Below are 57,671 nucleotides of genomic sequence, written 5' to 3'. Positions count from 1 at the left end.
GGCCATCGCCGCGTACTTCGCGAGGACGTAGTCGACCCGCTCGATCGGCCGGGAGAAGTACAGCGGGATGGACTTGAAGCGCAGATCGCGGGAGACCGCCTGCGGGGCCTGCGCGGCAAGATACAGCCCGATGACGGCCTGCGTGAGGATGGCGTACCGGGTGTAGTCGAGCGGCAGGTCCTTGGCCTTCGTCGCCACGGCGACCGCCACGACGATCGCGGCGGGCACACACATCACCGCGAAGAGGATCATCGGCAGCACCTTGGACTTGGCCGACCGGCCCAGACCGTAGGCGCCGCGCAACGACTGCGCGAAGAGGGAACGGCGTGCGTAGGCGCGGCCCAGGCGCTGTCCGTCGTAGTTCCGGTATCCGATGTTGTGGATCTGACTGGTCTCGGTACTCATCGCGCCTGCACCTCCTGCTTCTGCTGGCCGGGCTGGGCCGGCGGCTGGTTCTGCTGCTCCCGCTGCTGGTTCTGCTGGTTCGGGTGGAAGACCTCGGCGATGTGGTGGCGGCGCTGTTCCATGCGTACGAGGCCGAGCCCCAGATCGGTGACGGTGTCGCGGACCAGGTCGTACGTCTCCTCGCCGACCGCCTCGACCAGCAGGATGTGGCCCGCGCCCGGGAGTCCTTCCTCGGTGCCCTCATGCAGGGTGACGCCCGCCGCGGCCAGCGAGTCGCGCAGCGCGCGTGTCCCGTCGGGGTGGGTGTCGGAGTCGGTGACCTCGACCGCCAGCGTCGCGGTGTTCTGCGTGAAGTCGCTGGTGGAGCTGGAGCGCAGCAGCGTGCCGCCGTCGATCACGACGACGTGGTCGCAAGTCCGCTCCAGCTCGCCGAGCAGGTGCGAGGTGACCAGGACCGAGATGCCGAAGTCGGTGTGCACCCGGCGGATCAGTCCGAGCATGTCGTCGCGGCCGACCGGGTCCAGGCCGTTCGTCGGCTCGTCGAGCAGCACCAGCTGCGGGTCGTGGACCAGCGCCTGGGCCAGCTTCACCCGCTGTTTCATACCGGTCGAGTAGCCGCCGATGGGGCGGTAGCGCTCTTCGTAGAGGCCGACGTGGCGCAGCGTGTCGGCCGTGCGCTCCCGTGCGGCGGTGGGCGGCAGTCCGGACATGCGCGCCATGTGGACGACGAACTCGGTGGCCGAGACGTCGGGCGGCAGACAGTCGTGCTCGGGCATGTACCCGACGCGCTCACGGATTTCGGCGCCACTGGTGGCGACATCGAGCCCGAGCACGGCGGCCCGGCCCTCCGTGGCGGGGGACAGCCCCAGCAGGATCTTGATCAACGTGGACTTGCCGGCTCCGTTGGAACCCACCAGGCCGGTCACACCGGGTCCGATGTCCAGGGAGAGCCGGTCAAGCGCGGTCACCCTCGGGAACCGCTTGCTCAGGCTTTCGGTCGCGATCACAGTCACACTCCGAAGGTAGTGGCGCGGCTCACGCCGGACGTCAGCCCAGACGGCTGGATCCCTGTCCCCCTCCAGAGGTACGGACCCGTAGGGGCCCGGTACGGGAGGGGGAGAGGCAGGAGGGCAAGGGCAAGGTCGTTACCGCGGTGGAACCGCGGTGAACGGCAGTTCCACCGCGGTGGGACTGCTGAACCAGTTGAGCACAGACCGTGGTTCACAAGTCCGTTGTCCACAGGTCGTTGTCCACAGGCAGGTGTCTGCAGACCGTTGTCCACAGGCGAGGCGGGGACCCTTGACGTAGCCGCCGGGCATTGTCACATTCATCAGTGTCAAGTTACGAGCACGTACCGCACACGGACGGGACGGACAGGTGGCATGGCCTCAGGGGTGAAAGCAGCAGCGCGGTGGGCGGACGGCCCGCTCTCGCGCCCGGGTACGCACAGCGGCGCGGAGGCCGGGCGGCTGCGCGGGTTCAGAGAGGTGCAGACCCTCGCCTACGCCTGCGCGGAGGCTGTCGCGGCCCAGCTCAGACCCGGGGTGACGGAGCGTGAGGCGGCCCGGATGCAGCGCGAGTGGCTGTACCGGCGGGGTGTCAGGGACTGGTTCCACCTGCCGTTCGCCTGGTTCGGGGACCGGACCGCGTTCGCGGGTTTCAGAGTGCCGCTGCAGTTCTTCCCCACCAACCGGCGGCTCGAAGCGGGGATGCCGTTCATTCTCGACATGGCACCGATCCTCCGCGGCTACACCGCCGATATCGGGTACTCGGGCTGCCTCGGGCTCAACCCCGTGCACGACAGGCTGCTCGCCGATCTGGAGGCACACCGCGACCTGATCCTGCGCGAGGTCCGCGAAAGACGCCCGCTGCGCACGATCTACGAGGACGTGGAGCGGCTGATGGCCGCGCAGGGGTATGCGAACCGGCACCGCGCCTATCCGTTCGGCGTGATCGCGCACAAGGTGGACGAGGTCAAGGAGCGCCGCTGGTCGCCCCATGTGTTCGGCTTCGGCACCCAGTCCCTCAAGGGCCTGGCGAGTGACGCGCTGCACGGCCACCGGGACGGCTGGTCGCCGCTGTGGAGCCCGTACAAGTTCTCCGACCACCCACCCCGGCCGGGGCTCTGGGCGGTCGAGCCGCACCTCGGATTCCGGGGCACGGGCGCGAAGTTCGAGGAGATCCTGGTCGTCACCGACTCGGCGGACCCCGAGCAGAGCGCCTTCTGGCTGGACGACGACCTGCCGCATGTGCGGCGCTGGGCAGAGGAGAGGGCCGCATGAGTACGGGAACGGGCAGCGGGACGGGGCCGGGAGCCGACAGGGGTTCGGGAGCCGACAGTGGATCGGGGACGGGGAGTGGATCGGGGACGGGCGGGGGAACGGGAGCGGGCATCGAGGGAGCGCGCGAGAGCTGGGTGCGTACGGGCGGCGTCGAGCTGTGCGTCGCGGAACTGGGCGACCCGGACCGCCCCACCGTCGTCCTGGTGCACGGCTACCCGGACAGCAAGGAGGTCTGGACCGAGGTCGCGGTCCAACTGGCCGAGCGCTTCCATGTGGTGCTGTACGACGTCCGGGGCCACGGCAGGTCGTCGGCGCCGGTGCCCCTCCGCGGTGGCTTCACCCTGGAGAAGCTGACCGATGACTTCCTGGCCGTGGCGGACGCGGTCAGCCCCGGCCGGCCGGTGCATCTCGTCGGTCATGACTGGGGGTCGGTGCAGTCCTGGGAGTTCGTGACCGTGCCGCGCACCGAGGGCCGGATCGCGTCGTTCACCTCGATGTCCGGCCCTTCTCTCGACCACTTCGGCCAGTGGATCAAGAAGCGGATGTCCCGGCCGACACCGCGTGCGGCGGCGCAGCTGCTCGGTCAGGGGGCCAAGTCCTGGTACGTCTATCTGCTGCACACGCCGGCCCTGCCGGAGCTGGCCTGGCGCGGGCCGCTCGGCAAGCGGTGGCCCAGAATCCTGGAGCGCTTCGAGAGGGTGCCGTCCGGTGACTATCCGACGTCTTCGCTGCCATCGGACGCGGCGCACGGCGCCTGGCTCTACCGGGACAACGTCCGGTCCCGGCTGCGCAGGCCTCGCTCCGACGCGTACGCCCATGCACCCGTGCAACTGATCACGCCCACCGGTGACGCCTTCCTCTCGGAGCACCTCTACGACGAACTGGATTACTGGGCACCGCAGCTGACGCGCCGAAAACTCCCGGCCAAGCACTGGGTACCGCGCACCAGGCCGGACCAGCTGGCCTCCTGGATCGGGGACTTCGTCACCGCCCACGAGGCACCGGGGCCCGCCCTGCAGACCGCGGCGACCGGCCGGTACGCCGACCGTTTCAGCGGACGGCTCGTCCTCGTGACGGGTGCGGCGAGCGGCATCGGCCGGGCGACCGCCTTCGCCTTCGCGGAGTCGGGTGCGCGCGTCGTGGCGGTCGACCGGGACGCGGAAGGAGCGGTCCGCACCGCGGAGATGGCGCGGCTGATCGGGTCCCCCGACGCCTGGGGGGAGGCGGTGGACGTCGGTGACGAGCAGGCGATGGAGAAGCTCGCCGAAAAAGTCGCGGCCGAGTACGGGACGGTCGACGTCCTGGTCAACAACGCGGGCATCGGCCTCTCGGGCTCCTTCCTGGACACCACGAGCGAGGACTGGAAGCAGGTTCTCGATGTCAACCTGTGGGGTGTCATCCACGGCTGCCGGCTCTTCGGGAGGCAGATGGCGGAGCGCGGCCAGGGCGGCCACATCGTCAACACCGCCTCGGCAGCGGCCTACCAGCCGTCGAAGGCTCTCCCGGCGTACTCCACCTCCAAGGCGGCTGTGCTCATGCTGAGCGAGTGTCTCCGCGCCGAGCTGGCCGGAGAGGACATCGGGGTCAGCGCGATATGCCCGGGTCTTGTGAACACCAACATCACGTCCACCGCACGGTTCGCCGGTGTGTCGGCCGACGAGGAGAAGCGCCGGCAGCGGAAGTCGGCCCGGCTGTACGGGATGCGGAACTACCCACCGGAGAAGGTCGCGGACGCGATTCTCGCCGCTGTGGTGAACAACCGGGCGGTGGTGCCGGTTACCCCCGAGGCGCGCGGAGCCCGCTTTCTGTCCCGTTTCGCGCCGAGGGCCCTGCGCGCCGTCGCCAGGATGGAGCCACCGCTGTGAGCAACGGACAGGACACCGGGGGCAGGACACCGCACCCGGACGGGCCTGTGCCTTCGGGCAGTGCACCACAGGCACAGGAGGCACAGAAGTCACAGGAGGCACAGAAGGCAGCGGCCCCGGGGCCGGATCCGGATCCGTATGTGGAGCCAGAGCCGGAGCCGGAGCCCCATGTCATCGCGCCGCGCCGGGTCTCCTTCGACTGGGAGAACACGCCGCTGCACTGGATCCCGGGCGAGCCCACCGCCACCCATGTGATCAATGTGCTGCATCTGCTGCTCCCGGCGGGCGAGCGGTGGTTCGTGAAGGTCTTCAAGGAGGCGCTGCCGCTCGTCGGCGACCCGGGACTGCTCAAGGACGTCAAGGGGTTCATGGGCCAGGAGGCCACACACAGCGTGCAGCACTCCCATGTGCTGGACCATCTGGCCGCCCAGCAACTCGACACCGCGGCGTACACCCGGCATGTCGACTTCCTCTTCGAGCAACTGCTGGGCGAGCGACCGCCCTTCGGCATACCGGTTCCGGCGCGGGAGTGGCTGCGCTTCCGGCTGTCGCTGATCGCCGCGATCGAGCAGTTCACCGCGGTCCTCGGGGACTGGGTCCTGCGCGCCGACAGCCTCGACTCCGCCGGGTCCGACGCGGTCATGCTGGACCTGCTGCGCTGGCACGGCGCCGAGGAGGTCGAGCACCGGGCCGTGGCCTTCGACATGTACCAGCACTGCGGCGGTGATGGGCTGCTGCGGTACGCCCGGCGGATCGAGGGCATGGCCGTGGTCACCCCGGTGCTGCTGTGGCTGTGGGTGTGGGGCGCCTCGTACCTCATGCGCCACGACCCCACCCTCGTACGCCCCACTCGCGTCACCTCCACCCGTGGCGAACCCAGCCCCGTACGCCGCGGACGCGGGCCCGGGGGACGGCCGGGATATTCGCTGCGGAAGCACAACCGGGCGGTCGCCAGAGGTCTGCTCCCCACCTGGGGTGAGCTGGGTTCGGCGATACCCCGCTACTTCAGGCGGTCGTACCATCCCTCCCAGGAGGGCTCCCTGCGCAGAGCGGTCGAGTACCTGGCGACCTCGCCCGCCGCCCGTACGGCGGCCGGTGCGATCGGCCGCGCGGCCCTGCCGTAGCCCCACCAGGGGAGAGAGCAGAGGGAAGGAAGGAGCGTGTCCGGGGTGAGAGCGACGGGGGCCGGACCCGAGTACCGGATCGAGGATCTGGCGCACCGCAGTGGCGCGACGGTCCGTACGATCCGTGCGTACCAGGACCGCGGCCTGCTGCCCAGACCGCAGCGGCGCGGCCGGTCCAATGTGTACGGGGAGAGCCATCTGGCCAGGCTGCACCAGATCGCCGAGCTGCTCGACCGCGGCTACACGCTGGCCTCCATCAAGGAACTCCTTGAGGCATGGGACGCCGGGCGGGGTCTCGGCGGCGTGCTGGGGCTCGTCGCCGAGGTCAGCGGCCCGTGGACCGACGAGGAGGCGGACCGGATCTCCCGTGCGGAACTGGACGCGCGGTTCGGCGGGGTCCCCGACGACGAAGCGGTCGCGGACGCGGTGGCACTGGGCGTACTGGAACGGGTGGCGGACAGCGACGACGAGTTCCTGGTACCGAGCCCGCAGGAACTGGCGGTGGCAGCGGAACTGCACGCGGCCGGTGTTCCGCTCAAGGCCATCTCGGTCCATCTGCGGGAGCTGCGCGGTCAGGTCGAGCACATCGCGTCGCGCTTCCTGGAGTTCACGACGGAGCATGTCTTCGCGCGCTACCTCGGGCCCGCCCAGCCCACCGACGCACATGTGGCGGAGGCCGCAGCGCTGGTACGGCGGCTGCGTCCACTGGCCCAGCAGAGTGTCGATGCCGAACTGGCCCGCGCCATGCGGCTGTTCGCCACCCGCCATCTCCAGCAGCACCTCGCCCCCGAGAGCCCGCCCGTACCAGCGGACACCCCCTCGCCGGTCACCGTTCCGGCGGCCACGCTCGCAGCGGTGGAGAGTCTGGTGGGCCGGGAGAACGCCGCTGCTTTCATCACCGGGGCCACTGAACGGGAGCTTCAGGCACGGGCGTTGGACGCACTGACTCTTCCACAGCATGAATCCCGGCAAAACGACCAAAGCGCGTAAATTGCCCACCTCTTGTCCACAGAACCGTCAAATACCCTGTGGATAAGTCACCTTGCCTGTGGATCATGCATAACTCAGGGGGCGCAAAAGATAATTCGGAAGCGCACCCGGCGCACGCCCCCTCCCCCTACACACCCCGGCTTCAGCTCTGGTCCCGCCGAAGCTGTGTCAGTGCCTCGGTCGCGATCTGCTCGAAAACCTTCTCGTCGGCGTCGAAGACGGAGTCCGGAATCGGCGCGTGGATGACGATCTCGTCGATACCCAGCGCGAAGTAGGACCCCGCGAAGTCGACGAAGGCGTCCAGGGACCCCATGGGGCGGCCCGCATCGGGCGTGAACCCGGTGAGCAGGGTCTTCCTCACCGTGGCGACGTCCCTGCCGATCTCTTCGCAGGCCACACCGAGCCTGTCGATCTGGCCGCGTACGGCTTCGACCGACTGTTCCGGCGTACCCGTCTCGAAGATCTTCGGATCTCCTGTCGTCACCCAGTCCCGGCCGTACCGCGCGGCGATCTTCATCCCCCGCGGCCCGATGGCCGCGACCGCGAAAGGGAGCCTCGGCCGCTGCACACAGCCCGGAATGTTGTGGGCCTCGTCCGCCGCGTAGTAGGTGCCCCGGTGAGTGACCGATTCCTCCGTCAGCAGCCGGTCGAGGAGCGGGACGAACTCCGCGAACCGGTCGGCCCGTTCACGCGGCGACCACGGTTCTTGGCCGAGCGCGGTGGCATCGAAGCCGGTACCTCCGGCGCCGATCCCCAGGGTGATCCGGCCGTCCGAGATGTCGTCCAGCGACAGCAGGTCCTTCGCGAGCGTCACGGGATGCCGGAAGTTCGGCGAGCCCAAGGCTTGCTCATACCATCGGTGCCATGCCCCGCCCCAAGCACCGAGAGCCGACCGTCACCCCAGGTGAACCGGCCGCCCTGTACTGCCGAATATCCCAGGCCGACGATGACGACCAGACCGGCGTCGACCGGCAGGAACGTATCTGCCGGGAGATCGCCGAACGCCGCGGCCTGGCCATCGACCCCGCCCACGTCTTCGTCGACAACAGCCGCTCCGCCTGGCGCCGCGACCGCAAGCGACCCGGCTGGGACCAGCTCCTCGAACGTGCTCGACGCCGCGAGTTCCGGCACGTCATCGCGTACCACCCCGACCGGCTCATGCGGCAGCCACGTGACCTCGAAGAACTCCTGCAGGTCTCCGACGAGCAGGAGATCGTGCTGCACGGCGAGGCGAACCGCCGGAACCTCTCCGACCCCGACGACCGCTTCATCCTCCGCATCGAGGTCGCCCACGCCTGCCGCTCCTCCGACGACACCTCCCGACGCCTGAAATCCGCGCTCGCGGAGCGGGCCGAGACCGGCATGCCGCACTCGGGCAAGCGGCGGTTCGGGTACGAGCCCGACGGCATGACCGTCAGGGAGGACGAGGCCGAGATCGTCCGCGAGGTCTTCGACCGCTACCTCAAGGGCCAGAGCCCGGTCGCCATCGCCCTGGTCCTCCATAAGCGCGGCATCAAGACCGTGTACGGCAAGGAGTGGACCCAGGGCACCGTCCGGGCGCTGCTCGACTCCCGCCACGTCGCCGGCATCCGCATGCACCAGGGAGAAGAGGTCGGTACCGGGAAGTGGCCCGCCATCATCGACGCCGGCACCTGGGCCGAGGTCCGCGCTCGCCGCGAGTACCGGTCCGCGATCCACCAGACCAACCTGGAACTACGCCGCTTCTACCTGCTGCGCGGCCTGGTCATGTGCAAGCGCTGCGGCACCCTCATGTCCGGCACCAAGGTCGGGGCGGTGCCCTCGTACCTGTGCACGCGCAAGAGCCGTAACGACGAGAAGAAGTGCGTCCGCCGCATCGCCGCCGTGAAGCTGGAGGAGTTCGTCACCGAGGCCGCGATCGACCTGCTCGGCCGCCTCACCGTCTCCGGCCGGCTCGCCTCCGCCACACCCACGAACGCCCTGACCGAGGCGGTGGATGCGGACCAGCGGCAGCTCGCCGAACTAAACCAGATGTGGACCGCCAAGGAGATCTCCACGGCGGAGTACCGGGTGATGCGCAAGGGCATCACCGACCGGATCGCCAAGGCCCAGAAGCGGATGGTCGTACGTCCGGTGAAGCTGCTCGACGGACTTACGGGTCCGAGGGCCAGGGCGACCTGGGAGGCCGACGAGATGACGGACGAGCGGCGCAACGCGGTGCTCCGCTTCCTCTTCTCCGGCGTGGTCATCGACGCGTCTCGCAAGCCGAGCGGAGTCTTCGACTGGGACCGCATCGACATCGAACAGAACCAGCTCTGAGGGCCGGGCCAGCTCGGGCGGGGGCGCATTATCCACGAGATCGCCGGTTCACCCAACCGGCGATTCTCCGGAAACTGAGGGCGTCGCGTTCGGACGACCTGCCAGTCGGTCATGAGCGCGGCACGCGCGGCCCCAGGTGTTGGAGCACCTGGACGCAGCGCGATGCAAGCGACCGCCCGACGACCTCATGCGGTGCGGGGACTGCCATCCCCGCACCGGCCGCAAGGAGCTGCCCGTGCGCCCGCCGCCCCAGGCGACCCCAGCACCGACAACCGCCACCACGACCCGAACCGCACGACACGAGGAAGCCCGAGCCCAGGCCCTGCGGCGTGTCTGCGCCGGCTTCACCACGACGATCAGCCCTCACAGCGCGGCACGGCTGGCCGACCTGATGACTGCGTCGCGATACGAGAAGGCTGCCTGAGCCGCCACGCAGAAAAGCGGCCCCGGTGTTGGAGCACCAAGGCCGCTGCTACTCCCAAGACGACCGCCCAAAACGATCTACACGGTGCCGGGACCTGCCAGTCCGTATCGGCCCGAGACAAGGAAGCTCAGTGCCCCAGGGTACGACCCCGCAGTGGCAAGCACCATCCGCTCACTCCCGCACCGGCCCGCAGGACGCGATCGGCGTCACGGCCCCCCAGCCCCACGACGCCGACGCCGACGCTGCCGTACTCGGGGCCTGCATGTTCCACAGCGCGGCCATCGACGAGGTCCGGCAGGCGCTGGAACCGGGCGACTTCTTCCGGCCCGCGCACACCACGATCTGGCACGCCTTGCTGGAGCTGCGCAGGCGGGAAGCGCCGACCGACGCGATCGCCCTGTCCCACCAGCTGAAGACCACCGGCGACCTCACGCGCGTGGGCGGCTCCCCATACCTGCATTCCCTTGCAGCCTCGGCGACCGTGGGTTCAGGTGCCACGTACTACGCGGACATCATCCGCGGCCACGCCGACCTGCGCGCCCTGCATTCCACGGCGCTGCGCGTGCTCCAAGGCGCCACCGCGCCGGGAGCCGACCCGGCGGAGGTACGAAGCCTGCTGGCGGCATCGCTGAGCGAGGCCGCCGACCGAGCCCGCCACAGCTCGGGCGGGCGACTCCAGCGGTACGCCGTGGACGGCTGGTCCTTCGTCACCGACACCCCCGCCACCACCGAACCCGTGTGGGGGACGCCGGGGAAGGCGGCCTGGGCATCGGGTGAAAGCCTGATGCTCGTCGGACCTCCCGGCGTCGGGAAGTCGACGATCGCCCAGCAGATCGTCCTCGCCCGCCTCGGCCTGCTCGCCCAGGTCCTGGACATGCCCGTACGCGAGGGTGAGAAGGTCCTCTACATCGCAGCGGACCGACCCAGCCAACTCGCCCGCGCCTTCACCCGTGTCGTGCACCAAGCCGATCGGGACATCCTGGGTCGGCGCCTGGTCTTCTGGTCGGGACCGCTGCCCGCCTCGCTCAACACCGAGCCTCAGCTCCTCGCCGAGCTGGCCGCCGAGCACGGGGCGGACACCGTGGTGATCGACAGCCTCAAGGACGTGGTCGGCAAGCTCACCGACGACGAGGCCGGCCTCGCGTACAACAACGCCCGCCAGCAGCTCCTGCGCGACGGCGTCGAGCTTCTCGAACTGCACCACCAGCGCAAGCAGGGCCCCGACGCCTCGCGCACCCAGCGCCCTGTCCTCGACCAGGTCTACGGTTCAGCCTGGTTCACCGCGGGCGCGGGAAGCGTTCTGTTCCTCAGCGGCGCGGCCGGGGACCCGGTGGTCCACCTCCATCACCTCAAGACCATCAACGACGAGATCGGCCCGCTACCGGTCATCCACGACCATCCCCGTGGTACGTCGCCCGTCGACACGAGCCTCGACCCGCTGACTCTCCTGCGGCAGGCGGGCTCCAACGGCCTCACCGCCCGCCAGCTCGCCACGCAGATCACCGGCGAGGACAAGCCCGTCGCGGCGGACATCGCCAGGGCGCGACGTCGCCTGGAGAACCTCACCAAGAGCGGGCTCGCCGCCCAGGAGACCGGTGCCGGCGGCGGCACCGGGGGCGGCCAAGCAACCCGCTGGAAGGCCGTCACCCGCCACATGACCGCCGTTTCCTGACCGGCGGACCCGTACGCGGTGCCGTACGCGCCCCGACCCGCCGAGGGCGTGTACGCACCGCCTCCGCCGCGTACGAGTCTCGGGAAACCGCAGATCAGACGCTTACGCGCCATCGAACGGCGCATTCACACCCTGGGCGCGTACGCGCTGCCCCCTCCTTGGAGAGGGGGCAGCGTAGACGCCCCCGCCCTCACAGCCCGTGGAGAAACACCCTTGCTCGTCACCGCATCCCCGGCCGACACCACCCCAGCGCTTGTCGCCACTGCGACGGGAGCGCGGGCATGACCAAGCAGAGCACCGAGCGATACGCGCTCGCGGCGGCCGGAGGCGTCATCGTCGCCCTTACCATCGGCGCCTTCTGGCTCTCGTACGCGCACCTTGCCGAGGTCGCAGGGCAGCATGGGCTCGGCGGCTTCCCCGCGCGACGATGGACGTGGCCTGCCACCCTGGACGCCTTCATCATCGCGGGCGAGCTGCTCATGCTCCGTGCGGGTCTGCGCCAGGTGACCGACCGATGGGCCATCGCCATCACCACCATCGGGTCGGTCGGTTCCATCGCGCTCAACGTGGCGGGCGTGAGCGGAGCCGACGCTTCCCGCACTGCGCACTGGCTCGACTACGTCGTCGCCGCGGTTCCGCCAAGCGCCGCCCTCCTCGCCTTCGGCGTCCTGATGCGGCAGCTCCACCAGCTCGTCGCCGAGCCCGCCGACCGTCCGGCTCCTGTTTCCGATCAGGTCCCTGATCCGGTGGCCGGTAGTTCCGTTCAGCGACCGGAACCCCAACGAACGGTTCCGCAGAGCATGGCACGCGGTGGTCGACCACCCGGCGCCACTCTCGACGAACTGGTTGAGATAGGCCGCATCGCCGTCGCCGAGAAGAAGAGCCTCACACGGGCGATCGTCCAGCAGGCCATACGGGACAAGGGCCTTTCGGTCAGCGGCAAACGACTGACCGAAGTGATGAACACCCTTCGGCCCGAGTTCGACACCGAGGCCGGATCCATCCCGACCAGCAGCTGACGATCCTCGTGGCCGACCGGAACCCCAAGCCCGTCCCAAAGGCCCGCAGCCCACGCCCCGGCTAGCTCCTCACCCCCCTCACGGAGAAACCGATCGTGATGCACGACCGCCACACCAACGGCACCCCCGGCGCGCGTCCGTCGCCGGCGAAGTCGTCCAGGATCTTGGACCGTTTGCGGCAGGCGTTCGGACGGGCTGCCCCGGGCGGAGCCAGTAGTACCCCGAGTCCGACTCAAGGCCGGTCTTCGGGGATCTCCGCCCCGGGGGTGGCGGAGTCGGCCCAGCGCCAGGGGGCGCTGGGCCGGGAGGCTGGGACCGAGGGCGGCCCCGACCCGGACGAGCTCCGCGCCGTCCAGCAGCAGATCCTTAGCCCCGCACCCGCCACCGAACCGACGGCCGGCGAACGAGCACCGCAGAGCGTGCAGCCGACGATCCGCCGCTTCACCGGCACCAAGCGGACCGTCCGTGTCGGACCGTTGCGCTTCACCGGCGACGAGCACGCCGCGCTCCAGGAGGCCGCAGCCGAACACGGCTACAAAGGGGAATCCGACTTCACCGCGGACATCGCCCTCGCATTCATCACCGGCCGGTTCACCGCGAACCTGCCGCTGTCCGAGGACCGCCGCCGCACCCACATGTTCCGCGCCCAGGTACTGCGCGAGCTCAACCGGATCGGCGTCAACGTCAACCAGATCGCCCGCGCCCTCAACAGCGACCTCACCCCGCCCGACGTACGTGACCGTCTCGACGAGCTGCACCACCTGCTGGACCTGATCGCCCAGGCCCTGCGCGAACCCGCCGAGGCGGAGAAGGAGCAGGCCGCGTGATAGCCGCCATCAAACCGGCCGGGTCCAACACCCGTGGCCTGCTCGCCTACCTCTACGGTCCCGGCCGCCACGACGAGCACCTCGATCCGCACATCGTCGCGGGCTTCGCCATGCTCGGTATGCCCGACCCTGGCCGGAACCCGGACGCCACCCTCACCCAGCTCGCCCACCACCTCGACGAGCCGGTGCATCTCCGGAACAGCGAGTTCGGGAAGAAGATCACCGACCACGTCTGGCACTGCCCCGTCCGCGCCGCTCCCGAGGACCGGCACCTCTCCGATGCCGAGTGGGCCGATATCGCCCAGCGCATCGTCGAAGCCGCGGGCATTGCCCCGCCCGGCGACGACCTCGGCTGCCGGTGGATCGCCGTGCGCCACGCGGACGACCACATCCACATCCTCGCCACCACCGTCCGCGAAGACGGCCGCCGCCCCAAACTCCACGGCAGCGGCATCCGCGTCGGCGACGCCTGCCGCCAGATCGAGACCGACTACGGCCTGCGTCAACTGAAGAAGGGCGACCGCACCGCCGGAAAGCGCCCCACCCAGGCAGAGATGCACAAGGCCCAACGCCTCGGCTGGGAGCAGACCAGCCGCGACTGGCTGCAGGACCGCATCCGCGCCGCCATCCCCCACGCCGGCAACGCCGAGGAACTCCTGGCCTACCTCGAAGCCGACGGCATCGCGATCAAACCCCGCCGCGGACCCTCCGGGGACCTCCTCGGCTACGCCGCCGGCCGTCCCGGCGACCTCAACAAGGACGGCGACCAGATCTTCCACCCCGGCGGGAAGATCGCCCCCGACCTCACCCTCCCCAAGCTCAAGGCTCGTCTGGAACGCACCGCACCCGAAGAACACCCCACCGCATGCCGACAGCACCCCACCACCCCCTGGCACCAGGCCACCGAAGCCCTCGACACCCTCAACTCGGACATGGCCCACGACATCCACGCCCAGGCCCACATCAGGGCGCTCGGCGAACTCATCGAGGCCACCGCCCAGAAGGCCCCTGACCACTCCCGAGCCGAACTACGAACCGCAGCACGGACATTCGCCCGCGCCCAGCGCTCCCAGATCCGAGCCGAGCACCAAGCCGCCCACACCCTGCGCCGCGCGACCCGCGACATCGCCCACGCCGTCACCGGCCCCGACGGCAGCGCCTTCGCCGCCCTGCTCGCCGCCCTCGTCTGGGCCACGATCGTCGCCGCCCGCTGGCACGAGGCGAAGAACCACGCCCACCAGGCCGAAGCCGCCCGTCAGGCCCTGCACCACCTACACACCGCCGCCGACCACGCCCTCGTCCCGGTCATCGACAACCTCGCCGCTCGTCAGCCGAGCGACCAGGCCCGCCGAACCCTGGCCCACGACGTCCGGGCCGCCGTCCCCGACCACGCCGACCGCATCCTCACCGACCCCGCCTGGCCGGCCCTCGCCACCGTCCTCGCCGGCGCCGAAGCCGGCGGCCACAAGCCACACCAGCTCCTCAAGGAAGCCGCCACCCAGCGCGAACTCACGAGCGCCCGCCAGCCCGCCTGCGTCCTGATCACCCGCATCCAGCACACCAGCCGCGACCCCGCCCCCAACCTCCGAGCCGAAGCCGCCCGCCTCCGCTCGACGCAGGTGTCCAAGCACAGCACACACCAGCCCCAAGCACCCGGGCCCACCAATGCATTCGCGCCCCTCACCGATCAACGCCGCCAGCGGCGCTGACAGCTGGAAGGGGCGGGTCTGGCCCGCCTCGGCTGCTACTGCTCGTAGTCCCACGCCCGCCCGGTCTGGCGGTACTCCTCCACAGGGATGGGAACGACGCCCGTCCGCATCTGTGCGGTGTAGAGCAGACCGTCGAGGTGGTCGATCTCGTGGTGGACCAGCCGGGCGAGCCCTCGTTCGTAGGTGGTGGTCACCAGACGGCCCTCCAACGTGGTTGTCTCCACGGTGATCCACAGCGGCCGAGGGACCATGCCGCGAACGTCGAAGAACGACAGGCAGCCCTCGTACTGCTCGTCTTCTTCGCTGGAACGGTCGGTGATTCGGGGATTCAGCAGGACGATCGCCGGAGCCCCGGCGGCGTTGGGCTGGACGACGGCGGCGGCACGGCCGATGCCGATCTGGGGCGCCGCGATGCCCATGCCCTTGGCGAAGGGGTGGACTTGCCCGATCCGCTCCATGGAGGAGAACAGCCGCTCGATGGCCTGCTCGGCCGCCTCGCGCTCAGTCGGCAGGTCGAAGACGCGCGCCCGCTCAGCAAGAACGGGGGCCCCGCGCTGCACGACGCCGAGGTCCCGCATCTGTTCACTGGGTCGCATCTGGATCACCTGAACTCCCCGTTATCCGCTTCATGTTCGGGACTGGCCCGGAACCGCCACTCCAAACGGTATCGGGCGTGGAGCGCGGGTGCGGAAGTGCTCCAGGCGAAGACGCGCACCCCTCCCTCCTCGCGCTGGACCGGTGCCGTTCGCAGCGGAGCCGCTTCGGCGGTCATTGACGTCTCGGTGCCCCACACAACGGGGTCGAGTTCAACAGGAAAGGCGAGTTCAACCACCAGATGCTCGGTAGGCAGGCGGACGGCGCGCTGGAACCAGCGGCCCCACTTCTCCTCGCCCACCGAGTAGGCGTATTCGATCCACACCGACTCACCCGGGTAGAGAGGGAAGCGGCCTTGCTCGTTCTCGAACAGCAGCCACACCTCCTTGAAGGCGTCGCGGTCGTGCTTGGCCTGCCAGCGCATCGCCTCCCCTCGACAGGTCGCGGTCAGCGAGAGCTCGTCCCAGGTCAGCGGATGCTCGCGATAGTGGGCGTTGGACTGTTCCGGCTCGCCCGGGTAACGGTCGACGCTGATGCGGATCAGATAGCGGGTGATGGGCTCACTGCCGGTGTTCCGCAACAACCGACGCATCGTGAGCCGGTACAGGCGCCCGTCGTAGTCGAGGCGGGCCGCATCGTGCTCCACTACGATCGCCGACCCGGTCGCATACGGCTGCTCGGACCGGCGAGGGGCGGGTGCGACCGCCGTCGGCGCCACAGGAGCCCTGGCCGTCTCGTACTCCAGCCAGCGCTTCCAGATGGCCTTGCCCGCGTTCAGTGCTTCCTCCGCACGACGGGCGAAGTCCTCGGTCGGCTTGTGCCGGCCCAACTCGACGTGGCTTACGTAGGACGGGTCGAAACCCATCCTTCTGGCCAACTCCCGCTTGGCCAGCCCCCGCACCTCGCGCCAGTAGGCGACCTCAGCCGCGAACGCCTCGGCGGCCTGCTCAACCGTCAAGGCATCGTCCCGCGCATCCATCAAAGCCCCCGCCCCGGCCATCGGATGAGATGAATGAACCGTGAGTGATCTCGATTCACCATTCTGTCACGGCCCCGTCCGCCAGTTTCCTTCCTCTACCGGCCCAGGTCGACCCCCGGGCCCCAACGAGGAGGGTCTCAGCGATGCGCGTGCTGTATCTGCTCAACGTCTCCAACGCCAGTCAGCTGGCCGCTGATTCCGGCTACACCTTCGCCGACATGCTCGCGCCGGCCCTGACCGACGCCGGGGCAGAGGTGACCGTGGCCTCGCCCGTCCCGGTCGGGGACGCCCGCGTGCACTTCGCGCTCACCGCTTCGCCGTCCACCAAGTACCGGGCCCGCTTCGATCCCGGCATGGACGCCCTGGTCGCCCTGATCCGCGACCGGCGGCCCGAGGTCGTGGTGGCCAACCAGATCGAGGCCGCACCCGCGATCCGGGCCGCGCTCCTGGAAGCAGGGGTGGACGCGCTGATCGCGGGCTACTGCCACTACCTGCCGTTCTCCTTCACCGACACCGGCGTCCTGGAGCTGGACCCCGCGATGAACGACCGGGGCCTGGGCCGCAGCGTGCTGCTGGCCTTCGCCGCCGGCCTCGGTGCCTGCGATCGCGTCCTCGTCCACTCTTCCACCGCAGCCTCTTGGACCACCGCAGCCGCCGCCCGTACCGGCGTCGAACTCGGCGACAAGCTGTACGTCGTCCCCGCCCCCAGGGACGTACGGCTGGTACGCGACCCGGCCGACATCACCCCGCCCGCAGGCAGGGCCTCGGGCATCTACAACCACCGCCTGTACAAGCACTACGGCACCGCCCGCTTCACCCGGCTCGCCCGGCGTCTCGTCGCCGATGCCCCGGTGCGGCTCACCGTGATGGACCTGTTCGGTACCCGCAGCCCCGAGCGAATCCGCCTTGACCCCAGCCCCGAACGGCACCTGGAGGAGCTGGCGACCACGGACGGCGTCACCATCGCCTCCGACCGTGGCGACCGCATCCGCTACCGCAACCTGCTGGCCGGAACCCACTTCGGCATCGCCCCCTTCCGTCCGGGCTGCCCCTGGTCCATGTCGGTGATCGACTGCCAGGCGATGGGCCTGCCGGTGGTCGGCCCGCGCACCGGCTGGCTGGCCGAGCACATCGACCACGAGCTGCTGTTCGACACCGACGAGCAGGCCGTCCAGATCGCCGAGCGCCTCGCCACGGACGCCGAGTTCTACCTGGTGCACGCCAAGCGCGCGCATGCCTCCACCACCGACCTCACGCCTGCCGTGGTGGCAGCCCGTTATCTGGAGGCGATCAAGTGACCGGCTTCGAGGCAGTGCAGCTCTCGTACGACGAGCCACTGGCCGGCTCCCTGCACACCCGCCTCGCCCGGGTGCTGGGCGGCAGCGTCAAGCGCCTGCACGGAGTCCGCGGGATGCGACGCGCCTACCGACTCACCGCCGAACTGGTAGACACCGAACAGTTCTTCCTCGCCGATGGTGACTTCGCCATCGACCCCGAGTTCCCCACCGCAGCGGTCCAGCCTCTGGCCGACGGGGTGGCGATGCGGGTCTGGCAGGCAGTCAACCCGGTCAACGGCCTGACCTACGGCTACGGCGGCCTCAAGCTGATCCGCCGCTCGGCGCTGAGGGAGATGGGCCAAGCCGTCGACGTGCTGGCCGCGCTGCCCGGACGCGTCGAGTTCTGCCGCCGGACCGCCGGGGTCACGCGGTTCAACCAGAGCCCGTTCCACGCGTGGAAGGCGGGCTTCCGAGAGTGTGCGATGCTCGCGCGCGGCAGCGAGTACGGCATGACCGACGCCTCCGCCCAGGAACGCATCGCAGCCTGGACGGCCAGCCGCGATGGCGAATTCGCCGCCTATGCGGCGGCCGGAGCCCGTGACGGACTCGGCTTCGCCAAGGCTGCTGCCCGAGACACTCAGCGCTTCGAGGCTCTCAACGACCCGCCGTGGCTGAACCAGCACTTCACCACGCTGTACGGCGAGCAGGCGGTCACCGGATGAACACCGCACCCGGGCCGCTGGTGCTGATCGAGCCGAACGCACACCGGGGCGGCGGGCACCACCAGCGCACGCTGGCGGCGCTCGCTGCCGTACGGCCGGGAAGCCTCGTCATCGCCCCCGGCGGCCTGAGCGAGGACCTGGCCCCGCTGGTTCGATCGGGAGCCCGAGTCGCTGCCGGTCCGGCCGGACCGGCAGCGAGGATCCTTCTCGCCGTCGCGCGGGCGGCAGCCCGCGTCGCTGCTGTCGGTCAGCGGGTCTTCGCCTCCCGGAGCTGGCCACAGGCGGTCCGCAGGTCCCCGCACCAGGTCACCCTTCTCGCCCGGTGCCTGACCGAGGCCGCCTGCCTTCGCACCGCACGCCGTCTCGCCCCGCAAGCCTCGTCCGTGGTGATCCTCAGCGCGAGCGAGGCCCTGCACGGTGCCGTTGCCCTGCTCGGCGGGACCCGGCATCTGCGGTTCGTTCATGAGGCGGTCACCACCGAAGATCGTCCCGTCCGGTGGCTGGGCCGGCTCGCCCGCAAAGGCGAGAAGCGGGTGATCGCGCTGTACCCGACCGCCGCCGTCCGTGACCAGGTCGGACCGGGCTTTCCTCACCTTCCAGGCGGGGTAAGGGCGTTCGCGGTTGATGAAGGACGCCCGCTTACCGACGCTGAGCGCGACGGAGCTCGTAGCGCCTTCACGATTCCCGCCGACGCGAAGGCGGTGTGCGTGGTCGGCGGCTGGTGGCCGTACAAGGACATCCCTACCGTCGATACGGCCCTCGCCCGCCTCACCGCCCCGCTTCACGTCCTGGTGTGCGGCACACCGCTGGACGACGCCGTCCTCACACGCTGGCACCAGCTCCCCAACGTCCACCTGCACACCGTGCCCGGCCCGGTCGGCGACCAGGTCCTGCGGCTGGTGTACGCCGCTGCCGACGCGGCCCTCGTCGCCCGGAAGTCCGGCGTGGGCAAGGAATCCGGGCTGGTCATGGACGCCGTCCGCCTCGGCGTACCACTGATCGTTTCCACGCACGACCCCGAGCTGACCGCCCGCCTCGCCGGGGAACCGTGGACCCGGCTCTTCGCCGCCGGCGATCCGGACGCCCTCGCCAAAGCGCTGGACCAGCTCACGGCAGACGTTCCCGCCCGCCCAGGCCCGTCAGCGCTCGGGGCTCTGGACATGAGCTCGGCGGCCGACCAGGCCGCCTTCCTCACCGACACCTACGCCCACCTGACCAAGGAATCCCGATGAAGACACCCGTCTCTCCCGCCCTGGTCGCGGTGGTCGGCCCGGTCGAACCGGCCCTGCTGGCCGCCTGGACCGCCCACTACCGTCGACTCGGCGTCGAGCGGTTCCACCTCGCCTTCCACTTCCCCGACCACATCCACGACGCCTGGCGGCACCAGCTCATCGCGGCTAGCCACGACCTCGGCATCGTCCCTGCCCGGATCAGCACCGGACCCTGGCACGAGCACACCAACACCCAGCTCCGCGACCTCCTGCGCGAGCAGGCGGGGCCCGGCTGGCACCTGATCGCCGACTCCGACGAGTTCCAGACCTACCCCGCCCCGCTCAACGAGATGATCGCCTGGGCCGAGGCCGCCAAGCACAAGGTGATCGGTGGGCTGACGCTCGACCGCGCCACGAACGACGGGCGGCTGGCACTGTGGCGGCCGGAAATCGGACTGGACCGGTCCTTCCCGCTCGGCGGGCACCTCACCCACCGGCTGCTGAAGGGCGATCCCCGCAAGATCGTCCTTGCCCACTCCTCGGTAGCCGTTGCATCCGGCAACCACCGGGCACCGGGCCACAAGCCAGACCCGGACACGCTCGCATGCGTACACCACTTCAAGTGGCGCTCGGGCGTCCTGGACGACCTGCGACGACGGGTCGACCGGTTCACGTCCGGTGACTGGGTCGAGCACACCCCGGCCGTCCGCAGCGAGGCGTCCCGCCTGTTGCAGCACATCGACCGCCACAACGGCCGGATCGATGTCGCCGACCCGCGTCTGGCCTTCCGTCACGTCACGCTCGATCGACTGCCGAGCGGCTGGGCCGCCGAAGCCGCCAAGATCACAGCCATCTGGCGCCCACACACGGCTCAGAGCCAGCCCGGCTCCACGATCTCCTCGCCCTCGTCCTGAGGCTTCTCGAAGCGAGCAAAGAAGTCATCCAGCGCCTCCGGGGTCACGACCAGAGCGTTGGCGTCTTCCCGCTCATTGCGCTCCGCCAGCCTGCGCAGCAGCTCCTCGCGCTCCACCGGGAAGTACAGCAGCCGCCACCGGCCGCCGGCCGCCTCCACCAGCTCCTTCATCGCGTCGCGGTCCTTACGCGGCCACAGCCCGTGGTCCCACACCACGTCCCGGCCCTCGGCGACCAGCTCGGCGAGCCGCTCGTGCAGCTCGGAGACGACCGGAGCCTCCTTCTCGAAGTAGGTGTTCTCCGGGTAGTCGACGCCGTACCGACCGTGCCGCTCATGGACGACCTCGTCCACCGACAGCCGCACTGCACCCTCCGGCTCCAACTGCCGCTGGGCATAAGTGGTCTTCCCCGAGCCGGTGAGCCCCACCAGCAGGAACACCACCGGAGTGTCCTCGGCCACCGCCAACTCCCTCCAACACCACCAGCGCTCCTCGGCCAGTTTGCCACCGTCGGCCGGCCCAAGGCTCCGTTCCTCCTCACCACCACCCGAAGGAACCGCTCGTGTCCGCCTCCGTACTCGCCCGCGCGCTGCGCGCCTACGTCCGCTACGCCCCCGGAACGGTGGGCAAGGCCCGACTCGTCGGCCACTTCCTCGACGAGCACCTGCGAATCCACCCCGCCCACACCACCGTCAGGCTGCGGTCCGGCGACAAGATCGGCGTCACCACCAACGACGTCATCCAGCGCTACCAGTACCTCTTCGGCGAGTGGGAGCCGAACCTGAGCGCCTTCCTCCGCGACCGGCTCCGCCCCGGAGACACCTTCATCGACGTCGGCGCCCACCGAGGCGCCTTCAGCCTCCTTGCCTCCCACGCAGTCGGCCCCCATGGCCACGTCATCGCCGTAGAACCCTCCCCGCAGTTCCACGACGACCTGACCGCCACTATCACTGCCAATCGCCGCACCAACATCCAGTCGATCCGATCGGCAGTCTCCGACACTCACGGCAGGCAGACCCTGTACCTGGAGGACCCCACCAACCTCGGCCACACCACCTCCGTGCGGCCCCGCCATGCCCACATGACCTTCGACGTACAGACCGCGCCGCTGGCCGACCTCATCAGCAGCGCCCAGTTCGCTACCACTCGGATCATCAAGATCGACGTCGAAGGCGCCGAAGCAGCAGCCGTCCGCGGACTCCTACCCGCGCTCGCGCACTTGCCGGACGACGCGGAGCTTGTCGTGGAGGTCACCCTTCGGCTCTTGGCCAAGCAGGGCGAGAGCGCCACCGGGATCATCGACATCCTGAGCGAGAACGGCTTCCATGCGTACACGCTCACCAATGACTACGACCCGACCACCTATCCCAGGACCATGCGGCACCCGCAGCCGCCCGTTCGATGCACCACGGTCCCCGAGGAGATGACCGACCTGGTGTTCTCGCGCACCGATGCGGGCCACCTCGTATCCGGGCGTTGAAGCCGCCCGCGCTCCAAAAGGGAGCCGACATCCCCGGATGCCCGCACGACCCCGAAGAATCCGAAGCACGTCGACAAGGAGCGGACACGGTGAGCAGCAAGAGTGTGATGAACAGTCGCAATGCAGTCTGCGTGATCGTCCACGACAAGAACACCGACACGGTCGCATCCCTGCTCTACGGGGCCCGTAGCTGGTCCCCGAAACCGGTCTGGACCCTTCCCGGCGGCAAGGCCGAACCCGGCGAACCCCTCGACGAAGCTGCCGCCCGCGAACTCAAGGAGGAGACGGGCCTTCTCGTCGACCCGGCCAACCTTTCACTCGTCCACGTCGTTCACGTCGAGCAGGGCTGGGACCGGTCCGGGCAGTTCGTGCTCTTCGCCTTCGCCACCGACACCTGGACCGGTGAACTGAACAACGCCGAACCGGACAAGCACCTCGCAGTTCAGTGGCTCGCGGCCGAACGCCTCCCCGAGCCCGCGTTTCCGACAGCCGCACAAGCCCTGGCCGCGTACAGGGATGGCGGCCCGTCCTTCTCCCGCTACGGATGGCCGGCCACCATCACGAACTGAATCGTCTCGCTGTTCTGGACGGCCCGGCGGCCGCACGGCACCGCGCCTGATCAGTGGGGACTCGCCTACGTCGAGCCGCGACCAGGAACGCGCTCGACGTAGGCTCACCGGCATGAGCCTGCGCCTGAGCACCGTGATCCTTCCTGTCGACCGCTGGCACGAGGGAGGCCGCGCCAAGTGGCAGCGCGCCGAGGAACTCGGCTTCCACGCCGCGTACACCTACGACCACCTCTCCTGGCGCAGCTTCCGCGACGGCCCGTGGTTCGGCGCCCTGCCCACCCTCACCGCCGCCGCCACGGCTACGGACCGCTTGCGCCTGGGCACCTTGGTCACGTCGCCAAACTTCAGACACCCAGTGACGCTCGCCAAGGAACTGATCTCGCTCGACGACATCTCCGACGGGCGGGTCACCCTCGGCATCGGCGCCGGCGGCAACGGCTTCGACGCCACCGCGCTCGGCCAGGAGGCGTGGACACCGAAGGAGCGGGCAGACCGGTTCGGCGAGTTCGTGCCACTGCTCGACCGTCTACTCACCGAGGGCGCGGTCTCACAGAAGGGCGACTTCTACACGGCTGAGGAGGCCCGCAACCTTCCCGGCTGCGTACAGCGGCCCCGACTGCCATTCGCAGTGGCGGCGACGGGCCCACGCGGCCTGAGGCTCGCAGCGAAGTACGGGCAGGCGTGGGTGACGACCGGTGACCCGAAGCTGTACGAGGAGGGGACCCCGGAGCAGTCGGTGAAGGCACTCCGCGGGCAGATCGAAAGACTCGGCAAGGCGTGCGCCGAGGCCGACCGAGACGTGGCCGACCTCGACAAGATCCTGCTCCACGGCTTCACCCCCGACCGGAACAGGCCGCTGGAATCCGTGGACGCCTTCGTCGACTTCGCCTGCCGCCATCAGGAGCTCGGCTTCACCGAGATCGTGATCCACTGGCCGATCCCCGAGTCGGACTTTGCGGCTGGCAAGGCAGTCTTCGAGCAGATCGCCACAGAAGCAGTCGCCCAGCTCGGTTGAACGCCGACGATCGACGGACGGTCTGGGGATGCTGACCACCATCTTCAATAGGGCTTGATCTGTCCCTCTTCCCATGAGAGCCTGCAAGGCTTTGCTCACAGCGATGAGGTGTTGGGGGAGAAAATGACGATGCCGTCGGCAAATCCGGGGCAGGATGGCAGGGACGAGAAGGTCGCCAGGCTGGCCGCCGGTTCCGCCAACTTCGGCCACCTTCTTGGCCACCAACCCTTGCTGGTGACTCTCGGATGCTCGGCGGAGTCATACGTCCACACCGACCCACACGCCGCGATGTTCAAGTGTCGACTTTTCGGCGAGGTCATGGCTCGGCATCTGCTCGCACTGGTCAACGTCAGAGTGTCCAGCACGAGTCAGTTTGACCGGGTCAGGGCTCTCGCTGATCACGGTGTGATTGTGCCGCAGGTCCACGCTTGGTTCGAAGAGATCCGGTTGACAGGCAACCGGGCGGTCCACGAGTACTACGCGAACGTCCGTGCCGCGCTCCAGACGGTGGAGGCGTGTTTTCGGCTCGGAGACTGGCTGCATCGTTCTCTCACTCCTGCCGACACCACACACCGGGTGTTCCTGGCTCCGGCCCGGCCTTCCGCTGCCCCTGTTCCCACCACCGCCGCGGACCAGCAGGAGCTGGAGCAGCTCCGCGGCGAACTGGAGGCGTATCGCCGGCGACTGGAAGAGGCGCGGCTCCGCTTCGATGGCAAGCAGGACAGGCTGGAGCGCGAGCGGGCCGCCCGAGCCCAGGCCGAGTCGGAACTGGCTGAGGCCGAGGGGGAGCGTGCTGCGCTCCACGATCTGGTCGCCGAACTCAGCGAGCAGATCGACGAGCTCACCGCCGCTGCACTGGAGGCCAGCACGCCGGCCCAGCCGCTGGACAATGCATCGAAGCGGGACGAGTTCATCTCCCATGCGCAGAAGGCCGCCCGGCCGCCGATGAACGAAGCTCAGGTCCGCAAGGAGCTCGACAAGGTTCTCGAAATGGCGGGCTGGACCGTCCAGGACGACAACTCGAAGAACCTCTTCGCCGGGCAGGGCGTCGCGGTGGCGGAGGTGTCTACGGCCGTCGGCCGGGCCGACTACCTCCTCTACGTCGACCAGCGGCTTGTGGGAGTCATAGAGGCCAAGCGGGAGGGAGCCGACCTGGAGGCAGCTATGCAGCAGGCGGCACGTTACGCCACCGGTCTCACGCGTAGCCAGCAGCTCAGCGCCTGGCGCGCCAGCCTGCCCTTCCGCTACGTGGCGGACGGCAACACCGTCCGATTCCACAACGCCCTCGACCCGTCTCCGCGTACCCGTGAAATCTTCGCCGTGCACCGTCCGGAGACGATCGCCCGCTGGATCGACGAGGCTGAGGCGGACCCGGCCGCGCCGACGCTGCGGGCACGTCTGCGTCGACTTCCTCAGACCTTCCTCGACCCGGACCCGCTCCGCCCCGCCCAGGTGAAAGCGATCACTGGGCTGGAACGCTCGCTGGCCAAGGACGACCCCCGCGCCCTCATCCAGATGGCCACCGGGGCTGGGAAAACGTACACGGTAGTCAGTGAGAGCTACCGGCTCCTCAACCATGCGGGTGCCAAGCGGGTGCTGTTCCTGGTGGACCGGAACAACCTGGGCACGCAGGCCGCCACAGAGTATGAGAACTACGACACCCCGGACGACGGCCGCAAGTTCACCGAGCTGTACGTGGTGCAGCGGCTCGCCGGTGACACCGTTCTTGGCTCGGCCCATGTCGTGGTCTCCACGGTGCAGCGGCTGTGGATGGCACTGACCGGCCGACCCGTTCCCAGCGCGGACGACAACGACGAGAAGCTCGACGGCTACGACCTCGTAAAGGAGCCGGTGGAAGTCGCCTACAACCCGGACCTTCCCCCGGAGACCTTCGACCTGATCGTGGTTGACGAGTGCCACCGTTCCATCTACGGCAAGTGGCGCGCGGTGCTTGAGTACTTCGACGCACACCTGGTCGGATTGACCGCGACGCCTGTGGCGCAGACCTTCGGCTTCTTCTTCCAGAACCTTGTCAGCGAGTACCCATACGAGCAGGCGGTCGCCGACAGGGTCAACGTGGACTTCGACGTCTTCCGTATCCGCACCGAGCTCGGCGAGAACGGCGGCACGATCCCTGCGGAGACCGTCGTGCCGATGCGTGAGCGCAAGACTCGCCGGGAGCGCTACCAGGAGCTGGAAGATGACCTGGAGTGGAAGGCGTCGCAACTGGGACGCCAGGTGATCAGCAAGGGGCAGTTGAAGCTCGTGCTGGAGACGTTCCGCGACCGTCTCTTCACAGATATCTTCCCACCGGTCGGAGAGGGAGAGACACAGCGATCGCGTACTCACGTCCCCAAGACACTGATCTTCGCAGTTGATGACAACCACGCTGATGAGATCGTGCAGATGGTCCGAATGGTCTTCGGAGAGAACGGCACCGACGACTTCTGCCGGAAGATCACTCACGCCGCTAAGCGACCGGCAGAACTGATCAAGGCATTCCGCAACAGCCCGGAAATGCGCATCGCGGTGACCGTCGACATGATTGCCACTGGTACAGACATTCCGCCGCTGGAGTGTGTGTTCTTCCTTCGAAATGTGAAGAGCTGGGCCTACTTCGAACAGATGAAGGGCCGAGGTTCTCGGACAATCGACCCGGCGGAGTTTCAGGCGGTGACTCCGGATGCCAAGGTCAAGGAGCGGTTCGTGATCGTGGACGCGGTTGGCGTAACGGACTCCCCGCGTGTGGACGCCCGTCCGCTCAATCGGGCCACGGAGCGAAAGCTCCCGCTGGAACGACTCATGGCCAAAACGGCGGGCCTCGCCATGACCGAGGACGAGATCGCTACCCTGGCAGGGCGCCTTGCCCGACTGGATCACCAGCTCACCTCTGATGAACGAGGCGAGATCGAAGAACTCGCCGGCCAGCCCTTGCAGGAGATTGTTGGCGGCCTGGTACGCGCGGTCGACCCCGACCAGCAGGAGCGTGCCCGCCGCATTGGCGGCCCTGAGCAGATCCGGCAGGACATGATCGAAGCTCTGAAGCCGATCGCCTCCAACAGCGAGCTGCGTGCCCGCCTCATGTCGATGCGCCGCGCGCACGACATCGTCATCGACGAGGTGAACGCGGACAGCCTGATGGAGGTGCACGGTGTCACGGCGGATGAACTCGCCATGCGCCGGGTCACTTCGTGGCAGCAGTACCTCAAAGAGCACCAGGACGAAATTGCCGCGTTCAACATCGCCTTCAGCGAACGACGTGATCCGAAGGAGGTCTACCACCGTCTCCGTGACCTCGCTCGCCGTATCGAGCGTCCTCCTTTCCAGTGGACTCCGACGGGTCTCTACGAGGCGTACATCCAGCTCGGGAAGGCGAGCGAGCGACCGAAGGGCAAGGCCGGCGTAGTCGACCTCATCGGGTTGCTCCGGTACGAGCTGGGCCTCGACAAGGAGGTCCGCCCCTACCGGGTACTCGTGGAGGAGCGGTACACAGCTTGGCTGGCCCAGCAGGAACAGGCGGGCGCAGCCTTCACTCCGGACCAGGTGTGGTGGCTCGACAAGATTGTGGACGTGATCGCGACGGACGCCGCGATCGAACCGGACCAACTTCGCGACGTACCCTTCATCGAGCGCGGCGGCGTGGACGGCTTCCTGAGGGACTTCGGAGCCGAGCGCGGAGCCGAGATACTGGATGAGATGGGACGGGAGCTGGGTGCGTGAGTGAGGGTGGCATTCCCTCGGATCTGCCGAAAGGGTGGGCGCGCGCCCGACTCGGCGACATTATCACTCGGATCGAGGCTGGCAAGTCTTATAAGTGCGAGCCTCGTCCTGCCTCTGCTGGCGAGTGGGGCATTATCAAAGTTAGCGCAATGACATGGGGAAAGTTTGATGCCGCAGAGAACAAAGCGGTACCGGATGGCGTCCCCTTCAATCCTGAATACGAGATCCGCGCTGGGGATATTCTCCTGAGTAGGGCCAATACTGCGGCATATGTTGGCGCATCGGTGATCGTTCACAAAAGCCCAGCCCGCCTCCTGTTGAGCGACAAGAGCCTTCGAATCGTTCCTGCCCGCGGCATTAGCAGGGACTGGCTAGCGCACCTTCTATCGTCGCCATATATTCGATCGCAAATTTCCCGGCGGGCTACCGGCACCAAGGACTCCATGCGTAATATCTCGCAAAGTGCAATCGCCGAGATTGAGTGTATGGTGCCTCCTCTCGGAGAACAGCGGCGCATCGTCTCTGCTCTTGAGGAGCAACTGTCACGAGTCGATGCAGCTGAAAAAATTCTCTATGATAGCGCGCATAGAATTGAGCGATATCTCCAATCCTCTTTGCGTCGAATGACGTTGAGCTATCGTTCGGTTCGACTGGGCGATGTCTTGGCTGATGGGCTGACGAACGGTCGATCAGTTCCGACACGAACTGGAGGATTCCCGGTTCTTCGTCTCACCGCCCTGTCTGGCCCGTATGCCAATCTTGCGCAGCGTAAGGAAGGGGACTGGGAGGCGACCGATGCGGAACCATTCCTCGTCAAGCCAGGAGATTTCCTCATTTCTCGTGGTAATGGATCCGTTTCTCTAGTTGGGCGTGGTTCGCTCGTTTCGGAAGTGGAAGACCCGGTTGCTTATCCTGACACCATGATCCGGGCACGTCTGAAAAGGGAAGATATTTACCCGGAGTATCTGCGAATTATCTGGTCGTCTATGCATGTGAGGCAGCAAATCGAACGCCAAGCGCGCACCACTGCGGGGATCCATAAGGTAAACCAGAAGATTCTGGGAGCAGTGGAATTCCCGCTTCCAGATCTTCTCACGCAGAAAGAAATCTGCGCCAGGTGGTCCGAGATTGAGGAAAAAGGGGACCTTCTGAGTCGCACGGTTGTAGCGAGCAAGCATCGCAGCACCAGTCTCCAACGTTCCCTGCTAAGTGATGCCTTTACTGGTCGTCTGGTTCCCCAGGACCCCTCCGATGAATCCGCGGATGCCGTACTCGCCCGCATTCGTGTCGAGCGGCAGGCAGAAGGTACGCCCAAGGGCCAGCGGCGGCGTGGATCGCCAGCCATGCGTGAGCCCAAGGGTCCACAGGCGCCAGACACACCGCCGCCGCCTGTTAGAACCGCCCTTACTGCCTCGATCACTCAGACCACTTTCGACCAGGAGATCCCCTCGTGACCACGACGGAGGCCCGTCGGCTTGTCGACAAGCTCTGGAGCTATTGCCACGTCCTTCGGGACGATGGTGTCTCCACCATCGACTACGTTGAACAGCTGACGCTTCTTGTCTTCCTCAAGATGGCGCATGAGGCACAGTCCCGACCGCCGACCTTCCGGGAACAGATCATGCCCGAGGGGCCGATTTGGGAAAACCGAGGCTGGCCCGAGCTGCTGAAAAATGACGGCGCCGCACTCGAAGCTGCGTACACCGAGCTGTTGGAAGACCTCGGCAAGCAGCGGAGGGACACCACCTTCTACCTGATCTTTAATGGGGCGCGGAACCGTATCCACGACCCCGCAAAACTAAAGCGCTTGGTCAAGGACCTGATTGACAAGGAGAACTGGTCAGGCCAGAAGACTGATATCAAGGGTGACGCGTACGAAGAGCTACTGGCCCGAGGCGCAGAAGACATTAAGTCGGGCGCGGGTCAATATTTCACTCCGCGACCGCTAATCCAGGCCATCATCGACTGCGTCCGCCCGACACCAGAAGACACAATCACTGACCCTGCCTGTGGAACGGGCGGATTTCTCCTTGCCGCTGCCGAATACCTCATCCACGAGTACGGCAGCCGACTCACGCCCGAGCAACGCCAGCACCTCAGCGACGGCGGCATCTGGGGCACCGAGTTGGTCCGGGGTACCGCACGGCTCGCCGCGATGAACCTCTTCCTGCACGGCATCGGTCAACCCACCAAGGCTGCCCTCGTCCGTTCCCGCGATGCCCTCGCCGCGCCGCCCGACAAGCGGGCGAGCCTGGTCCTCGCCAATCCGCCGTTCGGCAAGAAGTCGTCCATCACCATCTACGGTGACGATGGGACCGCCGCCCGGGAGGCCATCGCCTACGAACGGCGCGACTTCTGGGTCACGACGACCAACAAGCAGCTCAACTTCGTACAGCACATTGCCTCGCTCCTGGAGATCCACGGACGTGCGGCCGTCGTCGTTCCGGACAACGTGCTCTTCGAGGGAGGCGCTGGCGAGACCATCCGCCGCCGCCTGTTGAACGAGTACGACGTCCACACTCTGCTGCGCCTGCCCACCGGAATCTTCTACGCCGGCGGCGTCAAGGCCAACGTGCTGTTCTTCGACCGGAAGCCGGCCCGCCCCAACCAGCCCTGGACGCAGAAGCTCTGGGTTTACGACTTCCGCACGGCCCAGCACTTCACTCTGAAGCAGAACCCGCTCACGAGGTCCCACCTCGAAGACTTCGTGCAGTGCTTCAAGCCGGACGAGGATCGTGCAAAGCGAGTCGAGACCGAGCGCTTCAAGCCGTTCACCTACGACGAGCTGGTTGCCCGCGACAAGGCGAACCTCGACATCACCTGGCTGCGTGACCCGAGCCTCGACGATGTTGACAGTCTTCCTGCTCCTGAGGTTCTGGCGGCCGAGATCGTCGAGGACCTCCAGGCTGCCCTCTCGGAGTTCGCTGCGATTGCCGAGACGATGGAGCAGGCCAAGGCAGATCGCCAGCTGTCTAACGAAGCGGAGCCAGGCAGCAGAGAGAACGGGTAACTCGAAGGGGAGATCACCCTCGGCAGGGTGATCATGGGGTGCAGGAGACTCGCCAACTGTGCCCCACCCCAGGGCCCTTGTCAGTGCTCCGGTTTAGCCTTCGGCCATGCGACCGCCTCTTGAGAACGTTCTCCGCAATGCGCTCGTCCAGAACCTGGAGCTGATCGAGCCGGGTCTCCGGCCTGTTCAGTTCGAGGAGTACCCGCTGCCCAACGCACACGGCACCAGGGGAAGCATCGACATCCTGGCCCGTGATCGTCATCAGATGTGGGTGGTCATCGAGCTGAAGCGGTCCCGGTCCAGCGCGCGGCAAGCCCTACACGAGGTCAACAAGTACACCGAGCTTCTCTGCCGGGAGAAGAACCTCGCGCCGGACCGCATCCGTGCGGTGATCGTAGCCATGCCGGACGACTGGGAGGAGCTCCTGATCGCCGTCAGTCACGCCGCGCGCGACTGGAGTCATGATCTTCGCGGGTACCAACTATTCCTGGACAGCAACGGCACCCCCATCGGGACCGAACGGGTGGAGCTCCTGCCTCGGGCGTTCGAACCCCGCATCACCCCCATCCACAACCTGTTCTTCTTCACCACGGAGGAACAGCGTGAGCAGGGCTGGAGGATCATCAGCAAGGTCGCGGACGAGTTGGGGGCGCTCGACCTGCTGGCGGCGGATCTAGACCGCGTAGCAGAGAAGCACTACATTCCTGCGCCTTTCGGCCTGTACCTAGCGGTAGGCCGGGTGAACGAGGAGCTCGCCGCAGCGGATCTCCTGGGTGGTTACGACGGGCCAGAACCGTTCGCCGAAGAGCACCAGGCCGAGTACTTGGCCCTCTGCGAGCTCTGTAACCGCCTTGCGCGCAGCAGGCTGCGCGGAATGAACATGGAGTCTGCACGGCCAGGACTGTTGAAGAATCTCCGTGACGACCCCAACTGGTCCATCCAAGGCTTCCGAGGCACAGGAGCCTACGACAACACCGCCGCGTTCGAGCAGCAAGACCTGTTCCGCTTCCTGACCGGGGATGAGCGAGGCGACAGTCAGGTCTTGTACACAGGCACCGCCAGCCCGCAGGTTGCCAGCCGTTGGAAGGCATTCAGGCAGGAGGCTCGGCAGAGTTTCGCCGGCAACCACGAGTGGGAGTCACTTGTGGACGGCTGGCTCGACGAGGTGGGCCCGAAGGTCGGCGAGGGAGACGTCGGATTGCACGTCTACAACCCCTGTGACCTTTTGCAAGCAATCATCCATGGGTGGCCGGACCGCATGGAGAAACTCCTGCCTATGGTCATGGGGGAAGCAGTGCCCCGCCAAGGGCTGCGGCACTCGGTGCGCGGCGTCCTGTGCTGGAACGGCCGAGGCATGTCGCTCCCCGATGCGGTACGGCTCGTGTACCGAGACCCGCTGTTCTTGATAAGCAACATGTACGGGGGGACCGTGTGGGCACGAGACCGAGAGCTATTGGACCTCCTCGGCCTGCACTACGTGCTCCTGGAGAAGATCGGACCCGTTGGGTCCGGGGCAACGGTAGAGGACGAGCACCGCATCTGGATACATCGAGAGCAGAGTCCTCGCGTCTACTCCTCCGATACGGACCCTCGCGGGTACGCACAGGCGTACGCGAGCATTGCGGCTGATGGCGAGATCGTCTCGATCGGGCAGTACCTCAACAGGCACTCCCACGAAGTGGAGCTGGTGGCCCGGGAGTACCGTGCCATCACTCATGGCGTCTAGCGCTCGCCAGATTCGGTAAGTAGCCGGTCCCAGGCCACCGCGAATGAGCAGGTCAGCATGCGATAGGTGAAAAAGGCTTGACTGAGGTGACCAGCGTGCCGAGCCGGACGCGTGTGGTGGCCGCGGCCGCCGCGGTCAGCGTCGGGACCGCCCCGAACCAGGGCCCGTACCGGAACGGCACCCGCCAGGAGAGGTGGTCATAGGTGTACGCGGTGTGGAACCCCAGCTCCTCGGCGCGTTCCCACTGCTCACGGCCACCCTCGCCCCACCGGCGGACGGGAAGAATCACGGTACTCAGACGCATGGTGACGAGCCTACGTCGTACGGCTCGTACGGATCCCGCCCACGGGCCGCGGCCCCGGCCGGCCGTGGAAGCCGCCACCGATGCCCACACCGCCGCGGCCACCCCCGAACCGATCATGCGGCTCCACTCATCAGTGCGACTCTTCGCATCATCAGTGCGGCTCTTCGCACTCCCGTGCGCTCCGGGCATCCCGTACGGGAGAATGTCCGGGTGACCTCAGCTAACGGCCCCGCCGCCGCCCTCCCGCCCCGGCTGATCGCCACCGATCTGGACGGGACCCTGCTGCGCGACGACAAGACCCTCTCGGCCCGCACCGTCGCCGCGCTCGCCTCCGCCGAGGAGGCCGGGATCGATGTCTTCTTCGTCACCGGCAGGCCGGCCCGGTGGATGGGCGTCGTCAGCGACCATGTGCACGGCCACGGCCTGGCCATCTGCGGCAACGGCGCCGCCGTGGTCGATCTCCACGGCGACGAGGGCGGGCACATCTTCGTCAAGGTCCTCCCGCTGGAGCGCACCGACGCCCTCGACGTGATCGCCATGCTGCGGACCGCCGCCCCGGGCACCTCCTTCGCCGTCGAGCGGACCGGGGGCATCCACCACGAGGCGGCGTACCCGCCCCTGCAGTTCGATCCCGCGTCGAGCGTCGCACCCGCCGAGAAACTGCTCGCGGCGGACTCCGGCCTCGCGGACCAGCCCGTACTGAAGGTGCTGGCCCATCACCCGGAGCTGGAGCCCGACGTCTTCCTCGCCCTGGCCCGCCAAGCTGTCGGCGGCCGGGCCTCGATCACCCGCTCAAGCCCGACCGCGCTGCTGGAGATCAGCGGCCCCGGCGTCTCCAAGGCCGGCACGCTGGCGCTGTGCTGTGCCGAGCGGGGCATCTCGCCCGCCGAGGTGGTCGCCTTCGGGGACATGCCGAACGACGTCGAGATGCTGCGGTGGGCCGGTACCTCGTACGCGATGAGCAACGCCCACCCGGAGGCTGTGGCAGCGGCTTCGGGGCGCACGGTCGCGAACAACGACGACGGCGTCGCGGTCGTCATCGAGCGGATCCTGAAAGTGCGCTGACCGCGCCCGACCACTGCCGGCTCGCCCCCTGCCCCTCACCCCTACAGCGGCACCTCCCAGACCACCGCCGTGCCACCGCCGCCCTCGCCGAGCCCCGGCCCGTAAGCGCTCGACCCACCCAGTGCCTCCGCGCGCCTGCTGAGGTTCCGCAGTCCGCTGCGCCGGCCGCCCTCCGGGATGCCGACCCCGTCGTCGGAGACCGTGAGGCGTACCGCCGGGCGGCCGTCGTCCAGCTGCGCCGTGGCGTCGACGGTCACATGGATACGGGAGGCGGCGGCGTGCCGGAACGCGTTGGAGAGCGCCTCCCGCAAGGCCGCGATCAGGTTCTTCCCGGTGGATTCGCCGACCGTCGAGTCCACCGGTCCCACGAAGCGGTGCGAGGGTTTGAACCCCAGCGGCACCGCCGCCATGTTGATCTCCCGCAGTACCCGTCTGCACAGGCCCGACGGGGCTTCGGCGGGCTCCTGCTGCAGCGCGAAGATGGCGGTGCGGATCTCCTGGATCGTCACATCCAGCTCGTCGACGGCCTTGCCCACACCGCGGCGCACCTCCGGCCCCGCCGACTGGCGGTGGGCGCCCTCCAGCATCATCCCGGTCGCGAACAGCCGCTGAATGACCAGGTCATGGAGGTCACGGGCGATCCGGTCGCGGTCCTCGAAGACCGCGAGGCGCTCCCTGTCGCGCTGGGCGTCCGCCATCATCAGCGCCAGCGCGGCCTGCGAGGCGAACTGGGTGGCCAGCGAGCGCTCAGCGGCGGTGAAGGGCCGGGCGCCCCGTTCCCGCGGGGTGGCCAGCGCGCCCAGCAGACGGCCGCCGCTGTGCAGGGGCAGCATCATGCTCGGCCCGTACCGTCTGCCGACCTCGGTGATCATCCGTGGGTCGGTCGCCGAATCGTCCATGAAGACCGGAGCGCCGGAGAGCAGCCTCTCCACGACTCCGCTCTCCGCGGGGACGATCAGGCCGAGCACCTCGCTGGGCACATTGCTGGAGACGGCGACGACCTCAAGGCCGCCCTCCGCGGCGGGCAGCATGATCACTCCGGCGGCCGAGTCGGCAAGCCGGCGCGCCTGTTCGGCGACCACGGTGAGCGCCTCGTCCGCGTCGCCACCCGCAAGCAGCGCCGTGGTGACAGCCACCGAACCGTCGATCCACCGCTCGCGCTGCCGGGCCGCCTCGTACAGCCGGGCGTTGTTGATCGCGATGCCGGCCTCGGTGGAGAGGACCTGGACCATGTGGAGATCGCCGTCGGTGAACCGGCTGCCGTCGGTCTTCTCCGCGACATAGAGATTGCCGAAGGTCTCGCCCTGGAACTGGACGGGGACCCCCAGGAACGTCCGCATCCGCGGATGGTGCGGAGGGAACCCGGCGAAGCGTGCGTCGGTCGTCAGATCCGCGAGCCGCACCACCCGGGCGTCCTCGATCAGCGCGCCCAGGAGCCCGGTGTGCCCGTCCGGGACGCGGCCGATCCGTGCGGCCTCCTCCTCCGGGACACCGTGGGTGACGAAGTCGCTGAGGCCGCCGCGCTCCCGGTCCAGGACGCCGATTGCGGCGTACCGGGCGCCGGACAGTCCGGCGGCGGTCTCGCAGATCCGGTTCAGGGTCGCATGCAGTTCGAGGCCCGTACCGATGGAGCGCATGGCCTCCAGCAGCTGCGGTACGCGCGCGGTGAACTCGGCGGAGAGCCCCGGACGCGCGGGGTCATCGGCGCTGGAGTTCTCCGCGGGTTCGGTGTGGTCCGGAGCTGGCATACCCCAGAGCCTAATAAGTCCTATATTGAGTGGAAAGTCGGATTCCTTTGGCTGCCGAGCAGATCGCCCGCCCGCTCGCGCTCCAGCATCCGCCGCAACGGCCCGTCCAGCGCGGCCAGCTCGGCGTAGGGACCGCGCTGGACGACCCGCCCTCCGTCCAGGACGAGCACCTCGTCGACGGCGTCGAGCCCCCGGAGCCGGTGGGTGATGAGCAGCGTCGTACGCCCTTCGGTCGCGGTCAGCAGATCCGCGGTGAGCGCGTCGGCGGTCACCAGGTCCAGATGTTCGGCCGGCTCGTCCAGGACCAGTACGGGGAAGTCGGCGAGGAGGGCGCGGGCCAGCGCCAGCCGCTGCCGCTGCCCGCCGGAGAGCCTCGCGCCGTGCTCCCCCACCGGAGTGTCGAGCCCCTCGGGCAGCCCGTCCACCCAGTCCAGCAGCCGGGCCCCGGCGAGCGCCCGGCGCAGTTCGCCGTCCGAGGCGCCGGAGCGGGCCAGCCTGAGGTTCTCCCGCAGGGAGCTGTCGAAGATGTGCGCGTCCTGGGCGCACAGCCCCACGAACCCGCGCACCGTGTCACCGTCCAGCGCGTCGGCGGCCACCCCACCGAGCGTGTAGGTCCCCGCCTCCGCGTCCAGGAAGCGCAGCAGTACCTGGGCGAGCGTCGTCTTGCCCGACCCGGAAGGGCCGACGACGGCGACCCGTCGCCCCGCTTCGAGCCTGAGGTCCATCCCGTCGAGCGCGTGCCCCCGCTGCCCCGCATGGCGCGCGGTCAGACCCCGCACCTCCAACGGGAACGGCGACCGGGGCGCCGCAGGACGCGCCGGCTCCTGTACGGGGACGGGCGCGTCCAGCACCTCGTACACCCGCTCGGCGCTCCTTCTGACCCGCTGCCGGTACTGCACGGCGAGCGGCAGACCGGTGACCGCCTCAAAGGCCGCCAGCGGAGTCAGCACCACCACCGCGAGCTCCACCCCGGCGAGCCTGCCGTCGTGGACGGCGGGGATCCCGACGAACGCGGCGGCGGCGACGGTCAGCCCGCAGACGAGCGCGGTGAGCCCGCCGCCGAGTGCGGTGGCGGTAGCCCCCCGTGCGGCGATCCGGGTCAGCGTCCGGTCCGCGTCTCCGGTACGGCCCAGCCGCCCGCGCAGCGCACCGGCGACCGTCAGCTCAGCGGTCCCCAGGAGCAGATCGACGACCCGGGTGGCCAGCACCCCGCGGGCGGGCGCCAGTTGGTGCTCGGCCCGCCGGGCGCAGAGGCCGCTCAGCGCGGGCACCCCGACCCCGGCGACCAGCAACCCCGCCGCGAGCACCGCCCCGGCGGCGGGCAGCAGCCAGGCGGTGAACCCGATGGTGACCGCCCCCACCACCACGGCGACCGAAGCCGGAAGCAGCCAGCGCAGCCAGTAGTCCTGTAGCGCGTCCACGTCGGCGACCAGCCGTGACAGCAGGTCCCCGTGCCTGACCCGGCGCAGTCCGGCGGGCGCGACGCGCTCCAGCCCGCGGTAGACGGAGACCCGCAGACCGGCGAGCATCCGCAGCACCGCGTCGTGCGACACCAGCCGCTCGGCATAGCGGAAGACGGCCCGCCCGGTCCCGAAGGCACGCGTTGCCGTGACCGCGACCATCAGATAGAGCACAGGCGGCTCCTGCGAGGCCCGCGAGATGAGCCAGCCCGATGTCGCCATGAGCCCGATGGCCGAACCCAGCGCGAGACTTCCCAGCAACAGGGCCAGCGACAGCCGCCCCCGCATCGCACCTGCGGCCTCCCGCACCCGCGCCAGCGGGCTCCTCCGGCCGGACCGGGTCGGGCCCGCGGTGACGGCCTCGGCCGCCCCCTCCACCGCCGTCGGCTCCGCCCGCTGTGCGGGTACGGCGGCGGCATGCGGCAGGAGAGCATCGCCGCCGGCCGGGGCAGCCGGTGACGTACCGGGCCGGAGAGCGACCACACGGTCGGCCACAGCGAGCAGGGCCGGCCGGTGCACCACGAGCACCACGGTGCGGCCCGCCACCAGCCGCCGTACCGCGTCGACGATGCCGGCCTCCGTCTCACCGTCCAGGGCCGCCGTCGGCTCATCGAGCAGCAGCAACGGCCGGTCGGCGAGGAACGCCCTGGCCAGTGCCAGCCGTTGCCGCTGTCCGGCCGACAGGCCCGCACCGCCCTCGCCGAGAACCGTGTCGGCCCCGTCCGGCAGCGCGGCGACGAATCCGTACGCCCCGGCATCGCGCAGAGCCCCGTGCACCGCGGCCTCATCGGCGTCGGGCCTGGCCAGGCGTACGTTCTCCGCGATCGTGCCCGCGAAGAGATACGGCTGCTGCGGTACCCAGGCGATCTGCTCACGCCACCGCTCGGGGGAGAGCGAGGCCAGCTCAACAGCGGCTCCCGGCCCCTCGTCCGGTCCGCCCGGCGCCGAAGGGGACTCAGCGGCGGGCCCGACGAGCACCCGCCCCTCGTCCGGTGCCGCAAAGCCGAGGAGGACATGGAGCAGCGTCGACTTCCCGGCCCCGCTCGGTCCGGTGACCGCGACCGTCTCCCCGGCCTCGACCACCAGCGAGGCCGACTCCAGCGACGGTTCCGAACGGCCGGGGTGGCGCACCGTCACCCGGTCCAGCTCCAGGCGCAGCGAACCCGGGACCTCGTGCGTCCCGCCCGCCGGAAGCGGTGTCTCCAGCACCGCGAAGATCTCCTCGGCGGCCGACAGCCCCTCGGCCGCCGCGTGGTATTGGGCGCCCACCTGCCGCAGCGGCAGATACGCCTCGGGCGCCAGCACCAGGATCACCAGACCCGTGTACAGGTCCAGCTCCCCCCTGACGAGCCGCAGCCCGATCCCGACAGCGACCAGCGCCACCGACAGAGTCGCCAGCAGCTCCAGCGCGAACGACGAGAGGAAGGCGATCCGCAGCGTCCTCAGCGTCGCCTTCCGGTACTCGTCCGTGATGGTCCTGATCGACTCGGCCTGCGCCTTGGCCCGTCCGAACACCTTCAGCGTCGGCAGCCCGGCCACCACATCGAGGAAGTGTCCCGACAGCCGGGAGAGCAGCCGCCACTGACGGTCCATACGGGCCTGGGTGGCCCAGCCGATGAGCATCATGAAGACCGGGATCAGCGGCAGCGTCCCGACGATGACGGCCGCCGACACCCAGTCCTCGGTGACGACCCTGACCAGCACCGCCACCGGCACGACCACCGCGAGCCCCAGCTGCGGAAGATAGCGCGAGAAATAGTCGTCCAGGGCGTCTACGCCCCGGGTGGCGAGCGCGACCAGCGACCCCGTCCGCCGGCCGGTGAGCCACTGCGGCCCCAGCTCCGCGGACCGCTCAAGCAGCCGGCGCCGCAGCTCGGACTTGACCGCGGCGCTGGCCCGGTGCGCCGCCAGCTCGGTGAGCCAGGCCACCAGGCCGCGGCCCAGCGCCACGGCCACGAGCAGCAGCAGCGTGGTCCGCAGACCCGGTACGTCCAGACCGCGCTGGAACGCCCCCACCACCACATCGGCGATCAGCATGGCCTGGGCCACGACCAGACCCGCGCCGGCCAGTCCGAGGACCACCACGGCGCCCAGGAAGAGACGGGTGGCACCGGCGTACCGGAGCAGACGCGGATCGATCGGTTTCACGTGAAACACCCTCCGCTAGTGGGCATCGGCGATGTGGTGGGTGCCCAGCCGCTTGCGGAACACCCAGTAGGTCCAGCCCTGGTAGAGCAGGACCAGCGGCGTCATGATGCCCGCGACCCAGGTCATGACCTTGAGCGTGTAATGGCCCGATGCCGCGTTGTCGATCGTCAGACTCCAGGCGGAGTTCAGCGAGGACGGCGTCACTTCCGGTGCCAGCGAAAGGAACAGCGCGGCCACCGTGGCCGCGATGGCCACACCTGTGAAGGCGAAGGCCCAGCCCTCCCGGGCCCTGGCATTCATCACGAATGCCACGACGAGTGCGGCCAGTGCCGCACAGAGCGCGGTCAGCGTGGACCCGTCGCCGCGGTCCGCCTGCAGCCAGATCAGGAAGGCCGCAGCGAGGACCACCGTCACCACGGCGGCCTTGGCCGCGAGGGCCCGTGCCCGCAGCCGGATGTCGCCCACCGTCTTGAGAGCGGTGAAGACGGCTCCGTGCAGGGTGCACAGCGCGGTGAAGGCGAAGCCGCCGAGGATCCCGTAACCGTTCAGCAGGTCGCCGAACGAACCGGCGTAGTCCTGATGGCTGTTGACCGGCACCCCGTGGACCATGTTGGCGAAGATCAGCCCCCAGAGGAACGGCAGCAGCAGCGAGCTGGTGAAGAGCACCCACTCCCAGTTGCGCTGCCAGCTCTCCTCGGACCGCTTGTGGCGGTACTCGAAGGACAGGACGCGCACGATCAGCAGGACCAGGATCAGTACGAGCAGCAGATAGAAGCCGCTGAAGAAGGTGGCGTACCAGACCGGGAAGGCGGCGAACATCGCACCTGCCGCGGTGATCAGCCACACCTCGTTCCCGTCCCAGACAGGACCGATGATGTTGATCAGCACCCGGCGCTCGCGCCGGTCCCTGGCCAGCAGCCGGGTGAGGATACCGACCCCGAAGTCGAAGCCTTCGAGGAAGAAGTAGCCGGTCCACAACACGGCGATCAGCAGAAACCAGAAGTCGTTGAGGCCCATGGCGTCTCTCCTCTCAGTACGCGAAGGTCAGGGGCTTGTCGGCGTCGGCGTCCTGGTCCCCAGACCCGCCGGACCCACCTGACGGGCCGCGCAGCCTTGGATCCTCGGCGGGCGGCTGCTCATCGGTGTCCGGCCCCATCACCGCGTACTTCTTCATCAGCCGGACATTGATCCAGCCGAGAATCGCGTACAGCGTGATCAGGACGATCAGCGAGATCAGCATCTCCGTCCGGGAGACACCGGGGGAGACGGAGTCGGCGGTCTTGAAGAGGCCGAAGACGGCCCAGGGCTGCCGGCCCATCTCGGTGAAGACCCAGCCGATGGAGTTGGCGATCAGCGGGAAGACCAGGGAGGCCATACCGACGCGCCAGCCCCACTTCGTGAAGAAGGGGTTCAGCTCCCGGCCTGCCGTGAGCATCAGCTTGGGCGCCTCGTCGTCGCCCGTCCGGTGCTCCGGCAGCAGCCACTTCTTCTTCCGCGTCAGCCAGAGTCCGGCAGCCGCGGCCACCGAGGCGGTGAGCCCGATTCCGATCATGAGCCGGAATCCCCAGAAGGTGACGAAGATGTTGGGCACATAGTCGTCGGGGCTCCCGCCGTACTTGGCCGCCTCGGCCTTCGCCGTCTGATGGATGCCGGGCACCGCGGTGTGGAAGTCGTCATGCGCGAGGAAGGAGAGGACCCCCGGCACGGACAGCTCGACCGAGTTGTGGCCGGCTCCCACATTGCCCACCGCGAAGATGGAGAAGGGTGCGGGGGCCTCCGTCTCCCAGAGCGCCTCGGCCGCGGCCATCTTCATGGGCTGCTGCTCGAACATCACCTTGCCCAGCTGGTCGCCGGAGAGCGCGGTGAGGATTCCGGCGGTCACCGTCATCACCAGCCCCATCCGCAGCGAGGTCCGCATCACGCGGGTGCGCTTGGTGTCGGTGGCGGTCCCCGCGGCCCTGGCCCGCCTGATCTTCCACAAGTGGTAGCTGGCGATCCCGACGACGAAGGCGCCGCCGGTGAGGAAGGCCGAGGTCATGGTGTGGGTGAAGACCACCAGCGCGGTCTTCTGGGTGAGCACGCCCCAGATGTCGTTGAGATGCGCGACCCCGGTGGCCCGGTCGATGGTGTACCCGACCGGGTGCTGCATCCAGGAGTTGGCCGCCAGGATGAAGTACGCCGAGAAGGTCGTACCGATCGCCACCATCCAGATGCAGGCACAGTGGAGCTTCTTGGGCAGCTTGTCCCAGCCGAAGATCCACAGCCCGATGAAGGTCGACTCGAAGAAGAAGGCGATGAGCGCCTCCATCGCGAGCGGCGCCCCGAAGACGTCACCGACGAACTTCGAGTAGTCCGACCAGTTCATCCCGAACTGGAACTCCTGGACGAGGCCGGTGGCGACCCCGATGGCCAGGTTGATCAGCAGGAGCTTCCCCCAGAACTTCGTGGCATGGAAGTACTTCTCCGTGCCCTTCCGTACCCAGGCGGTCTCGAAGCCCGCGGTGATCGCGGCGAGGGAGATCGTGAGGGGGACGAACAGGTAGTGGTAGACGGTGGTCAGCCCGAACTGCCAGCGCGCCAGGGTATCCGGCGACAGAGCTAGTTCCACGTCGTCACTCTCCTTACGTGGCCGGGGTCACAGTGGCTTTCTGTCCCTTTGGTCCCACACAGGCCGGAAGAAAAAGGACGCGCTTGTGAAAGCGTTCACATTCACAAGCAATACTACGAAAGCACTTCGGGCATGACGAAGGCGGGGTACCCATCCGGCACCCCGCCCTGGTCGGACCCTCTGCGGAAGCGGTCTACAGCTCCTTGCGGAAGGCCGCAGCCGCCTGGAGGAAGAGGTCGTTGCCCTCGGTCTCGCCGATGGAGACCCGCACGCCGTCGCCCGCGAAGGGACGCACCACCACCCCGGCCCTCTCACAGGCCGCGGCGAAGTCGACGGTGCGCTCACCCAGCCGCAGCCATACGAAGTTGGCCTGCGTCTCCGGCACCGTCCAGCCCTGGCCGACCAGCCCCTCGTACACCCGCGCCCGCTCGGTGACCAGCGAGCCGACCCGGCCCAGCAGCTCGTCCTCGGCCCGCAGCGACGCGACCGCCGCGTCCTGCGCCAGCTGGCTCACCCCGAAGGGCACCGCCGTCTTGCGCAGCGCGGTGGCGACCGGCTCATGAGCGATGGCGAAGCCGACCCGCAGCCCGGCCAGCCCGTACGCCTTGGAGAAGGTGCGCAGCACCGCCACATTGGGCCGGTCCCGGTACAGCTCGATACCGTCGGGCACATCGGTGTCCCGGTTGAACTCCCGGTACGCCTCGTCCAGGACCACCAGGACGTCCGCCGGCACCCGGTCGAGGAAGCGTTCCAGCGCGACCCTGCGGACCACGGTCCCGGTCGGGTTGTTCGGGTTGCAGACGAAGATCATCCGGGTCCGCTCGGTGATCGCGTCCGCCATCGCGTCCAGATCGTGCACATCGCCCGAGTCCAGCGGCACCTGCACCGCGGTCGCCCCGCTGATGCGCGTGATGATCGGGTACGCCTCGAACGACCGCCAGGCGTAGATCACCTCGTCGCCGGGGCCCGACGTCACCTGGAGCAGCTGCTGGGCGACGCCGACCGATCCGGTGCCCGCCGCCAGATGCGAGACCGGCACCCCGAAACGCCCGGCCAGTTCGTTCAGCAGGGCGGTGCACGCCAGGTCCGGGTACCGGTTGAAGGTGCCGGCCGCGGCGATCGCGCTCTCCATCACGCCCGGCAGCGGCGGATAGGGATTCTCGTTGGAGGACAGCTTGTAGGCGACCGGGCCGCCCGCGGCGGCCGGCCTGCCCGGAACGTACGCGGGAATACCGTCCAGTGCGGCGCGCAGCCTGGGGCTCTTCTGGCTCACAGCGGGTCCTCCTCGACTCGGTTGAGTCCACCCTATGAGGAGCGCCGCTCCGTGCGAATGGCGGGCGCCGATGGGGGGCGTATCACCTCCCCTGGCGCACGCCCCTGGCACGCGCCGTGGCGCGCGTCCCCCGAAGAGGTGAGTTGAGACCTCATCGCAACATCGGCCAGGGGCCAGGCACATGCCCACCGTCACCCGAGACTCCTTTGACAGGACCCCCAAACCCCCTGTATTCAAAGGTGATTGATGCTTAATGATCATGCAGAAACGTGCCTGTCAACGTGTGCATATGCGCTCAGCTCGACCGCCCCTCATCCACCTACTATCGGCTCGCCATGACAGCAGCAGGGAAGCACCAGGTGAGCCGGGCGGAGACTCGCAGGGCCAACCGGCAAGGACGAGCGGGCATCCGGGACGTGGCCGCCGCGGCCGGTGTCTCCATCACGACCGTCTCCGACGCGCTCAACGGCAAGGGCAGGCTCCCGGACGCCACCCGCCGCCATGTCCGCGAGGTCGCCGACCGGCTGGGCTACCGCCCTTCCGCCGCGGCCCGAACGCTCCGTACCGGAAAGTCCGGCCTCATCGGCCTGACCGTCACCACGTACGGGGATGAACCTTTCACCTTCACCGAATTCGCGTACTTCGCCGAGATGGCCAGAGCCGCCACCTCCGCCGCGCTCGCACGCGGCTACGCCCTCGTCATCCTCCCCGCGACCTCACGCCACAGCGCCGTCGACGTCTGGTCGAACGTCGCCCTCGACGGCACCGTGGTCATCGACCCCTCGGACCACGACCCGGTCGTCACCGAACTCGTACGCCAGGGGCTCCCCGTCGTGTCCGACGGGCGCCCCGCGGGCACCCTGCCCGTCACGGCCTGGGTCGACAACGACCACGAGGCCGCGGTCCTCGATCTGCTCGACCATCTCGCCGCCGCCGGGGCCCGCCGCATCGGCCTGCTGACCGGCACCACGACGGACACGTACACCCGGCTCTCCACCACCGCGTATCTGCGCTGGTGCGAACGGGTCGGACAGGATCCGGTGTACGAGTCCTACCCGGCCCACGACCCGTGCGCCGGAGCCGTGGCCGCGGACCGGCTGCTCGCCCGCCCGGACCGCCCGGACGCCGTCTACGGGCTCTTCGACCCCAACGGCACCGATCTCCTCGCGGCAGCACGGCGGTACGGGCTGCGTGTCCCGGAGGATCTGCTGCTGGTCTGCTGCAGTGAGTCCACCGTGTACGCGAGCACGGAGCCGCCCATCACGACCCTCTCGCTCAAGCCCCGCCGGATCGGTACGGCCGTCATCCAGTTACTCATCGATGCCATCGAAGGCGTCAACGACGACCAGCCGGTCGAGCAGGTGATGCCGACCGAACTCATCGTCCGTACCTCGTCCCAGCGCCGCCCGCCGCGCACCACGGTGAGTGCGCCCCGCTCCCCGTCACCGGACTGACCGCCCGTATAGGGACGAAACGGGTGGCCGGGCGGCAGGTCATCCGGATTCAGCACCCCTGGTGCGTCACAGAGTGCCAGTCGCATTCCTATGATGGGCGCACGACACCGCGGGCCCCCCGACCAGGCAGGTCCGACCGGTGCACGGCGCGCGACGGTGGTGGAGGGGTCGATGACTCAGGGGGCCGGTCTGGAACCCGCGATGCGGACGGCGACAGTGCGGGACTTCCGCGTACCGCCGCTGCCCGCGTCCGAGCACGTCCACGATGCCGAGAAGGCGCCGCCGTACACCGAGGGCGAGGAGCCGGACGGCTACACGCCGACCCAGCGCGACCTCCCTGTCGTCCACCGCGCCGGGCCCGGTGACACGGTCGTCGTACGGACCGCGCCCGACCCTCTGCCCGCGGAGGGCGAGGCGGGACTCGGCCCGCTCTTCGTCGTCGGCGACGTCCACGGATACCTCGACGAGCTCCTGGCCGCGCTGTGCGCCCAGGGGCTCATCGACACCGAGGGCAGCTGGGCGGCGGGCAACGCCCGTCTCTGGTTCCTCGGCGACTTCACCGACCGCGGCCCCGACGGCATCGGCGTCATCGACCTGGTGATGCGGCTGTCCGCCGAGGCCGCGGCCGCCGGGGGCTACTGCAAGGCCCTCATGGGCAACCACGAGCTGCTGCTCATCGGCGCCAAGCGCTTCGGCGACACCCCGGTCAACTCCGGTGCTGGCACCGCGACCTTCCAGGCCGCCTGGCTGCTCAACGGCGGCCAGAAGGCCGACATGGACCGGCTGCAGGACGTCCACCTCCAGTGGATGTCGCGGCTGGACGCCATGGAGCTGGAGGACGACCACCTCCTGGTGCACTCGGACACCACCGCCTATCTCGACTACGGCGATTCACTGGAAGCGGTCAACGACACCGTCCGCGAGACGCTCACCCGTAACGATGCCGACGAATGCTGGGACCTCTTCCGCAAGTTCACCAAGCGCTTCGCGTTCCGCGACGATTCGGGTCCGCAGGCCGTGCAGGAACTCCTCGGCGTCTTCGGCGGCCACCGCATCGTCCACGGCCACAGCCCCATCCCCTATCTGCTCGGCGAGGTCGGGGCCGAGGACGGCGAGGACAGTCCGCGCACCGTCATCGAAGGCCCGCACGTGTACGCGGACGGGCTCGCCGTCGCCATGGACGGCGGCGTGACCATGGCCGGAAAGCTCCTCGTGGTGCAGTTGCCGCTGCCGAACTGAACCGCGCCCCCGGAGGCGATTTCCGGAAACCCTCTGTTACCCCGTGCCATAACAGCTCTACCATCGGGTTATCCGTAGCAGGCTCTCCTCCGTTTACGCCCAACTGCCCGTCGGAAGGCAGGCGGTACGGCCCGACGGAGCATCGGGGGATGCACATGAACAGCGCTTCGCACCTGCTGACAGAGGACCGTCCGGAGTTCGAGCGGCTCCTCGACGACGCACTGCGCACCGCGCCCGACCGACCGGATCTGGCCGAGCTGGGGCAGCGGCTCAACAGCGAGCAGCTGCGCACCATGGTGCTCGACGCGGACAGCCTGGTCACCGCGGCCGCGGCAGCCGAGTACGAACACTTCGTGAAGGTACGCGCCGAACTCCGCGCGCCCGCACCGGACTCGATGCGCGCCTCCGTCCTCGCGCCCGTCAGAGGCGGCGGCCGTACGGGCGCGGGGCTCGCCGCCGTGCTGGCCGTGCTGGCCCCGGTGCTCGCGGGCACCGCCGCCCTGATCTTCCTGCTGGTGGGCTATCTGCTCAAGGCGCTCGATCCGGCGCCCGCCTTCGGCAACACCATGGTCACCGCGGGCTGGTTCTTCGCGGCACTCACCGCCGCGGCCATCCTGGCCGCCGCGGTCGGGCTCCTCCTGACGGCGCTGCGCAACGGCTCGAACGAGGTGCACGCCGAGCCGGAGGAGGGCGACGACGAGCTCTCCGAGGAGGTCGCCCGCGCCCGCGAAGCCTGGCGCCATGCCCTGCTGGAACGGGGCATCGTCCCGTTCCTGAGCGCCGCGCTCACCGACCCGGGCGCCGGTCCGACGGCCGCCGCCCCGTACCGGCCGGCCGGCCGCATACCGAGCCTCGGCTACAGCCGTCCCGACTTCGACAGCCCGGACCAGGGTGAGACGGCGGCCTCCGAGCGCCCCAGTTTCACCAGCCCGGATTTCACGAGCCCGGACTTCGGCGGCCCGGACCACCGGCCGGAGTGACACCGGTCCGGCCGGCCCCACCACGGGGCCGGCCGGCCGACGAGGTCGGTTCACTGAGATCAGCCGGTGAGGTCAGTTCGGCGAGTTTCAGTCGGCGAGTTCAGTCGGCGAGCGGCAGGTACACCCTGTTGCCGCTCGCGGCGAACTCCTTCGACTTCTCCGCCATCCCCGCCTCGATCTCCTGCCGGCTTCCGCCGTGTTCGCGGCGGATGTCCTGGGAGATCTTCATCGAGCAGAACTTCGGCCCGCACATGGAACAGAAGTGCGCGGTCTTAGCCGGCTCGGCCGGCAGCGTCTCATCGTGGAACTCCCTTGCCGTATCGGGGTCGAGAGCCAGATTGAACTGGTCCTCCCAGCGGAACTCGAAGCGTGCGTCCGAGAGCGCGTCGTCCCACTTCTGCGCATCCGGATGCCCCTTCGCGAGATCCGCCGCATGGGCCGCGATCTTGTAGGTGATCACGCCGGTCTTCACGTCGTCCCGGTTGGGCAGTCCCAGGTGCTCCTTGGGCGTGACATAGCAGAGCATGGCCGTGCCCCACCAGGCGATCATCGCCGCACCGATACCGGAGGTGATGTGGTCGTACGCCGGGGCCACGTCCGTGGTGAGCGGGCCGAGCGTGTAGAAGGGAGCCTCCTCGCAGATCTCCTGCTGGAGGTCGACGTTCTCCTTGATCTTGTGCATCGGGACGTGCCCGGGGCCCTCGATCATCGTCTGTACACCATGACGTTTGGCGATCGTGTTGAGTTCCCCGAGGGTGCGCAACTCCGCGAACTGCGCCTCGTCGTTGGCGTCCGCGATCGACCCGGGCCGCAGCCCGTCGCCCAGCGAATAGGTGACGTCGTAGGAGGCCAGAATGGCGGAGAGCTCCTCGAAGTGCTCGTACAGGAAGGACTCCTTGTGGTGCGCCAGGCACCACGCGGCCATGATCGAGCCGCCGCGCGAGACGATGCCGGTCTTGCGGCGCGCGGTGAGCGGCACATACCGCAGCAGCACGCCGGCGTGCACCGTCATGTAGTCGACGCCCTGTTCGGCCTGTTCGATGACGGTGTCCTTGTAGATCTCCCAGGTCAGCTCCTCGGCCTGGCCGTCGACCTTCTCCAGGGCCTGGTAGAGCGGCACCGTGCCGATCGGGACGGGCGAGTTGCGCAGCACCCACTCGCGGGTGGTGTGGATATTGCGCCCGGTGGACAGGTCCATGACCGTGTCGGCGCCCCACTTGGTGGCCCAGGTCATCTTGTCCACCTCCTCCTCGATGGAGGAAGTGACCGCGGAGTTCCCGATGTTGGCGTTGACCTTCACCAGGAACCGTTTCCCGATGATCATCGGCTCGATCTCCGGGTGGTTGACGTTGGCCGGCAGAACAGCCCGACCCGCGGCGATCTCCTCCCGTACGACCTCGGGGGAGACGTTCTCCCGGATCGCGACGTACTCCATCTCCGGAGTGATCTCCCCGCGCACGGCGTACGCGAGCTGGCTCACCGCACGCCCCTCGCGCCCCCTCCTGGGCTGGCGGGGACGGCCGGGGAAGACCGCGTCGAGGTTACGGAGTCCGCCGCGCGGCGATGTGTGCTTGATCCCGTCGTCCTCGGGACGGGCCGGTCGGCCCGTGTACTCCTCGGTGTCGCCGCGGCCGATGATCCAGTTCTCCCGGAGCGGGGCGAGCCCGCGCCGTACATCGGTCTCGACGGTGGGGTCGGTGTACGGGCCCGACGTGTCGTACAGCGCCACGTCCTGCCCGTTGGTGAGGTGCACCTGCCTGACCGGCACCCTGAGGTCCGCGCGTGAGCCCTCGGGGCCCGCGACATATCCCTTGTGCCAGCCCGGCTTGCGCTCGTTCTGGTCGGTGGCAGGCGTGTGTGCGTCCACTGTGGTCATGAGACCTACTCCCTACGCCGGCATTACCCGGTAACAGGTTCGGCGGTCGGCGCAGCTCCCCAGCAGACTGCTGGTCAGCGCCCTCTCAGCCCGGTGCTCCGAGCTCCCGCGTGTGCAAAGGTGCCTCCACGCTAACGCCCTGGGCCGCACGCTGAACAGAGGGCCTCCCCGTTCTTGCGATGATCGGGCGGTGACAGCACTGACCGAACCGCCCCCCGGCGAGCACGTCCATACGCACAGCCACGGCCCCGCGGCGCCCGTCTCCCGGCATCTGCGCAAGGTCATCGCGGCGGTGCTGATTCCTTTCGCCACGGCGGTGGTTGTCGGTCTCGTGGCCCTCTGGCCGGGCGGGGCGCCGCACCATGCCCGCAGCGGAGTCGGGTTCGACCGGCAGACACAGCAGGGCTCAGTGGTGGAGATCACTGCGGTCAACTGTGCGGATCTGCACGCCAGTCAGTCGTCGACGGGCGGCGGGGGCACGGCCGGGGGCGGCGGTGCGGCCGGGGGCGTCGCGTCGCCGGGCTCCGGCGGCGGTGCGGCATCGCCGGGCGCCCGGTGCAAGAAGGCGAAGATCGAGGTGTCGAGCGGCAAGGACAAGGGCCGCACCTTCACCGAGGTCGTCCAGCCGGACTCCCCGCGCCAGTTGCGCCGGGGGCAGGGCGTGATCGTGGCATACGCCCCCGACGCACCGCGCGACCTGCAGTACTCGGTCTCCGATGTGGACCGGAAGTTCCCGATGGTGCTGCTCGCCGGAGTCTTCGCGCTGGTGGTGGTCGCGGTGGGCCGGCTGCGGGGGCTGATGGCGCTGGTGGCACTGGCCGTCAGCTTCGCCGTGCTGACGCTGTTCATCCTGCCCGCGATTCTGCACGGGTCGAATCCGCTGGTCGTGGCGGTGATCGGGGCGAGCGCCATCATGCTGATCGCGCTCTACACCTGCCACGGCCTGACAGCGCGGACCTCGGTCGCCGTCATCGGCACGCTGATCTCGCTGATACTGATCGGGCTGCTCGGTTCGCTCTTCATCGGCTGGGCGAGCCTGACCGGCAACACCGACGACAGCACCGGACTGATCCATGGCCTCTACCCGCACATCGACATGAGCGGGCTGCTGCTGGCGAGCGTCATCATCGGATCGCTGGGGGTGCTGGACGACGTGACGGTCACCCAGACCTCGGCCGTCTGGGAACTCCACCAGGCCGACCCCACGATGGGGGCCCGTGGGCTCTACCGCGCGGGTATCCGGATCGGCCGCGACCACATCGCGTCCGTGGTCAACACGCTGGTGCTCGCCTACGCGGGCGCGGCGCTGCCCCTGCTGCTGCTCTTCTCGATCGCGCAGAGCGGCGTGGGGACGGTGGCCAACTCGGAGCTGGTCGCGGAGGAGATCGTACGGACCCTGGTGGGGTCGATCGGCCTGGTCGCCTCGGTGCCGGTGACCACGGCGCTCGCCGCGCTCGTGGTCTCGGCCGACCGTACGGGCGTGGCGTCCGGGGGCGCGGCGGGCGGTGGGACGGCGCTGACGCTCACCGGAGCGGGCCGCGCCCGGGGCGGCCGGGGCCGCCGTCGCAGGCGCTGATCAGCCGGTGCGCCGGTCTCAACCCGCGTTCTCCTCCGCGAGGATCCGCCCGAGCGCCGCCTCCAGATGCCCGTCGAAGTCGCCCAGGCTGCGCTCCTCACCGAGCGGGACGATCTTGTCGGTACGGTCCAGGAAGGCGATCAGCGGGGCGCTGCCCGCCCGGAACAGCGCGCGGTCCGCGCCGACCTGGAGGCGCAGATGGACGTCGGCCAGCCCTGACGGGTCGCTCGGCGCGATGTGCACATCGCCGTCCCCCGTCGGGGCGTTGATCCCGTCGAGAAGCAGCTCGCGGCCGAACGTCCAGGTCACCGGCGCGTCCCCGGGAAGGTGGAAGGTCATCCGGACCGCGTACGGATCACTCACCTCGTAGCACAGCTCCACCGGGATACGGAAGGAGAGCTCCTCGGAGACGAGGAAGCTCATCATGACCTCTGCCTGGACCGATTCGCGCATGTCCCTACCCCGCAGTAGACGCCGTGTTGGTTCACAAGTTGGCCGGGAATGTGCGTCCAGGCCCTCTTGACGTAATCGTGCTGTAAGCGCAAACAGATCACAAGGAGTGATATTTCAGATACTGATAGAGAACGCAAGTGAATCGAGCAGAGGCATCAGTTCGGAGCGTAACGTTTTGACTGCGGAGAGCAACTTGACTTGCTGGTGTACGGGGCCGGAAACAGCCATTGCCGCAGCCACTGGACCGACCGTGACCGGGACGGCCGCGCAGACGGTTCCGATGGCGTACTCCTGCCGCTCGACCACCGGTTGTATCCGCTCGGCCGCAGCCAGTCTCCGCAGGAAGACGCACCGGTCCCGCACGGAATAGCGGGTCAGCGAACGTACCGGATGGCGGTCCAGGTGATCTTCGCGGGAGGCTTCATCGAGCTGGCTCAGGAGGCACTGGCCGAGGGCGTGTGCATGACCGGTTTGACGGAAATCCGCCCACTCATCGACGGCCGGCGCAGCGGGAGTGTCGGCGACCGCGAGCAGGTCGATCTCACCCTCGCGGTACGCCGCAAAATAGACCGGAACCCCGAGCGCGTCCCGCCAGGAATTCAGTGATTCGATCAGCGTGGCGCGCCGGTTCCGTGCGGCGCAGCGGCCGGCCAGCCGCTCTGCGGCGGCCCCGGGCACGAACACACCGTTCTCCCGGCGCACATAGCCCTCATGGGCCAGGGTGCGCAACAGGTGGTAGGCGGTCGGAAGGGGAAGACCCGCCTCCCTGGCCAGCTGTTTCGCGGGGGCCCCACCGCTGTGGGAGCTGACCTCCTCCAGCAGTCTGAGCGCGCGCTGCACCGAGCCGATCAAAGTCGGCGCAGCGGTGTGAGGTGCTGTGGCCAAAGAGTCACCCCCAGCATGCCGACGGTGGGTCCCGTACCCGTGAGGGCTCACCCCTCATGGGTCCCGCCGCGCACAATCTGCTGGTCAGCGCCCTTTCAGGCCGGATTCCCGAGGAGGCGGCAAGGATTTCTCACTGTAGCCACAGCCTCCGTCCGGGCGTGGGGATTTGCCGCCCCGTCCCTCCGCAGGGTTAACGGCCGCACGAGTACACCAGTCCGGGCCGGCCGTTCCGCGAGCGGTGCTCGTGCGGTGCGGCCCGGTGCTTGTGCAGCGCGGTGTTACCAGTCGTTCCGCGAGGATGACGACGAGGTGAACTTGCGTACGACGTAGATCAGTCCGGCGACGAGCGCCACCAGGAGCAGGGCCTTGAAGAGCAGCCCGATCACGAAGCCGATGACGGTCGCGATGAGGCCGCCGAACACGATCAGCACGAGGACGGGCACCGCGACCCACTTCACCCACCACGGCATTCCCGCGAAAATCTCTCGGACCGCCATCGTCCTTACCTCTTCCTGGATCTTCCTGGACCACGCCGGCCACTCCGGGTGCTCTGCTGTCGATGCTAAAGGCGCCGGGGTGGCCGGTGGCGGCCGTGGAGCCCTTGGAATCCCCTGATCCGCCCCCTACGGGACACCAGGGGCCCAGGAGTCCGGGGCTCGGGGGCCGAGTCCCGGAATCCGGGCCCGGAGCCCCGCGCGTCAGCTCTCGGGCGGTGAGAAGACCACCAGGACCCGCAGGTCCTCGGAGATGTGGTGGAACTTGTGCGCCACCCCCGCCGGGACGTACACCACCCCGCCGCGGGCGACCTCGGTCGTCTCGGTACCGACGGTGATCGAGGCCCGTCCGCTCACCACGAAGTACACCTCGTCCTGGCCGTGCGGCTGCTGGCGGTCGGTGGCTCCCGCGTCCAGCGCGTAGAGCCCCACCGACATGTTCCGTTCGCGAAGAAACTGCAGGTAGGCGCCGTCGTTGGCAGCGCGCTCCGCCTCCAGTTCATCCAGCCGGAATGCTTTCATCGCTCGTCAGCCCCTGCACTCGTACCGATCGTGTCTGCCACGATCAGACACATGAAGAATTTTGTAGTCAAGACGGTTGCCAACGCGGCAGCACTCTTCGTAGCCATCTGGCTCCTCCAGGACATCACGCTCAGCGGTGACTCGACCGGCCGCAAGGCGCTCACCCTGATCCTCGTCGCGCTGGTCTTCGGCCTGGTGAACTTTGTCGTCAAGCCCGTCGTGAAGCTGATCGCCTTCCCGTTGTTCATTCTCACGCTGGGGCTGATCACCCTGGTGATCAACGCCCTGATGCTGCTGCTGACTTCCTGGCTGTCCGGAAAGCTCGACCTCTCCTTCCACGTGCACGGCTTCTGGACCGCCGTGATCGGCGGACTGATCATCTCGGTCGTCTCCTGGGCCCTGAACATCGTCATGCCCGACGAGGACTGAGCCCCTTATGAGTACCCCTGCCATGAACACACCCAGCGCAGCCACCGGAGACGGAACCCGGGCGGTGCGGGCCGGTCTGCCCGTACCGGTGAAGTACGAACCGACCCTGCCGGGGCCGGTCTTCGCCGCCCACTACCACCTGCCGGGCGAGCCCACCGGGCCCTATACGTACGGCCGCGACACCAATCCGACCTGGACCCGTCTCGAAGCAGCCATCAGCGAGCTGGAGTCACCTGACGAGCCGGCCGAGACGGTCACCTTCGCCTCCGGCATGGCGGCCGTATCGGCGGTCCTGCTCTCCCAGGCCCGCGCGGGCGACACGGTGGTGCTGCCCGACGACGGATACCAGGCGCTGCCGCTGGTCAGGGAGCAGTTGGAGGCGTACGGCGTCGAAGTCCGGACCGCGCCGACCGGGGGCGACGCACAGCTGACCGCCCTGGCCGGCGCCCGGCTGCTGTGGATCGAGACCCCGTCCAACCCCGGCCTGGACGTGTGCGACGTACGGCGCCTCGCGGCTGCCGCGCATGCCGGCGGGACGCTGGTGGCGGTCGACAACACCCTCGCGACCCCGCTCGGGCAGCGGCCCCTCGACCTCGGCGCGGACTTCTCCGTGGCCAGCGGCACCAAGGGACTCACCGGGCACGGCGACATCCTGCTCGGCTATGTCACCTGCCGGGACACCGAACTCGCGGGGCGGGTACGGAAGTGGCGCAAGGTGGCCGGAGCGATCCCGGGGCCGATGGAGGCCTGGCTCGCACACCGCTCGCTCGCCACGATCCAGTTGCGCGCCGACCGACAGTCGGCGAACGCCCTCGCGCTCGCCGAGGCACTGGCGGGGCGGCCGGAGATCGAGGGGCTGCGCCACCCCGGGCTGCCGTCGGACCCCTCGTACGTCACGGCTGCGGCCCAGATGCGCCGTTTCGGCTGCGTGGTCTCGTTCGTACTGCCCGGCCGCGACCATGCGGAACGCTTCCTCGACGCACTGGAGCTGGCCGACGACGCGACCAGTTTCGGCAGTGTCCGCTCCACCGCCGAGCGCCGTGGGCGCTGGGGCGGAGACGCCGTACCGGAAGGATTCATCCGCTTCTCCGCGGGCGTCGAGGACACCGCTGATCTGGTGGCGGACGTCTTGAGGGCCCTGGACGAGGCGGCGCGGGAGCGGTAGCCGCAGAAGCAGCGGCGCCGACAGCGGATGGCGGGGCGCCACCGCGGGTGGCGCCGCATCCGTGCTGCGGACGGTCCGAGCCTCCCCCCTCATGGCTCGGACCGTCCCGGTTCCCCGTTCAACGCGCGAAGAACCGCTTCCACAAGGCTAGTTGACTCTGCGTCAGTGTCCAATCACAGTAGCGGCAGAGACCTATCGACTTATTTATAGTTCTGCCCGGGGACGGGACGCCTTCGCCACGGTCGGAACGGGACGGTACGGACATGGATCTGGCCCTGCTCCGCACCTTCGTCACCGTGCACCGGGCCGGATCCTTCACCCGCGCCGCTGCACTGCTGGGGCTCTCACAGCCCGCGGTGACCAGCCAGATACGCACCCTGGAGCGCCAGCTGGGACGCCCGCTCTTCCTGCGCCGGGCCCGCGGCGTCACCCCGACCACCATCGGGGACGAGCTCGCTCACCGCGCGGCGCCGCATCTGGACGCGCTTGTCGAGATCGCCGAGGCGGGCATCGACGAGGAGACCGGCATCCGCACCCTGCATCTGGCGGGGCCGCCGGAGTTCACCGCGGCGCGCGCCCTGCCCGCGCTCACCTCGCTGATACCGCAGGGCATCGCACTGCGCGTCTCGTTCGGCAACACCGAGGAGACCCTGGACGGGCTCGGCGCCGGGCACCACGATCTCGCCATCACCACGGCGCGGCCCCGCGGTGAACTCCTGACCGCGACCGCGCTCTGCGACGAGGAACACGTCCTGGTCGCCTCCCCCCGCTGGGCCGCCCGGATCGGACCGGGCACCCTGCGGCGCCAGGGGCCCTCCGTGCTGAAGGACCTGCCCGTGGTGGAGGTCCATGAGTCACTGCCGTTCGTCTCCCGCTACTGGAGCGCCGTCTTCGACACCCACCCCGCCGAGACCGCCGCGGTCGTCGCACCGGACCTGTGGGCCGTCCAGCAGGCCGTGGTCGCAGGCGCCGGGCTCGCCGTACTGCCGCGCTATCTGTGCGAGGACACCCTGGAGCGGGGAGAGGTGGTGGCGCTGCTGGATCCGCCGGTGCCACCGCTGCGTACCTACTTCCTGGCCGTACGCAGCGGAACGCTCGCGCTTCCGCACATCGCCCGGGCCCAGGAGTGGCTGCTGCGGGCAGCCTCCGACTGGTCCTGAGGAAAGGTCCCGGGGCCGGTGATGCGTTTCGGAACCGGTTTCACGGGCCACTCTCCTTCCATGACCGAACGTCCAGTGGTCAAGCGCACCGCCCGCGCCGTGCTCCTCGACGGCGACCATCTGATCCTCATCAAGCGGACCAAGCCCGGCGTGGAACCGTACTGGGTCACGCCCGGCGGCGGAGTGGAGGCAGAGGACTCCACCGTGGTCGAAGCCCTGCACCGCGAGGTCGACGAAGAGCTCGGCGCCAAGATCACCGATGTGGTGCCCTGCTTCGTCGACACCATCGAGCACATCCCGGACGACGGCGGGGTGGCCGGGGTGAAGGTGCAGCACTTCTTCGTCTGCCGACTGGCCTCCATGGATACCGCCCTGCGGCACGGACCCGAGATCGAGGAGCCCTGCGGCGAGTACGAAATCGTCCGGGTGCCCTTCAGCCGGGTCGGGATCGCGGCCGTGCACCTGGTTCCGCTCTCCCTGCGGCACTATCTCGACGGGAACATCGAAGGGGTCCTGGCGCTCCAGGCCGCAGACCTGGGGTGAGGGGCGGAAGGATCGCTCAGCCTGCGCCGGTCGCGGCTACGAGCGCATAGGCCTCGCGCAGATCGCCGCCCTCATAGCGGTGCGTGGCCAGCCCCGCCAGATGACCGTCCGCGTTGACCGCGACAGACCGCGACACCGCTCCGAAGAGATCCACGTCCGACATCGAGTCCCCGTAGGCCACACAGTCGGCCCGCCCCACGGCGAACTCCGTACAGAGCTGGTCCGCGATCCGGACCTTGGCGGCTGCGCTGAGAATCCCCGAGGGGTCCACCGGCCGGCTGAACGGAACCTCCGGGAAGCGCGAGCCGTAGGCCGCGTGGGCACCCCAGCCGAGCAGCCGCTCCACGAAGAACGACGGCGAGAGCGAAATGACCGCGCAGTAGTCGCCGCGCTCCCGGATGTCCCGCCAGACCTCCTGGATCCCGGCGAGCCATGGTGCGGCGTCGAAAGCGGCCGTCACATGGTCGGTGGTGAGCCCTGACCAGAGAGCGTGCACTCCCACCGCGTACTCCGGTGAGCCGATCCGCCCCGAGACCAGGTCCCGCTCCAGCACACCGATCTCTTCCAGCAGCCCCAATTGCCGGGATATCTCCACCGGCGCGGCCGAACCGCGGATGAGGGTGCCGTCCAGGTCGAAGAGATGCAGCCGCGTCATGTACGCCGAGGCTAGTACAGCCACTTGCTCCCCCCGCCGGACGCCAGAGACCCGGATGCACCGTGTTTCACGTGAAACCGCTGACCCGCTCCTTGCGCCGGGGCTCGCTGGTGGTCCATGTCGCCGTCTCGGTACTGAAACCGTGGGGCCTGACCGCACGCGGCCGGGCGTATCAGAAGGAGCATCGGAACCAACGGAGAACATCCCGGAGAGCGGTGGACGCCGTACGCGCTCATGAACATCACGGAAAGCGGTGGACGCCGTACACGCCCATCAGCGAGCCTGATCACCATGCCCTCACCCCTCGACCCCCTGCCGATCCGCCGCCTGACCATCGGTGACCTCCCCGCCTGCACCGGCCTCTCCGAGAGCCGGGGCTGGCCGCGCGACGATCACAAGTGGGGGCTCCTGCTCACAGCCGGGACGGGTTACGGAATCGACGACCCCGGCGGCAGCGGGCTGGCAACGGCCTGTGTGGTCACCGCGTACGGTTCGGGCCTGGCCGCGATCGGCATGCTCCTGGTCGCCGACGCCTACGAGCGGCAAGGGGCAGGGAAGCGGATGATGCGCCATGTGATCGACGAGTTCGACGGCATCCCGCTCACTCTGCACGCCACCACGCTCGGCCGCCCGCTCTACGAGAAGCTCGGCTTCCAGGCGGTGGGCGAGGCCGAGATGGTCCGTGGCCCCTTCCAGCCGCCGACCACGGCACCGGCCGTGGCCACCCGCCGGGCAACAGCCAGTGATCTGCCCGGGATCCTGCGCCTGGACAACGAGGTCTTCGGCGAGGACCGCACCCACATGATCACGCGGCTGCCTGCCTTCGCCGATCAGCTGCGCGTCGCGGAGGACGCCGATGGCATCACCGGCTACACGGCGGCCTGGCCCAGCACGGACAGCCAGGTGGTCGGCCCGCTGATCGCCCGCGACACGGCGACCGCGCAGGCTCTGATCGCCTCACTCGCGGCGGGCACGGACCAGCCGCTGCGGGCCGATATCGACGTACGCCATGCGGAGCTGCTCGACTGGGTCAAGGCCGGCGGAATGGCGTCGGCGAGCTTCAACACCGTGATGACGCTGGGCATCCCGGACCTGCCGGGCGACTGGACCCGCCGCTTCACGCCGCTGACGGTCGCGGCAGGCTGAGCGCGATGCGCTGACGTCCGCGGGCAGGCTGACGTCCGGCCGGTGGGCTGAAGGACGGGCGGTGGGCTGAAGGACGGGCGGAAGTCACCGACGCGCGGGGCGTTCCGGTGCCCGCCCGGCCTGGGCCGTCGGTTCGCGCTGGGCTGTCGATCCGGCCTGGGCTGTCGGTGCATCCTCGGCTGCCGGTTCGGCCGATGCCCCAACGGCAGCGAGCCGGTGAGCGGTTCCGGCCGGCTCCGTGGAGCGGTTCCGCCGCTCCAGCGCGCTGGAGACAAGAGCGAGCACCAGCGCGGATGTGGCGAGGACAGCACCCACCCAGTTGGGCGCGGTATAGCCGAGACCGGCGGCGATGACGATCCCACCGAGCCAGGCGGACAGCGCGTTGCCGAGGTTGAAGGCTCCGATGTTGACGGCGGAAGCCAGCGTGGGCGCCCCCGACGCGTGGTCGAGCACCCGCTTCTGCAGCGGCGGAACGGTCGCGAACCCGAGCCCGCCGATCAGGAAGACCGTGGCAGCCGAAGCGATCCGGTCGTGCGCGGTGAAGGTGAACAGCGCCAGGACCAGGGCCAGTCCGCCCAGCGACACGTACAGCATCGGCATCAGCGCGCGGTCGGCGAAGCGGCCGCCGATGAGATTGCCGCTGACCATTCCGAGGCCGA

The 57,671-nt window shown here is 68.9% G+C and carries 48 protein-coding genes and 1 pseudogene (2 of these 49 cut by a window edge); 30 read left to right on the top strand and 19 right to left on the bottom strand.

Annotation, left to right across the window (positions count from 1 at the left end; genetic code table 11):
• Both ACWGKJ_RS21090 and ACWGKJ_RS21085 read right to left on the bottom strand, forming a co-directional pair.
• Positions 1-405, bottom strand: the start of a protein-coding gene (locus tag ACWGKJ_RS21090; RefSeq protein ID WP_385017421.1) for an ABC transporter permease. 477 nt of this gene lie to the left of the window's left edge; the window shows 405 of its 882 coding nt (coding positions 1-405); it begins with the start codon at positions 403-405; its stop codon lies off the left edge, out of view.
• A complete protein-coding gene (locus ACWGKJ_RS21085) occupies positions 402-1,412 on the bottom strand; it encodes an ABC transporter ATP-binding protein (RefSeq protein ID WP_385017460.1) in 1,011 nt (336 codons plus the stop codon). The genes ACWGKJ_RS21090 and ACWGKJ_RS21085 overlap by 4 nt, the downstream gene beginning before the upstream one ends.
• 375 nt (positions 1,413-1,787) lie before the next feature.
• Between ACWGKJ_RS21085 and ACWGKJ_RS21080 the strand changes: the two genes are divergently transcribed.
• From ACWGKJ_RS21080 to ACWGKJ_RS21065, 4 genes are all read left to right on the top strand, one after another.
• Positions 1,788-2,687, top strand: a complete 900-nt coding sequence (locus ACWGKJ_RS21080) for a M24 family metallopeptidase (RefSeq protein WP_385017418.1) — start codon at positions 1,788-1,790, stop codon at positions 2,685-2,687.
• The gene (locus tag ACWGKJ_RS21075) at positions 2,684-4,552 is read left to right on the top strand and encodes an SDR family oxidoreductase (RefSeq protein WP_385017415.1); all 1,869 of its coding nucleotides are present in this window, start codon (positions 2,684-2,686) and stop codon (positions 4,550-4,552) included. Before ACWGKJ_RS21080 ends, ACWGKJ_RS21075 begins: the two co-directional genes overlap by 4 nt.
• A 140-nt stretch (positions 4,553-4,692) precedes the next feature.
• A complete protein-coding gene (locus ACWGKJ_RS21070) occupies positions 4,693-5,676 on the top strand; it encodes a metal-dependent hydrolase (protein ID WP_385017457.1) in 984 nt (327 codons plus the stop codon).
• 36 nt (positions 5,677-5,712) lie between these two features.
• Positions 5,713-6,666: a MerR family transcriptional regulator gene (locus ACWGKJ_RS21065; RefSeq protein ID WP_385017412.1), complete on the top strand. Its 954-nt coding sequence runs from the start codon at positions 5,713-5,715 to the stop codon at positions 6,664-6,666.
• 142 nt (positions 6,667-6,808) lie between these two features.
• On the opposite strand, the pseudogene ACWGKJ_RS21060 reads toward ACWGKJ_RS21065, so the two are convergent.
• Positions 6,809-7,501: pseudogene (locus ACWGKJ_RS21060) on the bottom strand (LLM class flavin-dependent oxidoreductase); the annotation flags it as partial.
• Positions 7,502-7,530: 29 nt separating this feature from the next.
• On the opposite strand from ACWGKJ_RS21060, the gene ACWGKJ_RS21055 reads away from it, so the two are divergent.
• From ACWGKJ_RS21055 to ACWGKJ_RS21035, 5 genes are all read left to right on the top strand, one after another.
• Positions 7,531-8,964: a recombinase family protein gene (locus tag ACWGKJ_RS21055; RefSeq protein WP_385017409.1), complete on the top strand. Its 1,434-nt coding sequence runs from the start codon at positions 7,531-7,533 to the stop codon at positions 8,962-8,964.
• Positions 8,965-9,518: 554 nt separating this feature from the next.
• On the top strand, positions 9,519-11,060 hold the full coding sequence (locus ACWGKJ_RS21050) for a DnaB-like helicase N-terminal domain-containing protein (RefSeq protein WP_385017406.1): 1,542 nt from the start codon (positions 9,519-9,521) through the stop codon (positions 11,058-11,060).
• A 281-nt stretch (positions 11,061-11,341) separates the two neighbouring features.
• The gene (locus tag ACWGKJ_RS21045) at positions 11,342-12,079 is read left to right on the top strand and encodes a DUF2637 domain-containing protein (protein WP_385017403.1); all 738 of its coding nucleotides are present in this window, start codon (positions 11,342-11,344) and stop codon (positions 12,077-12,079) included.
• Positions 12,080-12,345: 266 nt separating this feature from the next.
• Positions 12,346-12,906 carry a MobC family plasmid mobilization relaxosome protein gene (locus ACWGKJ_RS21040; RefSeq protein ID WP_453315784.1) on the top strand — a complete coding sequence of 187 codons (561 nt, stop codon included), beginning with the start codon at positions 12,346-12,348 and terminating at the stop codon, positions 12,904-12,906.
• Entirely contained in the window at positions 12,903-14,615 is a 1,713-nt protein-coding gene (locus ACWGKJ_RS21035) for a relaxase family protein (protein ID WP_385017398.1), read from the top strand. Before ACWGKJ_RS21040 ends, ACWGKJ_RS21035 begins: the two co-directional genes overlap by 4 nt.
• 35 nt (positions 14,616-14,650) lie before the next feature.
• Here ACWGKJ_RS21035 and ACWGKJ_RS21030 read toward each other — a convergent pair whose 3' ends face one another.
• Both ACWGKJ_RS21030 and ACWGKJ_RS21025 read right to left on the bottom strand, forming a co-directional pair.
• On the bottom strand, positions 14,651-15,211 hold the full coding sequence (locus ACWGKJ_RS21030; protein WP_385017395.1) for a peptide deformylase: 561 nt from the start codon (positions 15,209-15,211) through the stop codon (positions 14,651-14,653).
• 5 nt (positions 15,212-15,216) lie between these two features.
• A complete protein-coding gene (locus tag ACWGKJ_RS21025; RefSeq protein WP_385017392.1) occupies positions 15,217-16,188 on the bottom strand; it encodes a helix-turn-helix domain-containing protein in 972 nt (323 codons plus the stop codon).
• A 143-nt stretch (positions 16,189-16,331) separates the two neighbouring features.
• On the opposite strand from ACWGKJ_RS21025, the gene ACWGKJ_RS21020 reads away from it, so the two are divergent.
• Genes ACWGKJ_RS21020 through ACWGKJ_RS21005 form a run of 4 tightly spaced genes read left to right on the top strand, consistent with a single transcriptional unit; the run spans position 16,332 to position 20,312 of the window.
• Positions 16,332-17,486, top strand: coding sequence for a glycosyltransferase family protein (locus tag ACWGKJ_RS21020; RefSeq protein ID WP_385017389.1), 1,155 nt, complete (start codon positions 16,332-16,334; stop codon positions 17,484-17,486).
• On the top strand, positions 17,483-18,187 hold the full coding sequence (locus ACWGKJ_RS21015) for a hypothetical protein (RefSeq protein ID WP_359983812.1): 705 nt from the start codon (positions 17,483-17,485) through the stop codon (positions 18,185-18,187). Before ACWGKJ_RS21020 ends, ACWGKJ_RS21015 begins: the two co-directional genes overlap by 4 nt.
• A complete protein-coding gene (locus ACWGKJ_RS21010; protein ID WP_453315783.1) occupies positions 18,184-19,419 on the top strand; it encodes a glycosyltransferase in 1,236 nt (411 codons plus the stop codon). Before ACWGKJ_RS21015 ends, ACWGKJ_RS21010 begins: the two co-directional genes overlap by 4 nt.
• Entirely contained in the window at positions 19,416-20,312 is an 897-nt protein-coding gene (locus tag ACWGKJ_RS21005; protein WP_385017383.1) for a glycosyltransferase family 2 protein, read from the top strand. The genes ACWGKJ_RS21010 and ACWGKJ_RS21005 overlap by 4 nt, the downstream gene beginning before the upstream one ends.
• Here ACWGKJ_RS21005 and ACWGKJ_RS21000 read toward each other — a convergent pair.
• Positions 20,270-20,770 (bottom strand): AAA family ATPase, encoded by a 501-nt coding sequence (locus ACWGKJ_RS21000; protein ID WP_385017380.1) that lies wholly within the window; start codon positions 20,768-20,770, stop codon positions 20,270-20,272. The two genes, ACWGKJ_RS21005 and ACWGKJ_RS21000, sit on opposite strands and share 43 nt — an antisense overlap.
• Before the next feature lie 101 nt (positions 20,771-20,871).
• Here ACWGKJ_RS21000 and ACWGKJ_RS20995 point away from each other — a divergent pair, with 101 nt between their 5' ends.
• The 7 genes from ACWGKJ_RS20995 to ACWGKJ_RS20965 all read left to right on the top strand — a co-directional run bounded on the left by ACWGKJ_RS20995 (position 20,872) and on the right by ACWGKJ_RS20965 (position 31,829).
• On the top strand, positions 20,872-21,789 hold the full coding sequence (locus ACWGKJ_RS20995; RefSeq protein WP_385017377.1) for an FkbM family methyltransferase: 918 nt from the start codon (positions 20,872-20,874) through the stop codon (positions 21,787-21,789).
• An 89-nt stretch (positions 21,790-21,878) separates the two neighbouring features.
• Positions 21,879-22,358 carry an NUDIX domain-containing protein gene (locus ACWGKJ_RS20990; RefSeq protein ID WP_385017374.1) on the top strand — a complete coding sequence of 160 codons (480 nt, stop codon included), beginning with the start codon at positions 21,879-21,881 and terminating at the stop codon, positions 22,356-22,358.
• A 112-nt stretch (positions 22,359-22,470) separates the two neighbouring features.
• On the top strand, positions 22,471-23,373 hold the full coding sequence (locus tag ACWGKJ_RS20985) for an LLM class flavin-dependent oxidoreductase (protein ID WP_385017371.1): 903 nt from the start codon (positions 22,471-22,473) through the stop codon (positions 23,371-23,373).
• Positions 23,374-23,496: 123 nt separating this feature from the next.
• Positions 23,497-27,093: a DEAD/DEAH box helicase family protein gene (locus ACWGKJ_RS20980; protein WP_385017368.1), complete on the top strand. Its 3,597-nt coding sequence runs from the start codon at positions 23,497-23,499 to the stop codon at positions 27,091-27,093.
• Complete coding sequence (locus ACWGKJ_RS20975) at positions 27,090-28,547, top strand: restriction endonuclease subunit S (protein WP_385017365.1); 1,458 nt, start codon at positions 27,090-27,092, stop codon at positions 28,545-28,547. Before ACWGKJ_RS20980 ends, ACWGKJ_RS20975 begins: the two co-directional genes overlap by 4 nt.
• Complete coding sequence (locus tag ACWGKJ_RS20970; protein WP_385017362.1) at positions 28,544-30,103, top strand: HsdM family class I SAM-dependent methyltransferase; 1,560 nt, start codon at positions 28,544-28,546, stop codon at positions 30,101-30,103. Before ACWGKJ_RS20975 ends, ACWGKJ_RS20970 begins: the two co-directional genes overlap by 4 nt.
• A 106-nt stretch (positions 30,104-30,209) precedes the next feature.
• A complete protein-coding gene (locus ACWGKJ_RS20965; RefSeq protein WP_385017360.1) occupies positions 30,210-31,829 on the top strand; it encodes an endonuclease NucS domain-containing protein in 1,620 nt (539 codons plus the stop codon).
• A 52-nt stretch (positions 31,830-31,881) separates the two neighbouring features.
• Here the strand turns inward: ACWGKJ_RS20965 and ACWGKJ_RS20960 are convergent, their stop codons facing one another.
• Positions 31,882-32,133 carry an LLM class flavin-dependent oxidoreductase gene (locus tag ACWGKJ_RS20960; RefSeq protein WP_385017357.1) on the bottom strand — a complete coding sequence of 84 codons (252 nt, stop codon included), beginning with the start codon at positions 32,131-32,133 and terminating at the stop codon, positions 31,882-31,884.
• A 210-nt stretch (positions 32,134-32,343) separates the two neighbouring features.
• On the opposite strand from ACWGKJ_RS20960, the gene ACWGKJ_RS20955 reads away from it, so the two are divergent.
• Entirely contained in the window at positions 32,344-33,198 is an 855-nt protein-coding gene (locus ACWGKJ_RS20955) for a Cof-type HAD-IIB family hydrolase (RefSeq protein WP_385017354.1), read from the top strand.
• A gap of 41 nt (positions 33,199-33,239) precedes the next feature.
• On the opposite strand, the gene ACWGKJ_RS20950 is transcribed toward ACWGKJ_RS20955, so the two are convergent.
• From ACWGKJ_RS20950 to hisC, 5 genes are all read right to left on the bottom strand, one after another.
• Positions 33,240-34,946 (bottom strand): GAF domain-containing sensor histidine kinase, encoded by a 1,707-nt coding sequence (locus ACWGKJ_RS20950; protein ID WP_385017351.1) that lies wholly within the window; start codon positions 34,944-34,946, stop codon positions 33,240-33,242.
• A 20-nt stretch (positions 34,947-34,966) separates the two neighbouring features.
• The gene (gene cydD / locus ACWGKJ_RS20945) at positions 34,967-38,554 is read right to left on the bottom strand and encodes a thiol reductant ABC exporter subunit CydD (protein ID WP_385017347.1); all 3,588 of its coding nucleotides are present in this window, start codon (positions 38,552-38,554) and stop codon (positions 34,967-34,969) included.
• A 15-nt stretch (positions 38,555-38,569) separates the two neighbouring features.
• Entirely contained in the window at positions 38,570-39,571 is a 1,002-nt protein-coding gene (cydB, locus tag ACWGKJ_RS20940; protein WP_385017344.1) for a cytochrome d ubiquinol oxidase subunit II, read from the bottom strand.
• 13 nt (positions 39,572-39,584) lie between these two features.
• Complete coding sequence (locus ACWGKJ_RS20935; RefSeq protein WP_385017341.1) at positions 39,585-41,162, bottom strand: cytochrome ubiquinol oxidase subunit I; 1,578 nt, start codon at positions 41,160-41,162, stop codon at positions 39,585-39,587.
• Between the two features lie 193 nt (positions 41,163-41,355).
• Complete coding sequence (hisC, locus tag ACWGKJ_RS20930) at positions 41,356-42,435, bottom strand: histidinol-phosphate transaminase (RefSeq protein WP_385017338.1); 1,080 nt, start codon at positions 42,433-42,435, stop codon at positions 41,356-41,358.
• 335 nt (positions 42,436-42,770) lie between these two features.
• On the opposite strand from hisC, the gene ACWGKJ_RS20925 reads away from it, so the two are divergent.
• The 3 genes from ACWGKJ_RS20925 (at position 42,771) to ACWGKJ_RS20915 (ending at position 46,108) form a co-directional block, all read left to right on the top strand.
• Positions 42,771-43,889: a LacI family DNA-binding transcriptional regulator gene (locus ACWGKJ_RS20925; protein WP_385017335.1), complete on the top strand. Its 1,119-nt coding sequence runs from the start codon at positions 42,771-42,773 to the stop codon at positions 43,887-43,889.
• A gap of 171 nt (positions 43,890-44,060) precedes the next feature.
• Entirely contained in the window at positions 44,061-45,128 is a 1,068-nt protein-coding gene (locus ACWGKJ_RS20920; RefSeq protein ID WP_385017332.1) for a metallophosphoesterase, read from the top strand.
• Positions 45,129-45,277: 149 nt separating this feature from the next.
• Positions 45,278-46,108 carry a hypothetical protein gene (locus ACWGKJ_RS20915; RefSeq protein WP_385017329.1) on the top strand — a complete coding sequence of 277 codons (831 nt, stop codon included), beginning with the start codon at positions 45,278-45,280 and terminating at the stop codon, positions 46,106-46,108.
• Between the two features lie 100 nt (positions 46,109-46,208).
• On the opposite strand, the gene thiC is transcribed toward ACWGKJ_RS20915, so the two are convergent.
• A complete protein-coding gene (gene thiC, locus ACWGKJ_RS20910) occupies positions 46,209-47,984 on the bottom strand; it encodes a phosphomethylpyrimidine synthase ThiC (RefSeq protein ID WP_385017326.1) in 1,776 nt (591 codons plus the stop codon).
• 190 nt (positions 47,985-48,174) lie between these two features.
• Between thiC and ACWGKJ_RS20905 the strand changes: the two genes are divergently transcribed.
• Positions 48,175-49,560 carry a YibE/F family protein gene (locus ACWGKJ_RS20905; protein WP_385017323.1) on the top strand — a complete coding sequence of 462 codons (1,386 nt, stop codon included), beginning with the start codon at positions 48,175-48,177 and terminating at the stop codon, positions 49,558-49,560.
• An 18-nt stretch (positions 49,561-49,578) separates the two neighbouring features.
• Here the strand turns inward: ACWGKJ_RS20905 and ACWGKJ_RS20900 are convergent, their stop codons facing one another.
• From ACWGKJ_RS20900 to ACWGKJ_RS20885, 4 genes are all read right to left on the bottom strand, one after another.
• Positions 49,579-50,013 carry an SsgA family sporulation/cell division regulator gene (locus ACWGKJ_RS20900; RefSeq protein WP_385017320.1) on the bottom strand — a complete coding sequence of 145 codons (435 nt, stop codon included), beginning with the start codon at positions 50,011-50,013 and terminating at the stop codon, positions 49,579-49,581.
• A gap of 114 nt (positions 50,014-50,127) precedes the next feature.
• A complete protein-coding gene (locus tag ACWGKJ_RS20895) occupies positions 50,128-50,898 on the bottom strand; it encodes an IclR family transcriptional regulator (protein ID WP_385017317.1) in 771 nt (256 codons plus the stop codon).
• Between the two features lie 278 nt (positions 50,899-51,176).
• Complete coding sequence (locus ACWGKJ_RS20890; RefSeq protein ID WP_266855269.1) at positions 51,177-51,395, bottom strand: DUF5326 family protein; 219 nt, start codon at positions 51,393-51,395, stop codon at positions 51,177-51,179.
• A gap of 201 nt (positions 51,396-51,596) precedes the next feature.
• Entirely contained in the window at positions 51,597-51,914 is a 318-nt protein-coding gene (locus tag ACWGKJ_RS20885) for a cupin domain-containing protein (RefSeq protein ID WP_164258035.1), read from the bottom strand.
• 51 nt (positions 51,915-51,965) lie between these two features.
• Here ACWGKJ_RS20885 and ACWGKJ_RS20880 point away from each other — a divergent pair, with 51 nt between their 5' ends.
• From ACWGKJ_RS20880 to ACWGKJ_RS20865, 4 genes are all read left to right on the top strand, one after another.
• Positions 51,966-52,343: a phage holin family protein gene (locus tag ACWGKJ_RS20880; RefSeq protein ID WP_385017313.1), complete on the top strand. Its 378-nt coding sequence runs from the start codon at positions 51,966-51,968 to the stop codon at positions 52,341-52,343.
• A gap of 22 nt (positions 52,344-52,365) precedes the next feature.
• On the top strand, positions 52,366-53,508 hold the full coding sequence (locus ACWGKJ_RS20875; protein ID WP_385017310.1) for a cystathionine gamma-lyase: 1,143 nt from the start codon (positions 52,366-52,368) through the stop codon (positions 53,506-53,508).
• A 263-nt stretch (positions 53,509-53,771) separates the two neighbouring features.
• Entirely contained in the window at positions 53,772-54,668 is an 897-nt protein-coding gene (locus tag ACWGKJ_RS20870) for a LysR family transcriptional regulator (protein WP_385017307.1), read from the top strand.
• Positions 54,669-54,728: 60 nt separating this feature from the next.
• On the top strand, positions 54,729-55,211 hold the full coding sequence (locus ACWGKJ_RS20865; RefSeq protein WP_385017304.1) for an NUDIX domain-containing protein: 483 nt from the start codon (positions 54,729-54,731) through the stop codon (positions 55,209-55,211).
• Positions 55,212-55,227: 16 nt separating this feature from the next.
• On the opposite strand, the gene ACWGKJ_RS20860 is transcribed toward ACWGKJ_RS20865, so the two are convergent.
• On the bottom strand, positions 55,228-55,866 hold the full coding sequence (locus tag ACWGKJ_RS20860; RefSeq protein WP_385017301.1) for an HAD family hydrolase: 639 nt from the start codon (positions 55,864-55,866) through the stop codon (positions 55,228-55,230).
• 291 nt (positions 55,867-56,157) lie between these two features.
• Here ACWGKJ_RS20860 and ACWGKJ_RS20855 point away from each other — a divergent pair, with 291 nt between their 5' ends.
• Entirely contained in the window at positions 56,158-57,012 is an 855-nt protein-coding gene (locus ACWGKJ_RS20855) for a GNAT family N-acetyltransferase (RefSeq protein ID WP_385017299.1), read from the top strand.
• 84 nt (positions 57,013-57,096) lie between these two features.
• Here the strand turns inward: ACWGKJ_RS20855 and ACWGKJ_RS20850 are convergent, their stop codons facing one another.
• A protein-coding gene (locus tag ACWGKJ_RS20850; protein ID WP_385017296.1) for an MFS transporter crosses the window boundary here: on the bottom strand, positions 57,097-57,671 show its final stretch. 730 nt of this gene lie beyond the right edge of the window; only the last 575 of its 1,305 coding nucleotides appear in the window; its start codon lies off the right edge, out of view — the gene reads right to left on this strand; the stop codon is at positions 57,097-57,099.

It is taken from the genome of Streptomyces sp. NPDC054757 (assembly GCF_053612185.1).
This window is presented reverse-complemented; position numbering and strand designations above follow the sequence as displayed.

Excerpts from the sequence above, each read along its gene's own strand:
- ACWGKJ_RS21080 (WP_385017418.1), top strand. The coding sequence starts at position 1,788 with ATGGCCTCAGGGGTGAAAGCAGCAGCGCGGTGGGCGGACGGCCCGCTC.
- ACWGKJ_RS21075 (WP_385017415.1), top strand. The coding sequence starts at position 2,684 with ATGAGTACGGGAACGGGCAGCGGGACGGGGCCGGGAGCCGACAGGGGT.
- ACWGKJ_RS21055 (WP_385017409.1), top strand. The coding sequence starts at position 7,531 with ATGCCCCGCCCCAAGCACCGAGAGCCGACCGTCACCCCAGGTGAACCG.
- ACWGKJ_RS21045 (WP_385017403.1), top strand. The coding sequence starts at position 11,342 with ATGACCAAGCAGAGCACCGAGCGATACGCGCTCGCGGCGGCCGGAGGC.
- ACWGKJ_RS21030 (WP_385017395.1), bottom strand. The coding sequence starts at position 15,211 with ATGCGACCCAGTGAACAGATGCGGGACCTCGGCGTCGTGCAGCGCGGG.
- ACWGKJ_RS21025 (WP_385017392.1), bottom strand. The coding sequence starts at position 16,188 with ATGGATGCGCGGGACGATGCCTTGACGGTTGAGCAGGCCGCCGAGGCG.
- ACWGKJ_RS21020 (WP_385017389.1), top strand. The coding sequence starts at position 16,332 with ATGCGCGTGCTGTATCTGCTCAACGTCTCCAACGCCAGTCAGCTGGCC.
- ACWGKJ_RS21010 (WP_453315783.1), top strand. The coding sequence starts at position 18,184 with ATGAACACCGCACCCGGGCCGCTGGTGCTGATCGAGCCGAACGCACAC.
- ACWGKJ_RS21005 (WP_385017383.1), top strand. The coding sequence starts at position 19,416 with ATGAAGACACCCGTCTCTCCCGCCCTGGTCGCGGTGGTCGGCCCGGTC.
- ACWGKJ_RS20985 (WP_385017371.1), top strand. The coding sequence starts at position 22,471 with ATGAGCCTGCGCCTGAGCACCGTGATCCTTCCTGTCGACCGCTGGCAC.
- ACWGKJ_RS20980 (WP_385017368.1), top strand. The coding sequence starts at position 23,497 with ATGACGATGCCGTCGGCAAATCCGGGGCAGGATGGCAGGGACGAGAAG.
- ACWGKJ_RS20965 (WP_385017360.1), top strand. The coding sequence starts at position 30,210 with ATGCGACCGCCTCTTGAGAACGTTCTCCGCAATGCGCTCGTCCAGAAC.
- ACWGKJ_RS20960 (WP_385017357.1), bottom strand. The coding sequence starts at position 32,133 with ATGCGTCTGAGTACCGTGATTCTTCCCGTCCGCCGGTGGGGCGAGGGT.
- ACWGKJ_RS20950 (WP_385017351.1), bottom strand. The coding sequence starts at position 34,946 with ATGCCAGCTCCGGACCACACCGAACCCGCGGAGAACTCCAGCGCCGAT.
- cydB (WP_385017344.1), bottom strand. The coding sequence starts at position 39,571 with ATGGGCCTCAACGACTTCTGGTTTCTGCTGATCGCCGTGTTGTGGACC.
- ACWGKJ_RS20925 (WP_385017335.1), top strand. The coding sequence starts at position 42,771 with ATGACAGCAGCAGGGAAGCACCAGGTGAGCCGGGCGGAGACTCGCAGG.
- ACWGKJ_RS20920 (WP_385017332.1), top strand. The coding sequence starts at position 44,061 with ATGACTCAGGGGGCCGGTCTGGAACCCGCGATGCGGACGGCGACAGTG.
- ACWGKJ_RS20915 (WP_385017329.1), top strand. The coding sequence starts at position 45,278 with ATGCACATGAACAGCGCTTCGCACCTGCTGACAGAGGACCGTCCGGAG.
- thiC (WP_385017326.1), bottom strand. The coding sequence starts at position 47,984 with ATGACCACAGTGGACGCACACACGCCTGCCACCGACCAGAACGAGCGC.
- ACWGKJ_RS20900 (WP_385017320.1), bottom strand. The coding sequence starts at position 50,013 with ATGCGCGAATCGGTCCAGGCAGAGGTCATGATGAGCTTCCTCGTCTCC.
- ACWGKJ_RS20890 (WP_266855269.1), bottom strand. The coding sequence starts at position 51,395 with ATGGCGGTCCGAGAGATTTTCGCGGGAATGCCGTGGTGGGTGAAGTGG.
- ACWGKJ_RS20885 (WP_164258035.1), bottom strand. The coding sequence starts at position 51,914 with ATGAAAGCATTCCGGCTGGATGAACTGGAGGCGGAGCGCGCTGCCAAC.
- ACWGKJ_RS20880 (WP_385017313.1), top strand. The coding sequence starts at position 51,966 with ATGAAGAATTTTGTAGTCAAGACGGTTGCCAACGCGGCAGCACTCTTC.
- ACWGKJ_RS20875 (WP_385017310.1), top strand. The coding sequence starts at position 52,366 with ATGAACACACCCAGCGCAGCCACCGGAGACGGAACCCGGGCGGTGCGG.
- ACWGKJ_RS20870 (WP_385017307.1), top strand. The coding sequence starts at position 53,772 with ATGGATCTGGCCCTGCTCCGCACCTTCGTCACCGTGCACCGGGCCGGA.
- ACWGKJ_RS20865 (WP_385017304.1), top strand. The coding sequence starts at position 54,729 with ATGACCGAACGTCCAGTGGTCAAGCGCACCGCCCGCGCCGTGCTCCTC.
- ACWGKJ_RS20860 (WP_385017301.1), bottom strand. The coding sequence starts at position 55,866 with ATGACGCGGCTGCATCTCTTCGACCTGGACGGCACCCTCATCCGCGGT.
- ACWGKJ_RS20855 (WP_385017299.1), top strand. The coding sequence starts at position 56,158 with ATGCCCTCACCCCTCGACCCCCTGCCGATCCGCCGCCTGACCATCGGT.